Annotated in this window: 55 protein-coding genes and 5 pseudogenes (1 of these 60 running past the window's edge); 26 read left to right on the plus strand and 34 right to left on the minus strand. The window is 71.9% G+C overall.

Translation table 11 applies throughout. The features are described 5' to 3' along the window. Positions 1-302: 302 nt before the first annotated feature. The 7 genes and pseudogenes from ACZ51S_RS29855 to ACZ51S_RS29885 all read right to left on the minus strand — a co-directional run bounded on the left by ACZ51S_RS29855 (position 303) and on the right by ACZ51S_RS29885 (position 4,113). Positions 303-512 (minus strand): hypothetical protein, encoded by a 210-nt coding sequence (locus ACZ51S_RS29855; RefSeq protein WP_468962505.1) that lies wholly within the window; start codon positions 510-512, stop codon positions 303-305. A 28-nt stretch (positions 513-540) separates the two neighbouring features. Beyond that, the gene (locus ACZ51S_RS29860) at positions 541-1,389 is read right to left on the minus strand and encodes an arylamine N-acetyltransferase family protein (RefSeq protein WP_468475997.1); all 849 of its coding nucleotides are present in this window, start codon (positions 1,387-1,389) and stop codon (positions 541-543) included. A gap of 106 nt (positions 1,390-1,495) precedes the next feature. Further along, entirely contained in the window at positions 1,496-1,729 is a 234-nt protein-coding gene (locus ACZ51S_RS29865; RefSeq protein ID WP_468802296.1) for a hypothetical protein, read from the minus strand. Positions 1,730-1,812: 83 nt separating this feature from the next. Further along, positions 1,813-2,088 (minus strand): hypothetical protein, encoded by a 276-nt coding sequence (locus tag ACZ51S_RS29870; protein WP_468962507.1) that lies wholly within the window; start codon positions 2,086-2,088, stop codon positions 1,813-1,815. A 241-nt stretch (positions 2,089-2,329) separates the two neighbouring features. Continuing rightward, the gene (locus tag ACZ51S_RS29875; RefSeq protein WP_468962509.1) at positions 2,330-2,671 is read right to left on the minus strand and encodes a hypothetical protein; all 342 of its coding nucleotides are present in this window, start codon (positions 2,669-2,671) and stop codon (positions 2,330-2,332) included. Positions 2,672-3,507: 836 nt separating this feature from the next. Continuing rightward, positions 3,508-3,745, minus strand: a pseudogene (locus ACZ51S_RS29880) (GNAT family N-acetyltransferase); the annotation flags it as partial. Positions 3,746-3,852: 107 nt separating this feature from the next. After that, positions 3,853-4,113 (minus strand): hypothetical protein, encoded by a 261-nt coding sequence (locus ACZ51S_RS29885; protein ID WP_468962510.1) that lies wholly within the window; start codon positions 4,111-4,113, stop codon positions 3,853-3,855. A 627-nt stretch (positions 4,114-4,740) separates the two neighbouring features. Here ACZ51S_RS29885 and ACZ51S_RS29890 point away from each other — a divergent pair. Together ACZ51S_RS29890 and ACZ51S_RS29895 are read left to right on the plus strand one after the other, a co-directional pair. After that, positions 4,741-4,900 (plus strand): annotated as a pseudogene (locus ACZ51S_RS29890) (IS110 family transposase); the annotation flags it as partial. Between the two features lie 508 nt (positions 4,901-5,408). After that, the gene (locus ACZ51S_RS29895; RefSeq protein WP_468475992.1) at positions 5,409-5,915 is read left to right on the plus strand and encodes a hypothetical protein; all 507 of its coding nucleotides are present in this window, start codon (positions 5,409-5,411) and stop codon (positions 5,913-5,915) included. A gap of 291 nt (positions 5,916-6,206) precedes the next feature. Here ACZ51S_RS29895 and ACZ51S_RS29900 read toward each other — a convergent pair. The 8 genes and pseudogenes from ACZ51S_RS29900 to ACZ51S_RS29935 form a co-directional block, all read right to left on the minus strand. Continuing rightward, a pseudogene (locus ACZ51S_RS29900) lies at positions 6,207-6,446 on the minus strand (hypothetical protein); the annotation flags it as partial. A 28-nt stretch (positions 6,447-6,474) separates the two neighbouring features. Continuing rightward, on the minus strand, positions 6,475-6,678 hold the full coding sequence (locus ACZ51S_RS29905) for a cold-shock protein (protein WP_008735947.1): 204 nt from the start codon (positions 6,676-6,678) through the stop codon (positions 6,475-6,477). Positions 6,679-6,918: 240 nt separating this feature from the next. Beyond that, entirely contained in the window at positions 6,919-7,257 is a 339-nt protein-coding gene (locus ACZ51S_RS29910) for a MerR family transcriptional regulator (RefSeq protein WP_468802291.1), read from the minus strand. A gap of 892 nt (positions 7,258-8,149) precedes the next feature. Continuing rightward, positions 8,150-9,028 carry a helix-turn-helix domain-containing protein gene (locus ACZ51S_RS29915; RefSeq protein ID WP_468475990.1) on the minus strand — a complete coding sequence of 293 codons (879 nt, stop codon included), beginning with the start codon at positions 9,026-9,028 and terminating at the stop codon, positions 8,150-8,152. Positions 9,029-9,782: 754 nt separating this feature from the next. Then, positions 9,783-10,010, minus strand: coding sequence for a hypothetical protein (locus tag ACZ51S_RS29920; protein WP_468475989.1), 228 nt, complete (start codon positions 10,008-10,010; stop codon positions 9,783-9,785). 301 nt (positions 10,011-10,311) lie between these two features. Further along, complete coding sequence (locus tag ACZ51S_RS29925; RefSeq protein WP_360636467.1) at positions 10,312-10,515, minus strand: EF-hand domain-containing protein; 204 nt, start codon at positions 10,513-10,515, stop codon at positions 10,312-10,314. A 311-nt stretch (positions 10,516-10,826) separates the two neighbouring features. Further along, a pseudogene (locus tag ACZ51S_RS29930) lies at positions 10,827-11,598 on the minus strand (ROK family protein); the annotation flags it as partial. A gap of 250 nt (positions 11,599-11,848) precedes the next feature. Next, a pseudogene (locus tag ACZ51S_RS29935) lies at positions 11,849-12,055 on the minus strand (alpha/beta fold hydrolase); the annotation flags it as partial. Positions 12,056-12,556: 501 nt separating this feature from the next. Here ACZ51S_RS29935 and ACZ51S_RS29940 point away from each other — a divergent pair. Next, positions 12,557-13,309, plus strand: a complete 753-nt coding sequence (locus tag ACZ51S_RS29940; protein WP_468962512.1) for an ASCH domain-containing protein — start codon at positions 12,557-12,559, stop codon at positions 13,307-13,309. Positions 13,310-13,722: 413 nt separating this feature from the next. Here ACZ51S_RS29940 and ACZ51S_RS29945 read toward each other — a convergent pair whose 3' ends face one another. Beyond that, positions 13,723-14,295, minus strand: coding sequence for an ArsR/SmtB family transcription factor (locus tag ACZ51S_RS29945; protein ID WP_468962514.1), 573 nt, complete (start codon positions 14,293-14,295; stop codon positions 13,723-13,725). Between the two features lie 76 nt (positions 14,296-14,371). Here ACZ51S_RS29945 and ACZ51S_RS29950 point away from each other — a divergent pair, with 76 nt between their 5' ends. From ACZ51S_RS29950 to ACZ51S_RS29965, 4 genes are all read left to right on the plus strand, one after another. Continuing rightward, complete coding sequence (locus ACZ51S_RS29950; RefSeq protein ID WP_468962516.1) at positions 14,372-15,106, plus strand: hypothetical protein; 735 nt, start codon at positions 14,372-14,374, stop codon at positions 15,104-15,106. Between the two features lie 352 nt (positions 15,107-15,458). Further along, positions 15,459-16,805 carry a pectate lyase family protein gene (locus ACZ51S_RS29955; protein WP_468962518.1) on the plus strand — a complete coding sequence of 449 codons (1,347 nt, stop codon included), beginning with the start codon at positions 15,459-15,461 and terminating at the stop codon, positions 16,803-16,805. Between the two features lie 200 nt (positions 16,806-17,005). Continuing rightward, complete coding sequence (locus tag ACZ51S_RS29960) at positions 17,006-17,530, plus strand: SigE family RNA polymerase sigma factor (RefSeq protein ID WP_468475984.1); 525 nt, start codon at positions 17,006-17,008, stop codon at positions 17,528-17,530. Continuing rightward, positions 17,530-18,249: a hypothetical protein gene (locus ACZ51S_RS29965; RefSeq protein ID WP_468962519.1), complete on the plus strand. Its 720-nt coding sequence runs from the start codon at positions 17,530-17,532 to the stop codon at positions 18,247-18,249. The genes ACZ51S_RS29960 and ACZ51S_RS29965 overlap by 1 nt, the downstream gene beginning before the upstream one ends. A gap of 56 nt (positions 18,250-18,305) precedes the next feature. Here the strand turns inward: ACZ51S_RS29965 and ACZ51S_RS29970 are convergent, their stop codons facing one another. From ACZ51S_RS29970 to ACZ51S_RS29980, 3 genes are all read right to left on the minus strand, one after another. After that, complete coding sequence (locus ACZ51S_RS29970; protein ID WP_468962521.1) at positions 18,306-20,348, minus strand: pectinesterase family protein; 2,043 nt, start codon at positions 20,346-20,348, stop codon at positions 18,306-18,308. 229 nt (positions 20,349-20,577) lie between these two features. Beyond that, the gene (locus ACZ51S_RS29975; protein WP_468962523.1) at positions 20,578-20,718 is read right to left on the minus strand and encodes a hypothetical protein; all 141 of its coding nucleotides are present in this window, start codon (positions 20,716-20,718) and stop codon (positions 20,578-20,580) included. A 145-nt stretch (positions 20,719-20,863) separates the two neighbouring features. Continuing rightward, positions 20,864-21,280: a hypothetical protein gene (locus ACZ51S_RS29980; RefSeq protein WP_468475981.1), complete on the minus strand. Its 417-nt coding sequence runs from the start codon at positions 21,278-21,280 to the stop codon at positions 20,864-20,866. 647 nt (positions 21,281-21,927) lie between these two features. Between ACZ51S_RS29980 and ACZ51S_RS29985 the strand changes: the two genes are divergently transcribed. Beyond that, positions 21,928-22,080, plus strand: coding sequence for a hypothetical protein (locus tag ACZ51S_RS29985; RefSeq protein WP_468962524.1), 153 nt, complete (start codon positions 21,928-21,930; stop codon positions 22,078-22,080). 13 nt (positions 22,081-22,093) lie between these two features. Here the strand turns inward: ACZ51S_RS29985 and ACZ51S_RS29990 are convergent, their stop codons facing one another. Then, positions 22,094-22,477: a barstar family protein gene (locus ACZ51S_RS29990; RefSeq protein WP_468962575.1), complete on the minus strand. Its 384-nt coding sequence runs from the start codon at positions 22,475-22,477 to the stop codon at positions 22,094-22,096. Positions 22,478-22,975: 498 nt separating this feature from the next. On the opposite strand from ACZ51S_RS29990, the gene ACZ51S_RS29995 reads away from it, so the two are divergent. The 3 genes from ACZ51S_RS29995 (at position 22,976) to ACZ51S_RS30005 (ending at position 24,584) form a co-directional block, all read left to right on the plus strand. Further along, a complete protein-coding gene (locus ACZ51S_RS29995; protein WP_468475979.1) occupies positions 22,976-23,524 on the plus strand; it encodes a phosphatase PAP2 family protein in 549 nt (182 codons plus the stop codon). Positions 23,525-23,709: 185 nt separating this feature from the next. Then, the gene (locus ACZ51S_RS30000) at positions 23,710-24,123 is read left to right on the plus strand and encodes a phage holin family protein (protein ID WP_468475978.1); all 414 of its coding nucleotides are present in this window, start codon (positions 23,710-23,712) and stop codon (positions 24,121-24,123) included. Next, positions 24,120-24,584, plus strand: a complete 465-nt coding sequence (locus ACZ51S_RS30005; protein WP_468802281.1) for a DUF3618 domain-containing protein — start codon at positions 24,120-24,122, stop codon at positions 24,582-24,584. The genes ACZ51S_RS30000 and ACZ51S_RS30005 overlap by 4 nt, the downstream gene beginning before the upstream one ends. Positions 24,585-24,842: 258 nt before the next feature. Here ACZ51S_RS30005 and ACZ51S_RS30010 read toward each other — a convergent pair whose 3' ends face one another. Further along, complete coding sequence (locus ACZ51S_RS30010; RefSeq protein WP_468962527.1) at positions 24,843-26,960, minus strand: MMPL family transporter; 2,118 nt, start codon at positions 26,958-26,960, stop codon at positions 24,843-24,845. 70 nt (positions 26,961-27,030) lie between these two features. Here ACZ51S_RS30010 and ACZ51S_RS30015 point away from each other — a divergent pair, with 70 nt between their 5' ends. Continuing rightward, positions 27,031-27,525 (plus strand): MarR family winged helix-turn-helix transcriptional regulator, encoded by a 495-nt coding sequence (locus ACZ51S_RS30015; protein ID WP_468475975.1) that lies wholly within the window; start codon positions 27,031-27,033, stop codon positions 27,523-27,525. Between the two features lie 90 nt (positions 27,526-27,615). On the opposite strand, the gene ACZ51S_RS30020 is transcribed toward ACZ51S_RS30015, so the two are convergent. The 5 genes from ACZ51S_RS30020 to ACZ51S_RS30040 form a co-directional block, all read right to left on the minus strand. Continuing rightward, complete coding sequence (locus ACZ51S_RS30020) at positions 27,616-28,386, minus strand: class I SAM-dependent DNA methyltransferase (RefSeq protein ID WP_468886510.1); 771 nt, start codon at positions 28,384-28,386, stop codon at positions 27,616-27,618. A gap of 57 nt (positions 28,387-28,443) precedes the next feature. Beyond that, the gene (locus ACZ51S_RS30025) at positions 28,444-29,559 is read right to left on the minus strand and encodes a YcaO-like family protein (protein ID WP_468962529.1); all 1,116 of its coding nucleotides are present in this window, start codon (positions 29,557-29,559) and stop codon (positions 28,444-28,446) included. 98 nt (positions 29,560-29,657) lie between these two features. Continuing rightward, positions 29,658-30,467: an aKG-HExxH-type peptide beta-hydroxylase gene (locus ACZ51S_RS30030; protein ID WP_468962577.1), complete on the minus strand. Its 810-nt coding sequence runs from the start codon at positions 30,465-30,467 to the stop codon at positions 29,658-29,660. A gap of 391 nt (positions 30,468-30,858) precedes the next feature. Beyond that, entirely contained in the window at positions 30,859-30,990 is a 132-nt protein-coding gene (locus ACZ51S_RS30035) for a hypothetical protein (protein WP_468475972.1), read from the minus strand. A gap of 263 nt (positions 30,991-31,253) precedes the next feature. Next, complete coding sequence (locus ACZ51S_RS30040; protein ID WP_468962531.1) at positions 31,254-31,865, minus strand: SGNH/GDSL hydrolase family protein; 612 nt, start codon at positions 31,863-31,865, stop codon at positions 31,254-31,256. Between the two features lie 301 nt (positions 31,866-32,166). Between ACZ51S_RS30040 and ACZ51S_RS30045 the strand changes: the two genes are divergently transcribed. Both ACZ51S_RS30045 and ACZ51S_RS30050 read left to right on the plus strand, forming a co-directional pair. Continuing rightward, positions 32,167-32,844, plus strand: a complete 678-nt coding sequence (locus tag ACZ51S_RS30045; RefSeq protein WP_468802275.1) for a hypothetical protein — start codon at positions 32,167-32,169, stop codon at positions 32,842-32,844. A 226-nt stretch (positions 32,845-33,070) separates the two neighbouring features. Next, positions 33,071-33,412: a HopJ type III effector protein gene (locus ACZ51S_RS30050; RefSeq protein ID WP_468802274.1), complete on the plus strand. Its 342-nt coding sequence runs from the start codon at positions 33,071-33,073 to the stop codon at positions 33,410-33,412. 204 nt (positions 33,413-33,616) lie between these two features. Here the strand turns inward: ACZ51S_RS30050 and ACZ51S_RS30055 are convergent, their stop codons facing one another. The 3 genes from ACZ51S_RS30055 to ACZ51S_RS30065 all read right to left on the minus strand — a co-directional run bounded on the left by ACZ51S_RS30055 (position 33,617) and on the right by ACZ51S_RS30065 (position 35,101). Next, positions 33,617-34,114: a DUF7822 domain-containing protein gene (locus ACZ51S_RS30055; RefSeq protein WP_468475968.1), complete on the minus strand. Its 498-nt coding sequence runs from the start codon at positions 34,112-34,114 to the stop codon at positions 33,617-33,619. Positions 34,115-34,285: 171 nt separating this feature from the next. Further along, complete coding sequence (locus ACZ51S_RS30060) at positions 34,286-34,543, minus strand: hypothetical protein (RefSeq protein ID WP_468802272.1); 258 nt, start codon at positions 34,541-34,543, stop codon at positions 34,286-34,288. 78 nt (positions 34,544-34,621) lie between these two features. Beyond that, entirely contained in the window at positions 34,622-35,101 is a 480-nt protein-coding gene (locus ACZ51S_RS30065) for a MarR family winged helix-turn-helix transcriptional regulator (RefSeq protein ID WP_468802340.1), read from the minus strand. A gap of 183 nt (positions 35,102-35,284) precedes the next feature. Here ACZ51S_RS30065 and ACZ51S_RS30070 point away from each other — a divergent pair, with 183 nt between their 5' ends. After that, entirely contained in the window at positions 35,285-36,412 is a 1,128-nt protein-coding gene (locus tag ACZ51S_RS30070) for an NADH:flavin oxidoreductase (RefSeq protein ID WP_468962534.1), read from the plus strand. Between the two features lie 135 nt (positions 36,413-36,547). On the opposite strand, the gene ACZ51S_RS30075 is transcribed toward ACZ51S_RS30070, so the two are convergent. Then, positions 36,548-37,531 (minus strand): LuxR family transcriptional regulator, encoded by a 984-nt coding sequence (locus ACZ51S_RS30075; RefSeq protein ID WP_468475965.1) that lies wholly within the window; start codon positions 37,529-37,531, stop codon positions 36,548-36,550. Between the two features lie 150 nt (positions 37,532-37,681). Here ACZ51S_RS30075 and ACZ51S_RS30080 point away from each other — a divergent pair, with 150 nt between their 5' ends. Then, positions 37,682-39,094: an aminopeptidase P family protein gene (locus ACZ51S_RS30080; RefSeq protein WP_468475964.1), complete on the plus strand. Its 1,413-nt coding sequence runs from the start codon at positions 37,682-37,684 to the stop codon at positions 39,092-39,094. A gap of 116 nt (positions 39,095-39,210) precedes the next feature. Here the strand turns inward: ACZ51S_RS30080 and ACZ51S_RS30085 are convergent, their stop codons facing one another. After that, the gene (locus tag ACZ51S_RS30085) at positions 39,211-39,471 is read right to left on the minus strand and encodes a hypothetical protein (RefSeq protein ID WP_468962536.1); all 261 of its coding nucleotides are present in this window, start codon (positions 39,469-39,471) and stop codon (positions 39,211-39,213) included. A 228-nt stretch (positions 39,472-39,699) separates the two neighbouring features. Between ACZ51S_RS30085 and ACZ51S_RS30090 the strand changes: the two genes are divergently transcribed. Continuing rightward, positions 39,700-40,986: a phytase gene (locus ACZ51S_RS30090; protein ID WP_468475962.1), complete on the plus strand. Its 1,287-nt coding sequence runs from the start codon at positions 39,700-39,702 to the stop codon at positions 40,984-40,986. Between the two features lie 98 nt (positions 40,987-41,084). Here the strand turns inward: ACZ51S_RS30090 and ACZ51S_RS30095 are convergent, their stop codons facing one another. Beyond that, positions 41,085-41,765: an NAD(P)H oxidoreductase gene (locus ACZ51S_RS30095; RefSeq protein ID WP_468962538.1), complete on the minus strand. Its 681-nt coding sequence runs from the start codon at positions 41,763-41,765 to the stop codon at positions 41,085-41,087. 118 nt (positions 41,766-41,883) lie between these two features. Here ACZ51S_RS30095 and ACZ51S_RS30100 point away from each other — a divergent pair, with 118 nt between their 5' ends. The 7 genes from ACZ51S_RS30100 to ACZ51S_RS30130 all read left to right on the plus strand — a co-directional run bounded on the left by ACZ51S_RS30100 (position 41,884) and on the right by ACZ51S_RS30130 (position 51,252). Further along, positions 41,884-42,813 carry an AraC family transcriptional regulator gene (locus ACZ51S_RS30100; protein WP_468475961.1) on the plus strand — a complete coding sequence of 310 codons (930 nt, stop codon included), beginning with the start codon at positions 41,884-41,886 and terminating at the stop codon, positions 42,811-42,813. A gap of 304 nt (positions 42,814-43,117) precedes the next feature. Next, complete coding sequence (locus ACZ51S_RS30105) at positions 43,118-44,377, plus strand: phenylacetate--CoA ligase family protein (protein ID WP_468962540.1); 1,260 nt, start codon at positions 43,118-43,120, stop codon at positions 44,375-44,377. Further along, positions 44,374-45,669, plus strand: coding sequence for an MFS transporter (locus ACZ51S_RS30110; protein WP_468962542.1), 1,296 nt, complete (start codon positions 44,374-44,376; stop codon positions 45,667-45,669). Before ACZ51S_RS30105 ends, ACZ51S_RS30110 begins: the two co-directional genes overlap by 4 nt. Further along, the gene (locus tag ACZ51S_RS30115) at positions 45,666-46,817 is read left to right on the plus strand and encodes a GNAT family N-acetyltransferase (protein WP_468475958.1); all 1,152 of its coding nucleotides are present in this window, start codon (positions 45,666-45,668) and stop codon (positions 46,815-46,817) included. Before ACZ51S_RS30110 ends, ACZ51S_RS30115 begins: the two co-directional genes overlap by 4 nt. Further along, positions 46,814-47,962: a LuxE/PaaK family acyltransferase gene (locus ACZ51S_RS30120; RefSeq protein WP_468475957.1), complete on the plus strand. Its 1,149-nt coding sequence runs from the start codon at positions 46,814-46,816 to the stop codon at positions 47,960-47,962. Before ACZ51S_RS30115 ends, ACZ51S_RS30120 begins: the two co-directional genes overlap by 4 nt. Further along, positions 47,959-50,508: an acyl-CoA reductase gene (locus ACZ51S_RS30125; protein WP_468962544.1), complete on the plus strand. Its 2,550-nt coding sequence runs from the start codon at positions 47,959-47,961 to the stop codon at positions 50,506-50,508. Before ACZ51S_RS30120 ends, ACZ51S_RS30125 begins: the two co-directional genes overlap by 4 nt. A 126-nt stretch (positions 50,509-50,634) precedes the next feature. Further along, complete coding sequence (locus ACZ51S_RS30130; protein ID WP_468475955.1) at positions 50,635-51,252, plus strand: nucleoside/nucleotide kinase family protein; 618 nt, start codon at positions 50,635-50,637, stop codon at positions 51,250-51,252. A gap of 36 nt (positions 51,253-51,288) precedes the next feature. Here ACZ51S_RS30130 and ACZ51S_RS30135 read toward each other — a convergent pair whose 3' ends face one another. Both ACZ51S_RS30135 and ACZ51S_RS30140 read right to left on the minus strand, forming a co-directional pair. Then, positions 51,289-52,008 (minus strand): class E sortase, encoded by a 720-nt coding sequence (locus tag ACZ51S_RS30135; RefSeq protein WP_468962546.1) that lies wholly within the window; start codon positions 52,006-52,008, stop codon positions 51,289-51,291. 144 nt (positions 52,009-52,152) lie between these two features. Further along, complete coding sequence (locus ACZ51S_RS30140; protein ID WP_468475953.1) at positions 52,153-53,025, minus strand: endonuclease/exonuclease/phosphatase family protein; 873 nt, start codon at positions 53,023-53,025, stop codon at positions 52,153-52,155. 92 nt (positions 53,026-53,117) lie between these two features. On the opposite strand from ACZ51S_RS30140, the gene ACZ51S_RS30145 reads away from it, so the two are divergent. Continuing rightward, complete coding sequence (locus ACZ51S_RS30145) at positions 53,118-54,233, plus strand: NADAR family protein (protein WP_468475952.1); 1,116 nt, start codon at positions 53,118-53,120, stop codon at positions 54,231-54,233. Between the two features lie 78 nt (positions 54,234-54,311). Further along, positions 54,312-54,485 carry the 5' end (the start) of a hypothetical protein gene (locus ACZ51S_RS30150; protein WP_468475951.1) on the plus strand. 252 nt of this gene lie beyond the right edge of the window, so 174 of the gene's 426 nt are visible here — the first part of the coding sequence; its start codon is at positions 54,312-54,314; its stop codon lies off the right edge, out of view.

Consider the following 54,485-nt stretch of genomic DNA (forward strand, 5'->3'; position numbering starts at 1 on the left):
CGTCCACCTGCGGCAACAAGGGCTCTATCCGCTCCCACGCCGCATCCGTCAACTCACCTCGACCTGCCACAAGATCAATTATCAGACAGGCCTTAGGGGCACGGCCGGCCTGCCCGCGGCGGCGGACCGGACGTCGAAGCGCTGGTGAACGGTCCGGTGATCAGCAGCGCGGTACTCGGCGCCGCGGCACCGGCAAGCGCCGGCGCTCGCAGGTCGGGACCCTGACGACCACCGTCATCGCCGACCGGATCCTCGGCCGCATCGGCCGCTGCCGCCCCGCCGGGGCGGATGTGGCCTCCGGCTCAGAACAGCGGCAGCTGGCCCCGATGGGGGCCCAGGGCGAACTCGTCCAGGGTCGGCGCGGAAGTGCCGAGGGCCACCCGCGTCCGGGAGCCGGGGCAGGACACCAGGTCGCCGCGGACCCGCCCGGCGGGCGGGTCGTGACGGGCGATCCGGCCAACGGTCATGGCGCAGTCGCGCCCGCATGCGGGACGGGCCCGACGGGGGGACATGTCCAGAGTCTGCCCTGCCGTACCGGCATCAGGCTTCCCGCGAGGCCAGCCACTCCTCGTGGGCCCGGTTCACCTGCGTCCACAGCGTGGCCCGGTCCGCCGGGGTCAGGTCGCCGAGTTCGCGCCCGAATACGGTGGCGATGGTCTCGTAGAACTCCTCCGGGGTGCTCAGCTCCCGCTCGCTCGGCCCCTTGGCCGGGTCGATGCGTGTCAGGATCCGCCCGCGCAGCAGGTCGATGGACTCGGCGTCCCGGCGCAGCAGGGCCAGCGTGCGCACGAAGGGCGAGTCCTCGGCGGTGGACAGCCGCAGGTGCTCCGCGTCGAAGTCCTCCATGGCGGCCGGTGCGGAGAGGAAGTTCATCACGGGGAACGGGCCGAACGGATTGCGGTAGGTCCAGCCCTCCAGCGGCCCGGCCGCCAGCCGTTCGAGCGCGTAGGAGAAGCCTCCCTGCTCGTACGCGCCTTCGCGCAGCGGCAGTGGTTCGTGCGGGCCGTCGCCCAGACCGACGTCGACGAGGTACTCCCCGCCGTCGACGCGGACGGTCAGCGCGAGGTGGTTGCCGTTGACCTCCTGCGTCCCGGCCTCCTCGTAGACCGCGCCCACGTGGAGGGTGACGTCGTAGCCGAGGTGACGGAGGAGGGCGGCGAAGGCTCCGTTGAGGTGGAAGCAGTAGCCGCCGTGCCCCGCGGCGAAGCGGCGCGCCGACAGCTCGGGGCCGATGCCGGGCGGCCGGCCGAGCTGGATGTCGATGTTCTCGTAGGGGACGCGCTCCAGGTGGGCGCGCTGGAGCGCGAACAGCCCTGCGGCGGAGGGGGCGGCGGCCGGGCCGGGGACACCCAGCCGTCGCAGATAGGCGTCGAATATGCCAGAAGTCATGCGATCACCCTAGGCGTCACATGTCTGTCCTCTCCTTCAACCCGGCACCGTTTCAGCCGATTCGCCAAGGTCGCCCGCTCACGAGGGGACTCGCGCCGCCACTCCCTCAGCCCGGCCGACCCGCCGGCCACGCCTCGTGCGCCCGGGTCACGCGGGCCCAGAGCGCGACGCGGTCCACCGGGGTCAGGTCGTCGAGGTTCCGCCCGAAGGCGCTCACGATGACCTCGAAGCATTTGTCCGCGTCGGTGAGTTCGCGCTCGCTGGTGCCCTTCGCGCCGTCGATCCGGGTCAGGATCCGGCCGCGCAGTGCGTCCGCGCCCTCCGTGTCGTGCCGCAGCACCACAGGACCGTACGAACGGCGAGTCCTCGGCGGTCGAGAGCCAGGCGTGCCTGGGCTCGAGGTCGGCCATCGCAGCCGGGGAGTCACGAAAGCTGACCCGGGGCATGGGTCCGGCGAAATTGCGCAGCGTCCAGCCGGGTGCCTCCGCCCTCAAGGGGCTCCAGCCGCTCCAGCGCGTACCGGAAGCCGCCCTGCTCGTACGCGCCCTCCCGCAGCGGCAGCGGCTCGCACGGGCCGTCGCCGACTCCGGCGTCCACCCAGTACGCCGTCCCGTGCACCCGGACCGTCAGCGTGGGGTGCCCGCCGCTGACCGCGCGGCCCTCGGGATCGTGGGTGACACCCCCGCTGCAGCGCGCCACTTCGCAGCCCAGGATTCGAGGAGCAGCGCGACCGAACGTCTGGAAAAGGAGCGTCCCGTGAACGATGCATGACTCGAGTAAGTCGCGTCGGACGGCGGTGAATCCGAGCTACGGAAGGCTTTGAGGCGGCCAAGTCCGGCGCGAACCCCGTGAATTCCGCCCGGAAACGGAACGGACCGGCCGCCTCGGCCGTCAGGCCGGGGGAGCCGGTCGTGTGCCACACCTGTCGCGGGCCAAGGGGCTACGGGGCGGCGGCCGCCGCGGGCGCGGGGTGGTCCGCGGTGCGCATCCGCGTCCCGTCGAACTCCACCGACTCACCGGGCAGGACCAGCAGTCCGGGGTCCCGGTCCTGCCAGGCCGTGCCGATCCGCCGGATCTGCACGGCCGGGCCACGCGACCCGGCCATGAACACGGTCGGGTCGATCTCCCAGCCGTGCCCGGCCAGCCACTGCTCCAGCGCGTCGACGTCCGTCCCGGTCGCCTCGCGCGGCCACGCGTAGGTGTTCTCGCTGCCCATCCTGTCCCCCTCCAGTGCGGCCGGATGCCCCGGCACCGCGCCGATCCTCGCACCCGCCACCGACACGGGCCGGATATTTTCCGCAGCACGCCCCTGCCGGGTCAGGCGTGCGCCGGGGCGTGCTGCGGCGCGACGGTCTCGTCGGGGGAAGGCATGAGCCCCCGACCTGCGCGGTCTGGATGTCCTGGCCGTCCATCACGGTCTGCTCCGCGTACGCAACGCCGCCCTGCCCGCGGCGTTGCCGGCCGTGTGGGTGGTGCTGGGCGACTTCGGCCGCGCCGAGGCACTGGCCGGTGCGGCCCCGGACGCCGCCAAGCCGGAGGAGCTGCTGACCGATCTCGTGGAGCGGGCGGGCCACGCCGGGAAGGAGGCACGCGCCGTCCGAACGGCTTCGCGCGACGACCCCGTGCGGCTGGCACGGCTCGCGGACCGGGCGGAAGCGGCGGTCGCCGGCATGCGCCCCTCCAACGCCCGGGACGAGGCACTGCTGCGGCCGGCCGAGGCGCTCGTCGAAGCGGGAGCGCATCGCAGGGCGGAGGCGGTCGCGCGCCCGCTCCTTCGTCCCTACGCCACGGACGTCGCGACGACCGTGCACATCCACACCGCGGCGGCCTGCCCGGGCTGGGAGGTGATCGACCGGCTCGCGGGCACGATGCGGTCCCCCGGCCGGCTGCGCCGCACGATGTCGCTCCTCGCCGCCGCCGCGGCGGGGCGGGCGCCGTGTACGGGTTCGGGGCGGGGACGGGCCGGGCGTTGGGAACCCCGGCCGGTGCGGCGGCGCCCTGCTGGGACTGGAGGGCAGCGACGACCCGGTCGACGCCGATGCCCCGGCCGTGCGCGGCCGTGGGAATCCCGCCGACGACTGAGTTCCATGGAGCCGGACAACGGCTTGGCCCAAGGCACTACAGGGCGATCGGGCCGGCTGTCGTCTCCTCGGAGCCGCATGCGTCGAAATGGAACGAGAGCAGGTGCTCTTCGAAGTCGACGTGAAGCCACTCGCACTTCGCGGCGCGGGCCTGTTCAGCGCGGTGGCGACGAGCGCGGCTCCGACTCCTGTCGACCGGAAGCGCTGGGCGACCACCATGCCAGGATGAAGGCATGAACGCCGCCGTCCCAGGCAACGTTGACGAAGCCAATGACGGAGCGAGGAGAACCCGTTTGCGGTGCAATTGAACTCCCGCACGGCCGATCGCCCACCGCACCCCGGGGCAGCGTACTGACCTCGGTGGACCTTCCCGGTCAGAGCACTAGAACGCGGAGGCGCTGGTGAAGTTGCATCGGATGTACTCCGCGTCGTCCTCTTCGAGCGCCAGGCAGTAGCCACCCAGCCGGTCGAGGTACTCGTACAGGGAGTGCGCGAACGCCTCCGCGTCTTCCGTGTGGGCGAGCCGGATGGACGCCGGAACCATGCTGCGCGGCCAGTCCGCCGTCGACCAGTCCACGATGAGCTGGGCGAAGAACTCGTCCGACCTGAAGTGGCTGAAGAGCTGGAAAGAACTCTGGGTCACTTCATGAGGCTCTCCGTAGAGCGCTGTCAGGTCGGCCGTGAGGCGGCGCCACAAGCCTTCGACATCGTTTTCGCGGGGGGATTCCGCAACCGGGTCTCCGGCGCGAGCCGGTCCGGCGAACAGATAATACGTCGCCTTCTCACTCACCGTGGATCCACCTCACATGAAATAGAGCTCAGCGTACACGGCCGCATGCGGGCCCATACGTGCGTTGATTTCACAGCATCAGCCACCCTCTCAGGACTGCCGCGCGCGGCGCTCCCCCAGTGCAGGGTTGTCGTGAGCGCGGTAGCGGCTGCGCCGAGGAAGCAGGCCGGGGATCTATGGACGTGGACGATGGCGATCGCCACCGCGACGACCGCGCTTCCCCCGTCATGCTTTCCGCGGCCCTGCAAGAGCGCCGCTGGCCTCCGGGCCCGGCATGACCGTCTCCCCTTGCCGAACGGATGACCTGAGAGGTGGTGTCACCGGGCCCGGAAGGTGCCGTCGGAGACGCTGATGAGAGGTCCGGCAACCGTCCGGTCCGGCGCAATGCCGGACAGCTCGCGGACGACAGGCCCGCATGGCGTGGATGCGCGAGCACGACACCACCGCCAAGGCCGGCACGTTCAACTCCCTGGGAGAGGCGTGACGTTCGACACCGAAGACGTGGGCGTGTTCCTCGGCCTGGACGTCGGCAAGAGTGCCCATCACGGGCACGGACTGACTACGGCCGGCAAGAAGGTCTTCGACAAGCAGCTGCCCAACAACGAGCCGAAGCCGCGGGCCGTCCTCGACAAGCGCGCCGAGGCCCCCTCCCTCGCGGCCGTCCACGAACAGCGCTGGGCACTGGAAGCCCAGCTCAACGCCCTGCCGGAGGCCCACCCGCATTGCAACCACGCTCCCGCAGCTCCACGGCCGGCTCCCCAGAACACCTCATACGTCGCGTGATCGAACCCTGAGTGACGGGTTGAGGACCGGAACCTGCGGACAGCGGCCGTGCGGGCCTGAAGACCACCCGGCTCGCGTCGGGCTTCAGGTCACCCAGCTGAACGCGCAGCACCGTGGTCGTCCCGCTACCTTTCTCACCCGTGATACCGGCGATGCGGCCTCGCGGCCGCCGTACGTCGACACCGTCCAGCACACGCCGGCCCGAGAAGCTCTTACGCAGGCCCGCCGCGCACAGCACCGACCGCCGCCACGCCCTGCGGCGGCCGCCGCGCCTCAGTCGGGCCGACCACCAGAGCACTCCAAGACACCGCTGCTGGGCCGGACCCGGGTACCGTGGGAAATCGCGCAACCCGAGTGGCGGAAAAATGACATCACTGGAACTGGTCCGCATCGAAGCCGGACTGCACGACTGGGCCGCGATGACCTGCGGCTGCTCATGGGGGCCGAACCGGAATTCGGCGGAGCACATTCCCCAGGAGCTCATCAGGCTACTGGAAGACAACCCGAAGGATCTGGGCACCCATTGGGTGGAGAACCACGCCCGCATCCAGTCGAACCTGATGGATCCGGCCGTCGCCACCGCCTCCCTGGCCCTGGCGGCTCTCGCGGGGCGCCCGCCCGTCGGAGTCCGCAAGGACCTCCTGTACATCCTGGGCGTCCTGTCGGCCGGTGAGCAGGACGACGTAGCCGAGGCCTGCCTGGACGTGGCCCGGCAGGGGGTCTGGCTCTACTACGAGGAGCTGGCGGCGTTCGAGATGGTGGGCGCCTCGGCGGAGGCGTACGAGCTGCTGTCCCTCATGGACGAGCAGGCCGAACGACTCGCGGCCTACCACGGCGTCTACCGCGACAGGCTGCCGTACGACCTGAGGTGACCGGCACCGAGGAACAGTGAGGCTCCCGCGCTCGACGAGCGCGGGGGCCTCACCCGTTTCCGGGGCTGTTCAAGGTCGGGATGAGGTGGGCGCAAGTGGCCGGGCGCCCGCCCGGCCGGCCGGTTAGAGAAACGCAGCAGGAGGTACTGACCATCCACGCGGGCGTTCGCCAGCTCTCAGAAGCAGCGCAGCGGGCAGCCCCGGACAGGTGGAGCCGGACGGGCATGCCCGTCCGGCTCCACGTGGCGTGTCAGCCGAAGTCCGGCGTCCCCGCCGTCTGCGCCGCAGTCGGGGCGTGTCGCCGAACCGGTCACAGCGGCTCCGCTCGCCGGGGCGCGGGTCGTACAGGGCACGGCCGTCGGCGCCGAGCTGCCCGAGCTCGGGCATCAGCGCGACGCCGGTCCGGATCTCGTCCGCCGTCCAACCGGTGATGTCGAGCGGCAGCCCGTCCAACGGACCGCCGATCAGCTCGGTGTGGATGCGGCCGGCCCGCGGGCCCGGATTCGGGTCGTCGTGGTCCGTGCCCTGGACCGGGCCGCAACAACGTGCGGGGACGGGGTTAGGCCGGGTTGATGTTCTCCGCCTGGGGGCCCTTCTGGCCCTGGGTGACGTCGAACGTCACGACCTGGCCCTCCTGCAGCTCGCGGAAGCCCGAGGAGTTGATCGCCGAGTAGTGGGCGAAGACGTCCGGGCCACCGCCGTCCTGGGCGATGAAACCGAAGCCCTTCTCCGCGTTGAACCACTTCACAGTTCCCGTAGCCATGTCTCATGCCTTCCAGTCGATGAACGCCTCCCGCGAGGTGCGGAAGGCGGAGGTGATCGCCCTGGTTCCTGCGGCACAGCACAGCAAAACGCCCACGCCGAGGCGTGGGCAAAGGGGAACTTCCGAACCACGACAGCTGACGCAGACGCTACACGTCCGCACCTGCTGTCACCACAACAATTCTGTACACGTCGCGCCTTGGACCAGGTGCGCGCACATCTTCCGTAGGCCGGCAGGCGCTCAAGCCGCAGCCGCCCGGTTCGCTGTGTCGGCGGCGCGGCGGTACTCGGCGTTGAGGCGCTGGGCTTCTTCGAGCTGGTCTTCGAGGATGACGATGCGGCAGGCGGCCTCGATGGGAGTGCCCTGATCGACGAGTTCGCGGGCGCGGGCGGCGATGCGCAGCTGGTAGCGCGAGTAGCGGCGGTGTCCGCCGGCGGAGCGGAGCGGGGTGATGAGGCGGTGTTCGCCGAGGGCGCGCAGGAAGCCCTGGGTGGTGCTGAGCATCTCGGCGGCCCGGCCCATCGTGTAGGCGGGGTAGTCGTCGTCATCGAGACGGCCGTACGTGTCGTCTGCTGTCATTGCACCTCGCTGTGGAACGCGTGGAGGGGCCCGGGTGCCGTACTGGCACCCGGGCCCCGAAGGAACTACTCACACCATCTGCCGGCCCTGATGCTGCGCCGGCCTACTGTTTCCGCACGGCCGACCTGAACGCTGCCGGGGGTGCGGGGATCGCGGATGCGTGACCGGAGACCACCTCACTATCGATGTCCTGCGGTACCCGGACTCGCGTGGCGTCCGGGCGATCCTGATGGCGCCTGGTTCCTCCGTCCTTCCCTCTGGATCAATCACTCATCAAACGGGAACTGCGAACTGCTTGTACTACTGGTGATGCTCGTACTGCTGGTGGCCTCTCACAGCGCCACTTCGGCAGCCAGCCCCGTCGCCCATCCTGCGTCCGCTCTGGCTTAGAACCCCACTGCCGAACCTCCCGGTGCGCGCGTCCGCAGCCGACGCCTTCACCGAGGTTCCACTCACTTCACTGCTGGGCACTGCCAACTGCACCTACTACGGGTACTGCCACCGCGTCGTTTCCCGCGGTACTGCTGACGGCGGCCCCTGATCACTGCGGGCCGCCCGGTCCGGTCACCAGTCCCGTCGCCGTCCTGCAACAACCCTGGCTTCGAAACTCCGTCACCGCACCGTCCTGCGCACTGCAACTGCGGGTACTGCGGCCCGGCAGTTCGTCTCTGCCGGGCCCTGCGGTTTTTCTTGGTTACGTGAGAAACCATAACCACGCCGACGCCTAATGTCTACTCCGGCCGACATAGATTTCTGCGTGTTCGCCAACCAGGTTATCTGCCTCGAACAACGACACGGACAGGGCTCGTCATCCTGGCGGGCAAGGAGGAACACCACCTCGACAACCGCCTCTAGCGCTTACCGCCGACGTCCAGGCCGGCCGGTACGACGATCACCTCCGGCACGGCAGCGATGTCGCAGTCAGCAGCTCCTGGGCGGCGTGGGCGATGAAGCGGCGGGTGTCCTCCGGGTTCAGCGCCTTGGCCTGGAGGTGGTCGTACATGACGCTGTAGTGCTGTACGTCGGATCGTTTCTCCAGATAGAGGTCGCTGGTGAACCGCTCCAGATAGACCGTCCCCGCCTCGCTGTCCGGGAAGCGGAGGATGGAGAACTGTCCCGAGACGCCCGGGTGGGCCCCCGCCTCGTGCGGGAGGACCTGCACGGTGATGTGCGGCTGCATGCCGAGGTGGTTGAGGTACTCCAGCTGTTCGCGCATGACCGCGGGGCCGCCGACCATACGGCGCAGCGCGGACTCGTCCAGCACGGCCCATAAGCGGAACGGCCGGGCCGGGTGGTGGGCCCGGGCCTGGCGGCGCAGCCGGACCTCATGGCGCACGGCGATCTGTTGCGCGGTGGCCAGAGGGATCGTTTCCTCGATGACGGCCCGGGCGTAGGCGGGTGTTTGCAGCAGCCCGGGGATCACCAGGGGCTCGTAGGAGTGGATCGAGGAGGCTGCCGTCTCCAGGCCGATGTAGACGGCGTAGGGAACTTCGCCGCAGGCCACCCACCACCCCTGCCGGTCCGATTCCGTGGCCATCCGCATCAACGAGTCGACGACCTGCGGGTCTGTAACTCCGTAGAGGCCGCACAGGTCCCGCACATCACGAGCCTTGATGGCTCGACGGCCGTTCTCCAAGTGGCTGATCTTGGGCTGGGAGATCAGTAGACGCCCGGCCACCTCCATGCTGGTCAGGCCACTGGCCTGCCGGAGCCGGCGCAGCTCCGCGCCCAGCCGACGTCTTCTGACGGTCGGATTTCCATTCCCCGCCACAGCGGTCTACCTCCGGCTCGGGACTGTCTACCAGCCACGGGAGTTGAGGGCCGGGGCCGGGCAGACTCACCGCGCGGTGATGATCAACGGCCCCCGCCGGTGAGTGTCGCGTCAGGTGAACGCAGGCGCGTGCACAGCCCGAACAGGATTCACCCGGATGCCACGACCTTTCACCTCTCCGCTGGAAGAGTTCGCATACCCGTTCACTTCCGCGTGGGACATGAACGGCTGCTCGCGGCACCCGCATGGGTGCCCGACTCGGAAGCTGGTCGCTCGCTTCAGCGTGCTTAGGCGAGGTTCGCCGCCGGCGCGGCCCTGGATGAGATCAAGTCCGGGCTCGCCGACGGTACCGGGAGCGTCAGGTCTGCACGGGGGGGCAGGCCGCCTGCCGCATGCCCCCGGGCCTCCGCGCCGCCGACAGGGCGCATGCTGGCACCGACGGCCGCGGGGGTGTCCGCCGCGCGCATCGCCAGAGCTGCCCCGTGGGAGTGCCGGCTCCGACGCGGTAACCGGGACGAGCCCAGCGGCGTTGAACCGTCATGACCACGCTGACGAAGCGGTTCGGTCCGGCCACCGGCGTTCAGCGAAGCGGCTCCGCACCCTGACCTGGAGCCGCTCTTCACCGAGCTCGCCCGCCGGTGGACGACCGACGGACGCCTCGTGCCGGGCGGCACGACGAGGAATGGACGATCCTCGTACACCGCAGCCCACGGCCTGGTTATGGACGGCTCATGCGCCACGCTTGCCCTGTGTGTCAGGCCTTCTTGCGAGCCGTCCGGTAGAGCTCGGCGGTCAGTGCGGCGACCTCCTCCTGGGAGGCGCCCGTGCCGCCGGTCATCGCCTGCGTCAACTCGAAGACGCTGGCGCCTGCGAGAGTGGAGTAGTCGGACCAGGCGCAGACCGGGAACTGGAACTCCGCAGCACCGTCCTTGGGTACACCGGCATCCCTGTCGCGGGTGACCTTCACGTCCTGGCACTTCATCAGCGCACCGTCAAAACCGGCGGGCTTGACAGCCTTGGGGCTTCCGATGGGCTCCATCGCGAGCCCCCACGCCTTCCCGTCGCCCTTGAAGCCGCCCTACGTGAGGCGGAGGTCGGTCAGCGCGGCACCTCGTCCGGCGACCGCGCCCGACGGCAACTGTCGAACCTCGGCGCCTTCGAGAACCGCCGACGTCCTGCGCCCGGGGCGGGACGGCCCGTGCCCGCAGTGCCTGGGCAAGCCCTCCTCGCGGTATGACCTTGCCCAGGCTCCCTAAGCTCGCCTGGGGCGCTCAGGCCTGCCGCTACTTCAGCAGGGTGCGAAACTCTTCGAAGTCGAGGACCCCGTCGTGGTTCACGTCGGCCGTCATGGCCTTTTTGACCTCTTCAGCGAGGTGCCCCTGGGCGCCCTCGGCCTTGAACCCCTCCGCCAGTTCGACGACGTTTATCCGCCCGTCGCCGTCCGTGTCGATCTTGTCGAACAGCGCCCTGAGCTCGGCCTCGTTCATCAAATATCCCTCTCGCGTTCACAGGCCCCGAAGGCCCACATGTCTCAACACCCTGCCACACCACCAAATCTGACCAGGCGCCCTGGTCCCGTAGAGGGCGTCGCCGTCGGGGTTGTCGAGTGCGGCCGTCAGCGCCTACTCGCTGCTGCAGGGTGTGACGACGACGGACACCGCCTGGCCGTGTAGCGCGCGGTGATCCCCCGGTGGTAGGTGACGTACCGGCGCGGCGCCCAACAGCGGCGGCCGGACTCCTCCTGGCGGGTGTCTCGCCGGGTCACCCACGGCGGCGCGGGATCACCCATGGCACCGGTGCCCGCACGGGTAAGGCCTGCCGACGCGGCGCCGGTCGCGGCCGCCCCGATCAGCCCGGCGTCGAGCGCGAGGCCCGCCGGCACCACCGGGACGTCACGCGTGAAGTCCCTGACCGCGTAGTCGGCGAGGTGGCGGCGGAACGGCCCGAAGAGGGTTTCGCCGGTCTGCGCCACGAGGTCGAGTTCGAGCAGGGCCGTCGTGGCCGCGATGGCGGCGGCCAGGGACCGGCCCGCGCGGTCGAAAGGGGCAGAGGGGACCGTCCTGGTCCACGGTGATGTGGCCGATGTGGCTCGCGTTGCCCGAGCCGCCTGGGTGCAGGGCGCCGTTGAGGATCAGACCGCCGCCGACTCCGGTGGAGACGACCATGCACAGCGCGTTGTCCACGCCTCTGGCCGCTCCCGTCCAGTGCTCGGCGGCGGCCATCGCCACGGCGTCGCCCGCGAGGACCGGCCGGATCCCGGTGGGCAGCCGCGGGTGCTCCCGGACCCGGTCCACGAGCGGGAAGGAACGCCAGGCGGGGATGTTGACCGGGCTGACCGTGCCGGCCGCGGTGTCGACGGGCCCCGCGCTGCCGATGCCCAGGCAGGAGAGGGCGGCCCATTCGGGGTGGGCGGACAGTTCGTCCAGGACCGCCCACACCGCTGCCATGAGCTCCACCGCGCCAGCCCTGGGCGGGGTGGCGCGCTGAGCCCGGGCCACCGGTCGGCCGTCGGTGTCGACCAGGGCGCCGGCGATCTTCGTACCCCCGGTGTCGAGTGCTTCGTACACCATGGTGAGGAAGCCTTTCGTAAAGCGTGGACAGTGGCATGCGTCCACGCTCTGAAGGCAGAAAGCCAGGGCCCGATCCAGCCTCGCCGCTGGGACGGCAGCACCGAATCACCCCCTGCTCGGCCCAGTCTCCCGGCATCCCAAGCCATACCGGCCGGCACCCGGCCTCCGCAGGGCGGCCGTTCGCGGCGAGCTGCCCGCAGTCGACGGTCCGGGCGACCCGCTTTCACGCCGATGCCCTGTCCGCCAGCCAGGCGTGCGGATGCGCGCGGGCGAGGTCCGTCTCTCCGGTCCGGAAGACGGTGTCCTTCTCGCCGTTCAAGATGAGCACGGGAGCCGTCACATGACGCATCGCACAGGCGTCAGAGCGGCCCAGCACCTCAGCCCGGGCGGCCGGCAGGGTGTGGAAGGCGCAGCTAGAGTCGATGGTCGCCTCCACCGCCTCGGGAGGATGGAGCCGGCGTCACCGCTTGGCCGTCGCGAACCGGTGGCGGCGCGTCCGCGGCGTGTCCAGCCCATGCGTGGCGCTTCGTCAGGACCTGCATGCCGTCATGACGGTGTCATCGTGCGGGGATCCGTTGGGGTGTTGCGACTTCCAGCATGCCCTGCCGTGCCACCTGCTGGGCTCGGTTCGCTCGGTTGTCGGGACGACGGCCAGGGCGGGCGCGTCGTCCGGGCCGGGGAGTTCGACGACCCGGTGGTCGAGGCCGCCCATGGGCCACCGCAGTCACGGCAGAGCCGCGGCCCGCGATCGTCGTCCGTGACCACGACCAGCCTCAGCCAGGGCACTCCGTCCCCGCCCACGGGACCACCAGAGGGGCCCAGTCAAGGCAAGCCGAAATCCCGTGGAGCCCACCTGCATGGCGTGGAATGATCTTGGCAACTGCCGACAAGAGGGAAGGCTGAAGACGTGTACGTACCGCCATCTGCACGAGCTCTCGATGATGACGAGCGTGAGCTCGTGGAGCTGGCACGCCGCACCATAGACGCGCATACGGACGCCGGGCCCGACGAAGACGGGATCCACACGATGGGGGCCGCGGTCATGGCCGCCGACTACCGGATGTTCGCAGGCGTGAACCTCTACCACTTCACCGGCGGGCCCTGCGCCGAACTCGTGGCTCTGGGAGCCGCACGAGCCCAGGGTGCCCGCCAGATGCGCTGCATCGTTGCCGTGGGAAACCACGGGCGGGGGGTCATCGGGCCGTGCGGGCGTGATCGGCAGGTCTTCGTGGACTACTACCCCACCATGCGCGTCATCGTGCCCACGCCCGCGGGGCCCAGGTCCGTTCTCGCCGCCGACCTGGTGCCGCTGACTCAGCGATGGACCCCGGAAGGCATGAACGGTCTCGACCCGTCGCTCTACCAAGACCCCGAGACGGCCGGTCCCCCGATCATCCGGTTCAACCCCCGCTACCTTGATGACGTCCGCTCGGGCGCCAAGACCAGGACCACCCGCTTCCGGGACCCGGCCCAGCTCGGGCCGGCACGGCTGGTGTTTGAAAGCGACCCCGAAGTCGTCCTGCCTGCAGAGGTGACCGGCATCAGGCACTGCCTGGTCAGCGACCTCACCAACCAGGACGCCCGAGCCGAGGGGCTGACGACCGCAACAGAACTCCGGGAAGCCCTCAAGGGCCACTACCCAGATCTGGCGGGAACCGACGAAGTCGACGTCATCGCCTTCAAGATCGACGACAAGACGGGCTCCGCCTAAACCGCGGAGGAACCAGCGACGACTGGGACGGCCGCAGCAGCGAAGAAGGCGAAGAAATCGGCCGGACACCGCCTTGTGGGCCGCCACGTCAACAACTCGCCGTGGCTGGGGGCGCCTCGGCCGCGGCCCGCCCATCGCCCCGGGCCCGCTCGGCCCCTGCGGCGGCCGTGCGCCCGGCCGGCATCAGCCCGCCCGCGTTCTGTGCAGACGCGCACCAGACGGTTGACAACGGCGAGCCAGCGGTGCCGAGGATCGTCGTGCAGGTGTCGCCAAGCGGAAGCACAGGTCGGTGACCGCGAATCGGGTGTTCCGGACCTGCCCGACCGGATCAAGAACCGGCATCTGAGCGACACTTCCGCCACAGCCCCACCGCCGCTCCGCGTCCTGCGCGATCAGCGGTCAGCGGTCAGCGGTCAGTCAGCGGGCAGGCCGAACCAGCGGAGGAGCACGGGGCGGGCGTCGTCGGGGGCGTCCTCGGGCCCGCGGGCATAGCGCGCGAGCAGGGCCAGATAGTCGTCATGGAACGCGTCCAGCTCACCCTTCGTGAGGTGGATGAGGCTGCGTGAACCCCGCGTCCAGCCTTCGGACTCCGCCTGCTCGGCGGTGAACTGCCGGGCGAGCTCCAGGTCCTCCTCCATCCTCATCCTGTCCAGCTCGGCCGACATGGCACGCTCGGCCTCCGTCAGCTCGTTGTGCGGTGGTCTGCGGATGTCAAGCCCGCGCACCCCGCGCCACCAGCGCTCCCGCCCGGCGGAGCGCTCGGGGATGTCCTCGATGAGGCCACTGCGCTCCAGCATGCGCAGGTGGTAACTGAGCGTCCCGGTGTTCTCGCCGAGGGCGGCGGCCAGCGTGGTCGAGGTGGCCGGGCCCGCCGCGCCAAGGTGGCGCAGGATCCGCAGGCGCAGGGGGTGCGCGAGGGCCTTGAGCACCTCGGGACTGTCGACCGTGCGCCGCTCTGCGGCTTGCGCTCTCCGCTCTTTCGTCATGGCGGCAGTCTACCCCCGCGCAGATATTTCTCTGCAGATCTTTCTCTGCAGAGAAAGGTCTGCAATGCTGTGGCGTATGACGACGAACCGAGTGACCTTGAATCGCACAGTCCGCCGCTTCACGCGTGCCGCTGCCGGAGCCCTGCTTGCCGGGCTCGTCCTGGGCGCCGCACCCGCGCATGGAGCCGAACCGACTACGGATCTTCCCGCGTTCGACTTCTCCGCCTGCCCGACCGTCGATGAGCTGCCCGCGGGTGCGGACCCCGGCACCTGGCGCTGCGAGGTCATGCACGCCACGGGGCATCTGCGCATGGGCGCCATCGACGAGCCGCTCACCGAACCCATGAAGATCACCTTTGCGGAAGGCCGTGTCGGCGGCGAATTCCGCCAGGTCTTCGGGGAAATGACCGCTGCGCCAATCCGGGTGGGAGGCACCCCGTTGACCCTGACTCCGCGGTACGGCGGGTACTCGGACTTCCTGTCCGACGACACCCGGCGCGGCGAGTTCGACATCAAATTCGCCATAAGCGCGCCTCACGGACTGCTCACCCGGCCGTCGTCGGGCTGCTCGGTGGGCAGCGATGAGGACGCGGTCCACCTGGTGCTCAAGGACACCCGTCCCACCCGGGTGATATCCAGGGACCCCCTGGTCGTCACCTTCGCTGCCCAGGACTCGGAGTTCGCCGCCCCGGGCACCAGTGGCTGCGGCCCTCTCAGTCGCGCGCTCAACCGGGCCCTGGGGTTGCCGTCCGAGGCGGGGACGAACGCCTTCAACATGGATGTCACGGTCGCCATCCGGCCCTACGCGTAGACCCTTCCGTGAGCAATCGGCGCTGAAGAGCCGCAGGCCGGTCGGACGGGTCCAGGTCGTTCGGCTCGCCCAGGCCTTCGGTCAGCGGGTCCCACATCGCGCGGGCGTCCGCGCCTCCCGGTGGCCGGCCCAGGCCAGGATCCCGACCGTTCGGCTACGCCCGGGACGGCGGATCCGAGGCGGCTGCCCATGATTTTCGCGAACCCCGGGCGTCCGTCCCTCGTGCGGCCACGGCCTTGTGACGTACGTCGCACAACTTCCTTGCACTTCCCGGCAACCCCGGTGGGGGCGGCGGCAACTGAACGGCGCACGAGCAGAACTCCACGCCGACTCCGTAAAGGACCGCCCACCGATGCCGACTTCCTCCGACCGTCGTCTCCCCGCCCGCCGCCGTCTCGTCCTGGTCACCACGGGACTCGTCACCGCGGCGGGACTCGGCGTCCTGCCGTTCGCCACGCGCGCCGACGCCGACGCCGGCGCCGTCGATCTCGCGCACGACCGCCTGGCCTCCCAGGACGGCTGGGCGTCGAGCGGCTCGGGCACCACCGGCGGGCAGGCCGCCGACGCCGAGCACGACTTCACCGTCACCACACGGGCCGAACTGGTCAAGGCGCTCCGAGCGGGCCCGTCCGGCGCCCCGAGGATCATCCGCGTGAAGGGCCGGATCGACGCCAACACCGACGATCAGGGGCGCCCGTTGACCTGCGCCGACTACGCGAAGGGGACCGGGTACACGCTCGCCGCCTACCTCAAGGCCTACGACCCCGCGGTATGGGGCCGGTCCAAGGTGCCGTCCGGCTCGCAGGAGTCCGCACGGGCGGCGGCGCAGGCTAAGCAGGCCGAGCGGGTGGGCATCGCGGTGCCGTCGAACACCACCGTCATCGGCGTGCCCGGCACCGACGCGGGCATCAACGGGGGCAGCCTCCTGATGCAGAAGGCGGACAACGTCATCATCCGCAACCTGACCTTCGCCGACACCCGTGACTGCTTCCCCCAGTGGGACCCCACGGACGGCTCCGAGGGCAACTGGAACTCCGCGTACGACGCCGTCACCCTGCGGGGTGCGACCCATGTCTGGGCCGACCACAACTCGTTCACCGACAGCCCCCGCTACGACGCCTCGAACCCCCGCCACTTCGGCCGCGAGTACCAGGTCCACGACGGAGCCCTCGACATCACCAACGCATCGGACCTGGTCACCGTCTCGTACAACCGGTTCGCCGACCACGACAAGACCATGCTCATCGGCAGCAGTGACAAGGACACGAAGCTGCGGGTCACGCTCCACCACAACGTCTTCCAGGGCATCGTGCAGCGCGCACCGCTCGCCCGGGTCGGACAGATCCACCTCTACAACAACCACTTCGACACCACCCCGCGCAACGGCTACACCCACAGCTACAGCGTGAACGCGCGGGCCGGCGCCCAGATCGTGGCGCAGAACAACCACTGGACGCTCTCCTCCGACCGCAAGGCCTCGCAGCTCCTGTCGGGTGACGGCACGGGCGCGTTCGCGGGCAGCGGGAACATGGTCAACGGTTCGGTCACCGACCTCGTCGCCACCCACAACGCCGCGAACAAGAAGAAGATCAAGCCCGAGGCCACCTGGAAGCCCTCCCTCGCCAAGGGGCTGGAACCGTCCGCCGCGGGACTGCCCGCGTCCCTCGCCCGCAGTGCCGGCGCGGGCGTCCTGAAGTGATCCACCACGTCGGTGCCCGGGCGGGTGCGCTCGCCCCACCCGGGCACCCCGGCGAGCCGCCGACGACGCAACGACCGCTCCACCCCGCCGGGACCGTGCTGACCGGCCGGTTGGTATCCTCACCGTCCCTCCGACCGGCGGGCACCGACACCGGCACTGACTCGGGCAGGAGCGCGGACAGACCTGAGGGAGACTCCGCAATGGCCCCCGACGACACGTCCGCGGAGTTCCACGACTTCTTCGAGCGGCACCACGCCGAGCTGGCCCGCCTCGCCTACCTGCTCACCGGTGAGGCGGACACCGCCGACGACCTGGCCGCCGACGCCTTCGTCGCGCTCTGGCACCGCTGGGACCGCGTGCGGCGCGCCGACCATCCGGTGGCGTACGCCCGCGGTGTGGTCACCAACATGGCCCGGGCCCGCATCCGCGCCCTCACCCGCGAGCGGCGCCGCGTCCACCTCTTCTGGTCGGCCCTTCCCGGTCGCGCGCAGCACCCCGACGTGGACGCGGTGATGGACGTGCGCCGCGCGCTGGCGCGCCTGCCGTTCCGCAAGCGCGCCTGCGTCGTGCTGCGCCACGCGCTGGACCTGTCGGAGAAGGACACCGCCCTCGTGCTCGGGACGTCCGTCGGTACGGTGAAGAGCCAGACCTCCAAGGCCATGGCCGAACTGCAGCGCCTCCTCGGCGCGCAGGCCGCCGTAGAACTGACCGGAACGAGGAACTGATGGAGGACCTGAAGCGCCGGCTCCGTGACGCGGCGGCGGCCCACACGCCCGACCGGGACGGGATGCTGGAGCGGGTCCGGCTCGGCACGTCCCGCGCCGTGCCCGACCGGCGTGCGGACCGGCCCCTGTCCTGGCCCCGCGTCACCCTCGCCACCCTCGCCTCCACGGCAGCGCTCGTGGTGGGCGGGTACACGCTCATCCCCGCCTTCCACACGGAGGGCACCGGCCGGGCAGCGGCCACGACCCCCGCGGCGCCGGCGCCCCCGGCCACGCCGTCCACCCCTTCCCCGCCGTCCCCACCACCGGGTACCCAGGACGGGCCGCTGCGCTCCGACGGCGCCGTCGACCCGCAGCCCAATCCCTACTGGTCCCAGAGCACCGTCACCCTCCACACCGGTGCGCCCCTGGCGGCGCTGACGCTGGAGGTCCGCGTCGCCCAGACCGCAGGCGTGGCGGCCACCGGCGCCTGGCGGACCCTGCCCGAGGGCGACTTCACGCTGACCACCACCGACGAGGGCGGCGCCCTCCTCTACCGGTGGACCCTCAAGCCGGGCCGGACCGTCCCCGCGGGGCAGCACGTCTTCGCCGTCCAGTACAACCATGCCCCGGGTGCGCGGCCCCTGGCCGGCGACTCCTACGCGGCGACGGCCGCCTCGGCGACGGGACAGCGGCACACCGTCACCGGCACCTTCCGCCCGGCGGCGGGCGCGACGGGCTGACGGGGTCCCGGGGGCCAAGAGCCACGCGTGGCGTCGCTCCCGGCCCCCTCCTCCTGCTACGGGGTCCAGCCGCCCAGCCAGTCCGAGACCTCGTGGGATGCGGCCTGGGCATCGCTCAGGTGCGGCCGGTCGGTGCTCTTGGGGCCGGCCCCCGGGCCGACGTTCATGTACTCGGCGAAGCGGTCGTCCTTCCAGGAGAAGCCGCCCATGTCGGTCCAGGGCGCGCGCTTGATCGCGGCGCTGAGGGTGGAGTTGCGGAAGGTGGCCTGCGGGTCGACGGTGCCGTCGCCGCCCGGGTGCCAGTTCCGGCCGAGATGGAAGGAGGACGCGGCCACGTCACCGTTGACGGTGGAGCGGTTGACGAGGATGCCCTTGCGGCCCGCCGGGGTGCTCGGGGCGGTGATGTATCCGGCCGAGGTGCCGTTCCAGCGCTTCTTGAGGGTGATGACCGACTGGTCGATCACCGCGGTGGCGCGGCCGAAGATGAAGTCGACGTTGCCGACGATGTAGGAGTTGGTGACGTAGACGCGGCCGGGCTTGTCCTTGGCCGCGGTCTCCAGCTCCAGGGTGTCCTGGTCGCCGGTGACGATGATCGCGTCCAGCACGACCCTGTCCGCGGCCGTGAGCAGGGCGACCGCCTGGTGGCCGTCCACGGACTGGTTCGCGGCCTCGTCGAAGTCGTTGGAGACGGTGAGGTTGCGGAGCTGGGAGTCGTCCGACCGGATGGCGACCGTGGCGCTGCCCGGAGTGCCGTACGTGCCCGAACCGTCGGGCTTGCGCAGGCCGGCCGCGTTGCCGTACACGATCACCGTGTCCTTGCGGCTCGGGCCCGAACCCTGGATGGTGACGTGCGGCTTGTCCGCCGGCACGTTCACCGTCTCGCGGTACGTGCCCGGCTTGACCGAGATGACCACGCGGGAGGCGTTGCCGACGGGTACGGCGTCCACCGCGGCCTGGACCGTCCTGTACCGGCCGCTGCCGTCCTGGGCGACGGTGAGCGTCCTGGTGGCCGCGGCGGCGGTCGCGGCTGCCGCCCCCAGGGAACTCCTCGGCCCGGCCCCCGACTTCACCAGCGCGGGGACCTTGTCGGCGGCGTCCAGGGTGTAGCGGTAGTACGCCTTGGGGTCGAAGGCGGCGCCGCCGCCGCTCTCGTTGCGTCCGCTCGTGCCGGAGAAGACGTTGCCGCGCTGGACGAGGGCGGCGGTGGAGTCCCTGATCACCGGGTTGGCCATGCCCTGGAAGTAGGAGTTCTCCAGCAGCATCCGCGTCCTGCCGCGCGCGTAGTTGCCGTAGGCGGACTTGACGGCGGTGCCCGGGGTGTCCTCCATGAAGTTGTTGTAGAGGTGTGCGTGGGCGGCGTTGTCGGTGGACGGGTTGCGCTGCTCCGTCTCGCGGATCCAGTTGTGATGGACCGTGATGTCGGTGACGACGTTGTCGGTCCATCCGATGCCGAAGGCCTTGTTGGCGTTGCTCAGCCTGTTCCAGGACACCGTCACGTACGTGCTGTCCTTGCGGACGTCGATCAGTCCGTCGGCGGTGTGCCGCAGGTCGTTGTGGTCGATCCACACATGGTGGGCGCCGTCCATCTGGATGGCGTCGAAATCGTGCTCCTTGTCGTTCCACACGCCCTGGTAGGAGTTCCTGATCGTCAGGTTCCGGATGATCACGTTGTGGACGCCGTGGCCGAGGAAGAAGCCGCCGCCGACGATGTGCCCGAGGGTGCCGGAGCCGATGATCGTCTTGTGCGAAGCGACCCTGATCTCCTTGCCGACGGGAGCCATGTCGATCGTGCCGGCCACGACGATGACGTAGGGCTCGGGGGCCGTGGCGTACTTCTCGAGGTCGGCGAGCGACGTGACGGTGACGGTCCTGCCCTCCCGGCCGCCGTACGTGCCGTTCTGTCCGAGCGCGTCGACCGAGGCGAATCCGTCGGCGGCGGCAGTCGCCCAGGCGGCGGGTTCCGCGGCCGCGGCCTTGTCACCCAGCCCGAACGCGGACCCGTACGCCACCACGCCGGATACGGCGAGGGTCAGCGGCACCCCGATGGCCAGGACCCTTCGCGGTCTGCGATGACGGGCCGTGCGGCGGATCGAACTCATGGGCGGTTCCGTTCCGTGAAAAGGGGAGTGATCGATGCGGGGTTGCCGCCGGGGCCCGAAGGGTTGCCGCCGCCTCGCAAAAAATCAAACACTCAATCGGATGTTCGACGTCGCGTCGGGCCCGGCCCAGGGTAGGCACCCGGTACCGGGGTGCGGTCCGGCCATCCCGGCTGCGACGGGGCCGCACTCCGGCCGGCCGCCCTGCGAGGCGCTCGGGCGGTGCACCGCGTCAGGGCCGGACGGCGGTCGGCCGCGGCCGGCGCAGCACGACGCCCACGGCGAGCAGCGGCAGGCAGGTGCCCGCCGCCGCACACACGTACGCGTACGGGGCCTCGTGCCGGACGTGCATCAGGACGCCGACCAGCGGCAAGCGGGGGATCTTCGCCCAGAGACGGAGCGCCTGGGCGGCGCCCCTCGGCCTGTACGGAGTGCTGGTCCGCGCCGTGCTCGTGCAGGTAGGCGCTGGAGGCCCGGGCACCGGATACGAACCGGCGGCCTGCCCGGCGCGGTCGCGGTCAGCCGATGTGCGCGGCCGCGAGGGTTCTCTGGAGCCGGCGGATCGCCTCTTCGGCTTCCGTGTACTCCTGGAGGGTCGGCTGGACGGCGCCGAAGGTGGGACCCTCTCCGGCGGGCAGGGCCCGCCAGTGCAGGATGGGCGTGAGCGCGGTAGCGGCTGCACCGAGGAACCAGGCCAGCGGGCCGTGGACGTGCGCGAGGGCGATGGCCACAGCGGCGAGCGCTTCCCGCAGGTGTTCCAGTCGCTCGACCTCGGGCAAGCCTTGCCGGGACTGCGGAGTGCCGACGGCGGCGTGGAGGTCGGCGGCGGCTTTCGCGGCGACGCTGCGGTCGGTAGTGGACAGCTCCCACACCTGATCGCGAATCTGCCGCTCGGCTTCCTCAACCAGACCCTCGATGACCTTCCCCATGCCCATACCCGCATCCTATGCATGCTGCGGCCATCAGCAGCAGAGCGCGGACAGACCGCATTGGTCCGGCCGCGCTGATCGCCGTCGCGCTCGACCCCAGTCGGCTCAAGGAGCCGTCACGAGCCGTTGGCGACCGGTTTGCTTCCTCTTCCTCGGCTCGGGCGCGGTCCCGGCCTGCCGGTCGGGGGGCGGGCCCCGCGTAGGAGCTGGTGGGGGTGCGTTGTCCGGCGGCCGGGCGGCCACGGCCATAGCACGATGGACGTCCCCATCACCCGGCAGGGCCCGGCCGGCGAATGCGTCACCGCCGTCCGCTGGGGATCGGTTCTGGGTGCGAACAGCTCCAGCAACTCCCGCGGCGTCGGCCGTTGCGCCGGGTCCTTGGCCATGCAGGCGGCGACCACCGGTCGGATGCCGGGGGGACGTGGGACAGGTCAGGATCCTCGCGCACCGCCGCCGGTACATCAGCCCCATCGGCGTCCCGTCTCCGAACGCCTTGCCACCGGCCGCCGCGACCAGCACCGCTCCCAGCGCGAACACATCGGCGGCCGGACCGACCACGTCCGCGACGAGGTGCACGAGGGGCACTGCGAGACAAGCCTCGACCAGGCCATCGCCGTGCGGGCCGCCCAGACCGCCGAAGGCGTGCGCGCGGGGTGCTGCCCCCGACGCCCGGAGTCCGGCCCGCACTGGGCCACGTCCCCGCGCTCGTCCGCAATCCCGCGGACTGGCTGTCGGCCTGCCGTCGGGTCGGCGACGTCGGCCAGGTCGACCTCGGAACCCGCGGCGCCCGTCTGCCGACCCCGTGACCAGTCGGCTTGGCTAACGGAGGCGCAGGCCCCCCGGAAGTTCCTCTTCGATGATCTCGACCAGCCAGTCGAAGACGGTCGGGCCGCGGCCGGCGCGGGCTTCCGCCAGCCTGGCGGTCATGCGTGCCTTGTTCGTGGGATGACAGCGGGCGAGCGACATTTCGAGCTGGCGAGCGGTCTCGGGGTGTCCGAGGTGCTGGCGGGAGGCTTCGTGATCACGCCACTCGATCACGAAGTCGCCGTCTTCCGGTGTCCCGAAGCCGCCGCGGAGGCAGTCAGCGAACGCATCGAGGTTCCGGCCGAAATAGCCGCCGCAGCCGATGCTCCCGCCGGCGACTCGCCAGAAGTCCTCCAGGGTCCTGACCTGGCTGCCGTCCAACACATATCTCACTGTCACAGCGACGAGACTATGTCCGGCAGCACCTCGCACGGGTTCGCCGGAACGCGTGCGCTTCAGCTCGGCGTCCAGACGCCCGGACCGGAGGGCCGCCTGGAGCCGGGCGATCCAGTTGCCGACGGTGTCGAAGAGGACCGGGTAGCCGGCGTGCGCGGCCTTCACGCCCGAGGCCGCTGGCCAGGTGGTTCTTGCCGATGCCGGGCGGGCGGGCGGGCCGAACAGAATCACGCTCTCCGCCCTGGCGACGAACGTGCCCGTCGCACGCATCACCGCGGTCATGAACCGGGAGAAGCCGAGCCCCATCACCAGAACCGGCGGCACCCGCTCCTGCCCCGGTGCGACCGGCACCTTCGGCTCGGGGAACCACAGGTCGCACTGGGCGATCCGGCGACCACCGGCGCCGGCATCGTGGGCCACTCGTTCAGCAGGACCCGGATCTACCGCCGCCGGATGGAGTGATCACGGTCTGAACGGCCCTGGTGGGGGAAGCTGCTGTCCATGAGGCTTCTGTCATCCCTGCGGGCGGGCGAAAACGCGCTGACCAAGCGCATGGGGTCCTGGGATTCGGTCTGGGCGCGCGGCGTGCTGCCGCCGGTCGAGGACGCGGCCGAGCACACCAAGCTGTGGTGGGCCGCCGCCGCTCTCATGGCCGCCGGAGGCGGATGGAGGGGTCGCAGGGCCGCGGTGGCGGGCGTGGCCGGGATGGCGGTGGCGCAGGTGCTCTCCAACGGAGTCGCGAAGCAACTCGTCGAGCGGCGCCGCCCGCCGAAGGAATGGTTCCCCCACGAGGACGTCGAGGACCGCCCGGACAGCTCCTCCTTCCCCTCCGGGCACACCGCCGCGGCGGTCGCGTTCACTGCCGCCGTCGCTCCGAGCTGGCCATGGGCGGGCGCCGCGTGCGCCGTGCCCATGGTCCTGGTGTCGATCGAGCGGGTCCACAGCGGCGCGCACTACCCCTCCGACGTCGCGGCCGGCGCCGCCATCGGACTGGCGGCGGCCGCCGTGGTACGGGCCGCGCCGCGCCTGCTGCTGCGCCGCCTCGGCTGAAGCGTCTGTCGCCGGCGCGGGTGCCCGACCGGCTACCGGGTAGGCGCACCTGACAGCAGGAGAACAACCGGGACCGAAACGGGACGGCTGAGCGGCACGGGGCCTCGACCGCGATGCGGATGGGCCGTGCGGGCCATCGAGGGATATCCGTTGCGGGCAGCACCAGGAAGGCAAGGTGAAGTCTCATGAACGACGCTGATCGGCACGCCCACGACTCCGGTGACTCGGTGGGTGCGCTGGTGACCCGCGCGTCGCAGCAGCTGTCCGAGCTGGTGCGCGAGGAGATGCGGCTGGCGCGGGCGGAGATGACGGAGAAGGGCAAGCGGTTCGGGATCGGCGGCGGCCTCTTCGGCGGGGCCGGCCTGGTCGGCTTCCTCGCCGCACAAGCCCTGACGGGCGCCGCGATCGCCGCCATGGCGCTGCTGCTCCCGGTGTGGGCCGCAGCCCTGGTCGTCGCCGCCGTGCTGGCAGCGGTCGCCGCCGTCATGGCGGTGGCCGGGAAGAAGCAGATCGCGAAGGCCGGCCCGCCCGCGCCCGAGCAGACCATCGACAGCCTCAAGGCCGACGTGGCCGAGATCAAGGAGCACGCACACCGATGACCACTCCATCCCCCGGCGAAGAGTCCGCACCCACGTCCGAGGAGCTGCGCGAGCAGGTCGAGCACACCCGCGAGGAACTCGGTCAGACCATCGAGGCGCTGGCCCACAAAGCCGACGTGAAGGCCAGGGCGCAGGAGCAGGCCGCCACCGCGAAGGCGCAGGCAGCCGAGAAGGCCGCGCACGTAAGCGACCAGATCCACGACAAGGCGGAGCGGGCCAAGCAGCTGCTGAAGGACAAGACCCCTGACCCTGTCCTCGGCAAAGCCGCCCACGCCGCAGCGCAGGTGCGCGAGAGTGCGTCCCGTGCCGGACATCTGGCTGCGGACAAGACTCCCGAGCCGGTACGGGAGAAGGCCGGCCGGCTGGCGGCCACGGCGCGGGCTAAGCGCACCCCGCTGCTCGCCGCCGTCACCTTCCTGGTCGTCTTCCTGCTCGCCCGACGCGGCCGGAGGCGTCGATGAAGGCACCTCGGGAAGACGCGCCCGACGCTGGTCGTCAACGGGATCGTCCAGGAGCTCCGAACCCTGCCCACTCAGGGTGCTCCACGGCGGTCTGCTCGCGCAGACGTCGCATCGCCTCCGCCTCTGCCGCCAGCCTGGCCGATACCCCAGCGCTCTTGACCGCTTCCCGCTCGGCGCACGCGCCGTCCAGGAGCAGCGCCCACTGGGCTGCCGAGCCCTCGCCGATCGGTCAAGAACCCCGACGGATGTCCCTGCCCGCTACGGCTTGCCGGGCGGTCCGGGGTGCGCCGGGGCTGGGCGGGGTTCTCGGGCCAGGGAGCCGGGCCACCAGCTGCGCGGGCCGATGTCGATCACCAGTGCCGGAACCAGGAGGGACCGTACGACCAGGGTGTCGAGGAGGACGCCGAAGGCGACGATGAAGGCGATCTGGACGAGGAAGGCGAGCGGGATGACCATCAGCGCCGCGAAGGTGGCCGCGAGCACCACTCCGGCCGAGGTGATGACGCCGCCGGTCGTGGTCAGGCCGCGCAGCACCCCGCGGCGCACCCCGTGGACGAGGGACTCCTCGCGGACGCGGGACATGAGGAAGATGTTGTAGTCGACGCCGAGCGCCACGAGGAAGACGAAGCCGTACAGGGGGACGGAGGCGTCCGTGCCGCTGAAGCCGAGCAGGTGCTCGAAGACGAGTGCGGAAACGCCCAGGGTGGCCAGGAAGTTCAGGGCCACGGTGGCGACGAGCAACAGCGGGACCAGGAAGGAACGCAGGAGGAGGACGAGGATGAGCAGGATGATGCCGAGGACGACGGGGACGATGAGCGTGCGGTCGCGGGCCGCGGTCTGTTCGGTGTCGTACTTCTGGGCGGTGTAGCCGCCGACGATGGCGTGCGCGGCCGGTAGCGCGTGGAGGCGTGAGCGCAGCTCGGCGACCGTCTTCTCCGCGGCGTCGCTGTCGGCGGCGGCTCGGAGGGTGACGTCGATGCGGACGCGGCCGTCGACGACCGCGGGATCGCCGCCGGGCCGCCCCGAGGCTGTCACGGGTGCCACGGAGGCGACGCCGGCCGTGGCCCGGGCCGCCGCCTGGACGTCGGATGCCTTCGCGGCGTCCGCGATGATCACCGCGGGCTGGCCCGATCCGCCGGGGAAGTGCCGGCCGAGGGTCTCCTGTGCTGCGACCGAGGGGGCGTCCTTGACGAAGATCTCGTCCAGCGGCACGCCCTTGGAGGACAGGCCCGGCGAGAACGCGGCCAGGGCGAGCAGGAGCAGCGTGGTCGACACCCAGACCCGGCGGGGTGAGCGGTCGATGACGGCCGCGATGCGGCGCCACGCCCGGTGTCCTTCCGCCGTGGCCTCGTCGGGCTTGGGCGTGGCGGGCCAGAACGCGGCACGGCCGAGAAGGACGAGCACGGCGGGCAGGAAGGTGAGGGTGGCGAGGACGGAGCAGACGATGCCGATGGCACCGACCGGGCCCAGGGCCCGGTTGTTGGTCAGGTCGCCGGCGAGCAGGGCGAGCAGGCCCAGGGCCACGGTCGCCGCGCTGGCGGTGATCGCGCCTGCCGAGCGACGGACGGCGGCCAGCGCCGCGGCCGTCCGGTCGCCGCGCGCCGCCAGTTCCTCCCTGAACCGTGCGGCCAGCAGCAGCGCGTAGTCCGTCGCCGCGCCGATGACCAGGATGGACAGGATCCCCTGCACCTGCCCGTCGACGCGCACGGTGCCGCGGTCGGCCAGGGCGTAGACGACGGCGCAGGCCAGGCCGAGGGCGAAGACCGCGCTGATGATGATCACCAGGGGGAGCAGCAGGCTCCGGTAGACCAGCAGCAGGATCAGGAGCACGGCGCCGAGCGCCACGCCCAGCAGCAGGCCGTCGATGCCGGAGAAGGCGTCGGCGAGGTCGGCCTGGGTGGCCGCCGGCCCCGCGATCCGTGCGCTCAGAGCGGGTACGGATTCCGCCGCCGCGCGTACCTCCTCCATGACGGCCGGCAGCTCGTCGCCCAGGTCGGGGGCGAGCGGGACGACCGCCTGCAGTGCCTGGCCGTCGTCCGAGCGCAGGGCGGGCGACGGCGGTCCGGCGATGCCGTGCCGCCCTGCCAGGGCGGTGACGGCGCGTGTCGCCTCCTGCTGCTGCCCGTCGGTGACGCGGCCGCCGTCCCGCGTCTGCCAGACGATGATCGCGGGCACGGACGCGGACCGCTCGAAGGCTTCCCGCGCCTCCAGGACCCTGGTGGATTCCGCGCTCCGGGGCAGGAAGGCGGCCTGGTCGTTCGTGGCGACTTCGCCGAGCCGTCCGGCGTAGGGGCCGAGCATCCCTCCGATGCCCAGCCAGAGCGCCAGCAGGACCACGGGCACCAGCCACCTGACCCACCCCGACGTGTTCTTCATCGACACGGCACTCCTCTTTTTTACTCAACGGCAAAGTATCTCAATGATCGAGAGATCATATGCTGGAGAGATGTCCAGCGCCGATGCCCCTCGCCCCGTACTTCCGTGCGACGACCCGATCGGGTTGCAGTCCTTCGCCGTACTGCTGCGCGCGATGAACGCGGAGTTCAACCGGATCGCCTCGGAGTTCGCCCGCGCCCAGGGCCTGCACCTGACCGACGTGCAGGCACTGATCGCCGTACTGGACGCCGAACGGGACGAGGACGCGGGCCCCATGACCCCCGGGCGGCTGGGCTCCCATATGAACCTCACCTCGGGAGCGGTCACCGCCTGCCTGGACCGGCTGGAGAAGGCCGGGCACATCGTCAGGGTCAGGGCGGCGGACGACCGGCGCGTGGTCCACGTCCACTACGCCCAGGCGGGCCGCGAGGCCGCGCGCGAGTACTTCCGTCCGCTCGCCCGGTCCACCGACGCCGCGCGGGCCCGGTTCAGCCCGGACGAGCTGCACACGGTGGTGCGGTTCCTCGCCGAGATGAACGACCAGCTCTCGCGAGTACGCCGCTGACGCACCGCTGCCGGTTCAAGAACCACGGGCGCACACCGAAGACGCCGCGGCCGGCCGGTTCCCCGAGCACGGGTCACGCGGGCACGGGGTCTATGCGGGCAGCTCGTACACGGAGACGTGGCAACTGCTGGAATCCTTGAAGGGCGTGCCGGACCATCCGCCGGTACGCAGGCGCAGTCGCAGTCCGGCGGCCGCGGCCATGAGGTCGAGTTCGCCGGCGGATGCGTAGCGGAACGTGACGCGTACGTGGCGGAGCCGGTCGTCGTCGAGGACTACGTAGTCGGAGACGTAGTGCTGCCGGGCCGGGTGGATGCTGCGGGTGCGCAGCACGAAGTCCTGGCCGGTGTTGTTCACGGGTTGGGTGCCGGCGGACACCGTGGCCAGGGCCTCCGGCAGGTGTGCGTCCAGGACGAAGAAACCGCCGGGCCGCAGGCGTCGTGCGGCGTTGGCGAAACAGGCGAGCTGGGCGGCCTGCGTGGTGAGTTCACCGAACGTGCCGTTGGCGACGTAGACGAGGGCGTATGCGCCGGACTCCTCATCGGTGGGCGGCGCGGCGAAGTCACCGATGGTCACCGGGATGTCCCGGCCCCCGGGTTTCGAGCGGAGCTGCGCGATCATCCGGGGGGAACTATCGATGCCGTGTACGGCCAGACCGTGCCCGGCGAGGGGCAGGGCGATGCGTCCGGTGCCGATGCCGAGTTCGAGGAGCGGTCCGGGCGGGGCTTCCTCAGCGAGCGAGACGAGCAGGGCGACGGTGTTGTCCGTGCCGCCGGCCGGCGCGAACCAGTCGTCGTACCGGGAGGCGAAGTCTGCCGCGTAGGTGGCTTCGGGGGGCGGACCCTGGGAGCGTGCGGGCGGCATCGTGTCCTCCGGCGTGGGGCGGTGGGCAGGTGCGGTCGGGTTGACCGGAAGCGGGTTTCAACCGAAGGGGTGAGGCGGGATACCGGGGTCGGTCCGGGTGGGCAGTGGTCGTGCGCCGGGTGCGACGAGCCGCACCACGGACAGGTCCTCGGTGTGGGGCGGTCCGGTGGTGCAGTCCACCGCGATCACGTCCAAGCCGGTGTACCTGGTCAGCAGGTCCACCGGGTCAGGGGCATCCACGGCGGAGCCTTCGGCGGCGGGGTGGACGGGCCGCCCGTACCCACCCGCGGGGTCGCCGCCCGTCCAGTGGCGCAGGGCGTCCTGGCGGTGGAAGGCCCACAGTGCGTGTTCCACCGCACCGCGCGGCCGGTCCGCGGATTCCAGGCGCTGCCGGGCGCGGTGCGCGGCGGCGGTTCCCATGCTCCAGCGGACCATCAGCGCTTCGAACGCGGCCTTGGCCAACGCCGTCGCAGTCCCGCCGGGCGGGCCGCAGCTCGCGCCGAAGCTCTGGTGGCGGCCGTCCTCGGTGTGCAGACAGACGACGGCCACGCACATCTGCTGCGGCGCGGGCGGCAGCAGCGCGGTGGCGCGCAGCTGTTCCCGCACCAGCAGTGCCCTGAGACCGGCCGGCAGCCCGGTCGGCTCCGCCGTGATGTCGTACGCGGAGGGACGGTGGTGCTCCGGGGCGCACCAGCTGCGGCGGATCAGTTCGCGCTCCAGGATCTCCCGGGCGGCCTGGGCGGTGTCGGCTTCCCGACGGGGATGCGCGGCGACACCGGTCGAGCCGGTCCGGACGGTGGCGGTGCAGCCGGGCGGGGGGCGGTGTTGGAGGAACGCGGCTCCGGCAGGCACCCACACGTCGTCGGCCGAGGTCAGAGAACGCCCCCGCACCCAGAGTTGGCGATCGGCTCTGGACGCCGTGGTGCTCCAGACGGCCGGGTCGACGGCCGGGATCCCCAGGCGCCGCAGCTCCGCATGCGTGGCGGTCCGTGTCGCCGGGAGTACGCCCGACTCGGCAGCCCGGCCGGTCAGGACGTTGCTCGCCCGCTCCACGAGTTCACCACGAGCGCGCACCGCGACGCCGTCGGCCATCGTCCCCGCCGCGCTGCCCACCAGAACGGGTTTCCCGTCGGCGGCACCGGTGTGCCCGAACGCTTCAGAACGGGCTGCCACACGAGCGAAGACCACGGCAGGGCTGTCCGGGTACGGGTGGAAGACCTCGGGCACCCATCGCTGCGCGGAAGACTCGTGGCCCACGGGCGACGGGGCGGTCACCGTCCGCGCCCCGAGGCCGCGGACGTCTCGGAAGCCGAGGCCGGGGGCGCGGCGAGGGGCGACGCCACGACGGCAGGATGACGAGCCTCCGCGTCCAGCAGGTCGCGCGCCTCCTCGAGGACAGTGCGGCCCTCGTGCGTCAACGCCCCCGCGTGCCGCCCCAGGGTGCCGATGCCCTGATGCGCACCGGCCACCAGCTTGCCCTGCCGGAGCTCGAGTGCCCGGATGAGCACGCCGTCAGCCGTTTCACGGTTCCGGCAGCTCAGCAGCAGCCTGCGATACAGCATCACCAGGCGTACCAGCACAACGGTCTGCTGAAAGAGTCCGGTGAGGGGCCGGGGGTCGGCGCGCAAGGGAGTGCTCACCGGGGCCACCGTGTCGGCGGCAGGGGCGAGGAACGCCGTCACCAGGGCCGCCGCGTTGCACCGCGTGTGCGTCCCCTCGTGTACGAGCGCCTCCGCGAGGCGGACCCAGCCGGGCAGTCCTCCGGGCCGCGAGTCGAGCCGTGCGGAGTTGACGAACACGGCACCGTGGACGGTGAAATCGGTGAATCCGTGAATGGCCGTCCCCTGCAGCAGCACGATCTGCGTGACGCTGGCCCGCAGTTCGGCAAGCATCTCCGGCCACACCCCGGCCAGCCGCTCGGTGGCCTCGTTGAAGACCGCCCTGTGGCCGGCGCCCCAGCGGGACAGGGTGGAGCCCGCTGCCGGTGCGGGCGACGGGGCCTCAGAAGCCGGCCGCGACGGCGGCAGGGACGCCAGCGCGCGGGCGAGGGCTTCCCGCAGATGGATGTCGGGCTCCGCCAGGGTCCACGTCCCACAGCGAACCCGCGGTGTGGCGGGGAAGCGCCGAGGCGCGGCGCAGCCGCGCCGCCGGCCCGGGCGGTGCGCCCTCCGCCAGGTCGCCTATCTGCCGTGCCTGCCGCGACTGGTGCGACTGATGCGCGACTGATGGGCCACCGCCATGACGGCGGGGTGCGCGGGGACGGCAGAGGAAAGCCCTGCGGCACTGAGGGCGTCACGGGTGGTCCGCCATACGGCCGCTTCGGCGGCTCGGGCAGACGCCGCATCAGGTGTCACACGCAAGTTCGGGACTCCGCTTCTGCCTTGATCGGGAGCGGGCGGGTGCGTGACGGGCCTCGCGTACGACGAGTTCCCCCACGCACCCTCATTCAGCGGCGCGGGACTCGCGTACCGATCAGTCGTCGTCTCCGCCGATGTCGATCATCAGGGCGAGCTCGGGGAGTTCCTCGGTGACCTGCTCGATCTCCTCGCGTTCCATGCCAGACCTCTTTCTGGGCCTCGTGGCCCGTGACGGGGCTTGCGGCATGCAGCCGTCGAACGGCTCAGGGTTGCCCCTGGGGCGGCGGGGACATGCGAGGAACGGCTCCGGGCGATCGGCATCCGGTCACCGGCGAGCTGGCCGGCATCCGCGTACGCATCGAGACGCGGAGGCCGTGACTTGGATGCGACGGCGCGGTTCACCCCGAGGTGGCAGGCCGGATGCGACCCGGCCGCTCAGTACGGGGCGTCGTGGAACGCGCCACGGCCCGTTCGGCGCGCGGTGCAGATGATTGTCCGGTTCCCTGCCGGTCAGGTGCGGGGGTCCAGCGCCCCCAGACCCAGGGTCCGGAGCGTGTGCTCGGCCATCTGCAGGTGGCCTACGGCGTTGGGGTGGGCCGGGTCATCGAGCCAGGCGATCGGGTCGGCACCGTCGAAGTGCGCGTTCCAGTACGCCTCGTGGTCGACCAGCAGCGTGCCGGTCTCCTTCGCGAGATCCCGTACGGCCTCTGCGTACGCCGGGAGCGTGCCGCGGGCCTCGCGGCCGGCGATGCTGACGAGCACCGGGGTGTGCAGGACGATCTGGGTGTCCGGACCCGTGCGCTCGACGATCCGGCGCATGGCGTCCCGGAACTCCGCCAGCCCGGCCAGGCCGGCGCGTGCGTCGTTCGTGCCGAGCGATATGGACAGGACGTCGGGTGCGAAGCGACCGATCAGGTGCTCGTAGGAACCGAGCACGTCCACGGCGCGCCACCCGGAGACGCCGGTGTTGACGACGATGTCGGTCAGCCGGTCCAGCTCCCATCTGACCCGTTCCTGCAGGTGTTCCACCCAGCCACGCGCGCCGTGGGTGTGCAGTACGGCCTGGGTGATGCTGTCCCCGGTGGCCACCCAGGTCATGGGTGCTGCAGAGAGGCGGATCATGCCGTTCTCCTCCAATGTGTGGTCGCGGCCCCGGCGGCAGCCGGCTGCCCAGGTCCTGGTCAAGATCAGTGAACAAACCCTGCCACACGATGCCTTCGACGCCGGACACGTCGGTCCGGGGCTCCAGCCGCTCCCGGGCCTGGCCACAACTCCCGCAGCCGGGGAGGCTTCTCCGGTCCAGCTGCAAGACGCCGAAGGCGACGGAGCAGCCGCTGTCTCCCCCGCTCACGGCCTCGCTCTTTACGTGCCCGTGCCCGCGCGGTTACCTGGAGTGCAGGGGTACGAGCACACGGGGGCGGGCATGGCGGGCTGGCAGGGGGGATGGGCACGCGGGCTCTGGCGGACCGCGGTGGCGGTGGCCGTGCCGCCGCTGACCGCGGGCCTGGCGTTCGGGGTCGCCTGGGCATCGGCGTACGGGTCGCTGAACGGCTGGTGGTTCTTCCTGGGCGGGCTGCTCCTCCCGCTGGTCCTGCTCGGCTGGCACGCCGTCGTCGCCGCGCGGCGCCGGGCCTCGCTGATCTCCCTGTCCGCCGTCCCTGCCGGTTTCGGTGCGTTGCTTGCGCTCGTCTCCGTGGGGCACCTCACGCTGGAGGACCGGGGCGTCGAGATCAGCTGCGTCGTGCTGAAGGTCACCAAGCGCACCGAGACGGACTCCTCCATGGATTCCCAGGGCCACTGGACCACCACGACCCGGACCTCGTACGGGCACCGCCTGGACTGCCCCGCAGGCGGCCCGGAGCACCTGAGCGCCCCCGTACGGCTCGCGGAGGAGGGCGCGTCGCTGGCGGTGGTGCACGACCCGCAGGGCAAGGTCTCCCCTCGGGCCGCCGGGCACGTCCAAGGCCGGGGCATGCGCACCGTAGCCGGGGTGCTGGTCGGTGCGGCGGTGCTGCTGGGGCTGGCCGGCGGAATCCGCGAGGCGTACGAGAAGCGGCGGCCGCGGCCGCGGCGGCCCACAAGGCGGTCTACAAGGCGCTGAAGCCGTGGCGATTGCCGCGTCCTGCCCGTCGGCGGTCGAAGGAGGGGAGGGCTCCGCCCGTCTGCCGAGGGGCACGGATGCGGAGCGTGGGTCGTGGCAGGTCCGGCCGCTCTTCTGCGCGCGCGTTCCGGTATGTGGAGCGATTCCGACCGGCCGGCTACAGGGGGGTATCGTCGTCCGGTCACGGACGGCAATGGGACGTCTGCTCAACCCCAGGGGAACCGATATGGCTGATCTGAACTCGCTGCGAGCAAGCCTTGCGTCAGGTGAGCATGAGTTCGCCGACACCTTGGCCTTCATCGCCGCGCATTACGAGTACCAGCCGCAGGCGTTCCGCAACGGGGAGCTGGAAAACGCCGCGGGTACGAACGAGGGCTCCTGCAAGACGCTCGGACTGGCCCTGCTGGAAGGGCTGACCGACGAAGAGGCGCTGCTGGCATTCGGCGAGCACTACCGCAGTGTGCTGGCGACGCCGAACGGCACCGATCACGGCAACATCCGCAACCTCATGGCCCATGGCCTGAAAGGGGTGAGCTTCGCCGGGCAGCCGTTGGCCCGCAAGAGCTGAGCAGCCCCGTCGACACGGGCGGGGAGGCCGTCCGCCGGGCGCAGCCCCTACGGGCCGGACGCCGACGCGCGCTTCGCTGTGACGGCCCCCACCGGCCGGGTCGGGAGGCAGCGGATCCTCGCAGGGTTCTTCGCTCGGCCCCGGACGCGCCCCGTCGGGGCAGGATCCCCTCTCCGCGATCGGCTCCTGACGCCGGGGAACCGCTTATTCGGGGAAGGAGTAGTAGAGCGCGCTGCTGTAGAAGGACCCGAAGTGTTCCTCCCAGTCGGCGCGGACCGAGGCGAGCCAGTCGTCGTTCTCGCCGGCGATCGCCGCCTCGGCCTGGGCGACGGCAGCGGGAATCTCGGCCGAGACGAGACGCTGCACCCCCGCCACCGGATCCTCGTCCGTGATGGAGATCATCTCGCCGGTCTCCAGGATGAAGTACCCCGCCCGTTGCCTTTCCAGGTGTCCCGTGGTCTTTTCCACGCACGTGGCGAACTCGTCGTCGCCCTCGAGCCCTTGCCCGACCGCCTGCAGGAGGTCGCGGAGCAGGGCGGCGCCCCTGTCGTAGTCCGCGGCGATGCCGATCCGGGGGCTCCAGATCATGGAGGGGACGATGGTCGTGCCGTATCCGGCCATGAGCTTGTGGGCGAGCGGGATGCCCCAGTTGTGCTCGGATACGCACCGGATCGGCTTGGGGATGTCGTCCCCGGTCGGCATTGAATCGGCAGAGTAGAGATATGAACGGTTTGCCATGGCGGCGACCCTAACACCGGGGTCCGACATACCTGTTCCGTCGGCGACGCCGTACGGTCGGCCCGGGCGCGCCCTCGAATCCCTTCGCCCGCAGTGGCCTTGGGCGCAGCCTGGGAATGGGCGAGCTGGATGCGGTCACCGACGGCACCTCGTCCGCAGTCTGTGCCGCAGCCGGAGCCGAGCGAGCCGCTCCTGGAGGAGAACGCCTTCCCGCTCCGCCCGGGCAAGCCGGCTATCGGCCTCGCGCCGGCCCCGACGGGCCACGTCAAGCTCGGCTGCGGCGACCCGCAGCTGCTCGGCCAGCGGTGCCGTCCGCTGCTCGGCGTCCGGCACCGCGCCCAGCCGGGCGATCCGGTCCTGAAGGTCACCGACCAGCCCGATCAGCAGCACCACCAGCTGTTGCGCGTACGAGGCGCGGAGGTCGCGGGCCGCGCTCTGACGGTGCTTGCGGCCGGGGCGGGAGGCGCGTTCCTACGGGGCGGGAGGTACGGGTTCGCGCGGGGCCTGGGGGTGGCACTCGGGGCGGGTGCCGTCTTCTTCCGCGCGCGGCCAGTGCCGTCCTTCCAGGGCCTCCGCGCTCCGGTTGAGCCGGACCAGCACGTCCTCCAGCTCCTGTATCTCCTCGGGGGACCAGTCGGCGACCACCCGGGCCAGGCAGGACCGGTTGACCTCGCGGTCCGCGGCGAGCCGGCGACCGCCTTCGGCGGTGATGCGCAGCTTGCGGGCCATGCCGCCGTCCGGGTCCGCGACGCGCTCGGCCAGTCCGCAGCGCAGCAGTGCGGCCGTCTGGCGGTTCACGGTCGAGGTGTCGAGGCCGAAGGCCTCCGACAGCTGTCCGATGGACATCGGGCCCTGGGTGTCGATCCTGCTGAGCAGCAGGTACGCGGACCGCTCCAGGCGTTCAGGGTCGCGGTCGCGCCGGGCCAGCACCTGGTGCCGTGAGAGCAGCATCAGCTCCCGCTCCAGTTTCTCCAGCACCGCGCCTCACGCTCCTTCCGGCGCTTCATTATCCCGGACGCGGGGACCCCCAGACCCATGACCCCACCCACCTCAATATGCATGATACATAGCATGTGTACTATGCACTCCAGGTTGTCACCCCGACGAGCCACAGTCTCAACCCGGAGGACCCGCATGACCGTCACCACGTCCACCGCCTCCCGCGCGGCCGAGATCCTGTCCCGGCAGGTCACGCTGAACGGTCTGACCGTCCCCAACCGCATCGCGATGGCGCCGATGACGCGGATGTTCTCGCCCGGCGGCGTACCCGGCGAGGACGTGCGGGCGTACTACGCCAGCCGTGCCGCCGCGGGTGTGGGCCTGGTGATCACCGAGGGAACGTACGTGGGTCACGAGTCCGCCGGACAGAGCGACCGGGTGCCGCGGTTCCACGGCGAGGAGCAGCTGGCGGCGTGGGGGGAGGTCGCCGCGGCCGTGCACGCGGCCGGCGGCACGATCGTGCCCCAGCTGTGGCACATAGGCATGGTGCGCAACCAGGGCGACGCGCCGTACGCCGACGCGCCCGCCGTCGGCCCGTCCGGCATCCGCGTGGACGGCACCGAGGGGACCGGCAAGGCGATGACCCTCGCCGACCTCGACGACGTGATCGGCGCGTTCGCCGAGGCCGCCGCGGAGGCCGTGCGGATCGGCTTCGACGGCGTGGAACTGCACGGCGCCCACGGCTACCTGCTCGACCAGTTCCTGTGGGAGCGGACCAACCGCCGCACCGACGCGTACGGCGGCGACGCGGTCGCCCGTACGAAGTTCGCCGCGGAGATCGTGGCGGCGGTCCGCGAGCGCGTCCCGGCCGACTTCCCGGTGATCTTCCGCTACTCGCAGTGGAAGCAGGAGGCCTACGACGCACGGCTCGCGCAGACCCCGGAGGAGCTGGAGGCGATCCTGGCCCCGCTGGCGGCGGCCGGAGTCGACGTCTTCCACGCCTCCACCCGGCGCTACTGGCTCCCGGAATTCGAGGGCTCGGACCTGAACCTGGCGGGCTGGACCAAGAAGCTCACCGGCCGGCCGGCCATCACCGTCGGCTCGGTCGGTCTCGACGGGGACTTCATCCGCGCCTTCACGGGCGAGGGCGCGGCACTCGGCGACATCGACAACCTCCTGGACCGCATGGAGCGCGACGAGTTCGACATGGTCGCCGTCGGCCGGGCGCTGCTCCAGGACCCGCAGTGGGCGGCGAAGGTCCTCGGCAACCGCTTCGACGAGCTGAAGCCGTACGACGCGGCGGCGCTCAAGTCGCTCAGCTGATAGCCGGTAGCCGGTAGCCGGTAGCCGGAAATGGCTACCGGCGGCCGGTATGAGGACGCCCCGTGACGTCGGTCCGCCGGTGTCACGGGGCGTCGCCGCGCTCCGCGGTGCGTACGTGGCGTCCCGCGCCGGTGCTCACAGCCAGCCGCTGCGCTGTGCCTGAAGGGCCATCTGGAAGCGGTTCTCGGCTCCCAGGCGGGCCATCAGGACCTGGAGCCGGCGGAAGAAGGTGCGGCGGCTGATCCCCAGTTCGCGGGCGATGACCTCGTCGCTCGCGCCGCCCGCGAGGAGGCGGAGCAGCCGGCGGTCGGACGGCGGCAGGCCCGCCGGGCGGGTGGCGCGGCCGTGGAAGGGAAGGGCCTGCTGCCAGGTCTGCTCGAACAGGGCGAGGAGCGCGGAGAGCAGCCCGCACGGCTGGACCACCAGCATGGTGTTGTGCACGTCCGCCTCCCTGATCGACAGCGACACCAGCGCGTACGCCTCGTCGATGATCACCAGCTTGACGGGGACCGCCGGGGCGACCCGGGCCTGCTCGCCGGCCTCGATGCACGGCTCGATGGCCGTCTCCAGCTGCCCGGGCACCTCCAGCGAGGCCTTCGAGTAGACGACCCGCTGCGTAACACCGCGGGCGAGGGTCGCCAGCGCGTCGTCGAGGGCTCCGGCCAGCGGGAAGTAGGGCGGCGAGTCGAGCTGGCGGATCTGTTCGCGGGCACTGGCCCAGGCGTGGCGCATCCTCGGGCCGATGGCGTCACCGGTCACCACCTCGACGAGGTTGTCGTTGTACGCGGCGAGCCGCTGGCGGCGGAACGACTCGAACGCGCCGCCCACGGCGATGCGTGATCCCTCGAGCTCCGCCGCCCGGTGCCGGGCGAGGATCTCCAGGCCGGCGGCGGGAGGCACCGGCGCCACCACGTCCGCGCCCTCCTCGGCGGCGCTGGCCAGCCCCGCGTCGACCAGCTCGCCGTAGGCCGCGGCGAACGCGTCACCGTCCAGCCCGGCCGCCTCCCCGATCTCGGTGAGCGGAGCGGGAGCCGCTTCGAGCAGTGTCAGGTACACGCGGCCCGCCGCGGGGCCGATGCCCAGCATCCGCAGGGCCTCGCCGAGTTTCGCGTTCGCCATGCTCCGCATTATCGAGGACCACAGGGGCAGCAGTGGCCGACCAGTGCCATTGGCACGGACGGTCCTCCCCGGCGTGCCTTCCCGCAGTACCGTCCGGGGGCCGCCGGGGCTTCCCGGCAAGTCGAATACATCCGGAAGCAGGTGCACGACGTGGCGAAGGGTCGCAAGAACGGCCTCTACTCGGAGGTTTCCGAGGAACTGTCCGCGCTGATGAGGACGGGCTGGGCGGACACCGAACGGCACGGCCTCCCGCTCGACGAGCAGGCCCCGTACGCGGCGCGCCGCCGTGCCGCGCTCTCCGCGCGCTTCCCCGGCGAGCGGCTGGTGATCCCCTCCGGCAACCTCAAAGCCCGCTCGAACGACGACCTCTACCCGTTCCGCCCGTACTCCGGCTACGTCCACATGACCGGGGACCAGGCCCGCGACGGGGCGCTCGTCCTCGAGCCCCGCGCGGACGGCGGCCACGACGCGTACTGCTACCAGCTGCCGCGCGACGGCCGGGACACCGACGAGTTCTGGCTGGGCTACACCGCCGAGCTGTGGACGGGCCGCCGCCGCTCCCTCGCCGAGTCGGAGCGCGTGCTCGGGCTGTCCTGCCGTGACGTCCGCAGCGCGGCGGGCGACCTGGCCGCCGCCTCCGGGGTTCCCACCCGGATCGTCCGCGGGATCGACCCGGTGCTGGAGGCCGCCGTCACCACCGACCCGGAGCGCGACGCCGAACTGGAGGAGGCGCTGAGCGGGCTCCGCCTGGTCAAGGACGCCTGGGAGATCGGGGAGATGCGCAAGGCGGTGGACTCCACCGTGCGCGGTTTCACCGACTGCGTCGGCGAGCTCTCGCGGGCGGTGGCGTCCTCCGAGCGGTGGATCGAGGGCACCTTCTTCCGCCGCGCCCGGCTGGAGGGGAACTCCGTCGGCTACGGCTCGATCTGCGCCGCGGGCGAGCACGCCACGATCATGCACTGGACCGACAACGACGGCCCGGTGCGCCCCGGTGACCTGCTCCTGCTCGACGCCGGCGTGGAGACGCACACCCTCTACACCGCCGACGTCACCCGCACCCTGCCGATCAGCGGCACGTTCACGCCCGTGCAGCGCACGGTGTACGAGGCGGTGTACGAGGCGCAGGAGGCGGGCATGGCCGCCGTCAAGCCGGGGGCCTCGTACCGCGACTTCCATGTGGCGGCACAGCGGTACCTGGCGGAGAAGCTCGTCGAGTGGGGCTTCATCGAGGGCCCGGCGGACCGCGCCTACGCGCTGGGCCTGCAGCGCCGCTTCACCATGGCCGGTACCGGGCACATGCTCGGCCTGGACGTCCACGACTGTGCCGAGGCGCGCAACGAGGAGTACGTCGACGGCGTGCTGGAGCCGGGCATGGTGCTCACGGTGGAGCCGGGCCTGTACTTCCAGCCGGACGACCTCACGGTGCCGAAGGAGTGGCGCGGCATCGGGGTCCGGATCGAGGACGACCTGCTGGTGACCGCCGACGGCCACGAGAACCTCTCGGCGGGGCTGCCTCGCTCGGCGGACGAGGTCGAGGCGTGGATGGCGCGCGTCGCGGGCTGACGGCGTACGGGACGCAGGACCCGTAGCGCTCGCGGCGCTCGCAGCAGAGCGGAGGCCCCTGCCGGTCACGGCGGGGGCCTCGTGCCGTCCCGGGATCCCCGGGCGGCGGGCGGGGCTCAGGGCAGGCTGGGGAGCGGCCAGGGGTTCCGGGCTTTGCGCCGGATCGCGGCGCGTACGTGGACCATGGCCAGGACGGCGCTCATGTGGGTCTTGCCCTCGGTGTACCGGACGTGGTCCTGGCAGAACCAGACGGCGTTCTCCGGATGCCCCTCGTGATCGAGCGGTGGAGCCACGGCACGGAAGTACACGAGCGTGAAGGTCTCGTAGTCGTGGTCCCTGAGGGACGCGCGGCAGATCGAGCAGCACGGGGGCATCACGGCCGGCCAACTCTCCTCCGCTGGAAGAACAGTGATCGTAAGCCTACGCTCGTCAGAGGTCCGTCCACCCGCCGTCGTGACCGCGGACCGGGACGGCGCCCCGGGAGCCCCGCGGTCCCTGGGGGTTTCGCTGCGCGTTCAACTACCGGAAACTCTACGGTCGCGGCCATGACAAGCGATCCAGCGAGCGTCTCCCTTACCAGGGCGAACCCCTATCAAGGAAGAAACATGACGATACGTCTGGCAGCCCGCGCCTCCGCGCTCGTGCTCTGCACGGCACTCGCTGCCTCCTTCGCGCTCCCGGCGCAGGCCTCCTCGATCAGCACCGTCAGGCCGAAGGCCGAGACCGCTCCCCTGTACGACGACGAGGCCGGCGGCGACGCCAACGCGGACGACCCGGCGATCTGGCGCAACACCGCCGACCCCGGCCGCAGCCTGGTCGTCGCCACCGCCAAGCAGGGCGGCCTCCGGGTCTACGACCTGGACGCGCACCAGGTGCAGTCGATCCCCGCCCCGGCGGGACCGGGCGCCGACGACGCGCCCGGCCGCTTCAACAACGTCGACCTGGTCCAGGGCCTGCGCCTGCCCGCCGGCCCCGCCGACGTCGCGGTGGTCAGCGACCGCGGCAACGACCGGCTGCGCGTCTACCGGATCGACCGGGACCGGCCCGGCGGCCCGCTCACCGACATCACCGACCCCGGCGCGCGCCCGGTCTTCTCCGCCGACCAGGCCGAGATCAACGAGCAGAAGACGGCCTACGGCCTGGCCACCTGGACCGACCGCAGGACCGGCCGCTCCTACGCCATGGTCAGCCAGCGCAACCGCACGCGGATCGCCCTGCTCGAGCTGCTCCCCACCCCGGCCGGCACCGTCGGCTACCGGCAGGTCCGTACGCTCGATCTGCCGGCCTCCTTCCGCCTGCCCAACGGTGCCTCCTGGGCGCCCTGCGGCGAGCCGGGCGAGCTTCCGCAGGTCGAGGGCATGGCCGTCGACCCCGCCGACGGCACCCTCTACGCCGGGCAGGAGGACGTCGGCATCTGGCGCATCGACGCCGGCCTCACCGGTACGCCGAAGCTGATCGACAAGGTCCGCGAGTACGGCGTTCCGGGCACCTACGACCCGGAGACCGAGGAGTGCACCCCGGGCGCCGACCCCGGTTACGGCGGCAAGCGCCTGACGGCCGACGTCGAGGGCCTCACCCTGGTCACCGAGGCTGACGGGGACGGCTACCTGCTGGCCTCCAGCCAGGGCGACAACACCTTCGTCGCCTACGACCGCGAGCGCGACGACCACAACGAGTTCGAAGGCGCCTTCCGCATCACCGGAGCCTCCGCCGCGCTCGACGGCTCGGAGGTCTGTGACGGGGCCGCCGCCCTGAACGCGCCCCTCGGCGCGCGCTACCCCAACGGTCTGCTGGTCGTCCAGGACGGCCAGGAGACCCCCGGTGACGGCGACCGCGAGGCCACCGGCTTCAAGTTCGTCGACCTGGGTGAGGTCCTGAAGGTCATCGGCTGAACCGCCGCGGCGGGGGCCGTGCCCGGACCGCGCCCCCGCCGCGCGGAGCGTCGGCCGGGGCCGTCCGCCGCGCCACCAGCGCGCACGGGCCCTGACGGTCAGACCGTCACGAGCTCCTCGGCGACGAACCGTTCCACGAACTCCCCGGCACGCCGGTCGAGGTCGGCGTACTGTGCCTCCCGCTCGGCGCCCGCGACCGCCTCGCCGATCAGGAGGTTGCCCTCGGTGTCGACGCGCTGGGGGCGCTCCTCCGCGCCGGTGAGGAGGCCCACGGTGGAATACGAGAAGCCGCAGTAGTAGGCGATGCCTTCGCTCAGATTGGTTTCGAGGAGGGCGTGCATCCCTTCCACGACGGGGTCGTCGGCAGTGGCACCGGCCAGGCCCAGCCACAGGATGCGCTTGCCGGCGAGGCGGGGCTTGCTGCGGCCGTAGGCGAACCCGTAGTTCCACACGCGGTCGATCCACCCCTTGAGGATCGCGGGCACGGTCTGCCAGTACACCGGAAAGACGGCGATGATGACATCGGCGTCGAGGATGCGCCGCATGTGGGCGTGCACTTCGTCCGAGTAGGGCTTCTCCCTGTTGCCCCAGTCCGGCTGGTCCGACGTGTTCATCCGGGGGTCGAACCCCTCGGCGTGCAGGTCGAGCAGGTCGATGCGGTACCCGGCGGCTTCGAGCCGGGCGGCGGCACGGCGGGCCGTGTGCGCGGTGAGGGAATCGGTGCGGTGGTGCGCGACGACCACGAGGGCCGTCCTGGCATCGCTGCCGTGCTGCGTCACGATGTCTCCTGGCTGGTTCTGGTTCTGCTCGGTTCGACGGATCCAGTACAGCCGCGATGGCGTAGATGATCCATGGGAGAAACGCTCCGGAACATAGGAGATCGTCTACGATTCCCGCGTGGATCCCTTGAGTTACTTGCTGAGTGGCATCCGGGCCGAAGGCTCGGTCGTCAGCCACGCCGTACTGACGGCGCCCTGGACCGTCCGCTTCGCCGACGACGCACCGCTCACGATGATCAGCGTGCTGCGCGGCGGGGGCACCCTGCTGCTGCCCGACGGCACCGAGCGGGCGGTCGGGACCGGCGACACGGCCATCGTCAGCGGATCCGCGCCGTTCCATCTCGCGGACCGGCCCGGCAGCGTCCACGGCTCCCATGCCGCGTACGAGATCGCCTGCTTCACCTCCGACGCCGAGTGCACCGCCCAGGAACTCGGCGGTATCCGCTGGGGCGCCGACTCGGCGGAGGCGACCACGCTGATCGTGGGCGCGTACCGCGCCTCGGGCCACCGCCACGAGCGGCTCCTGCGGACCCTGCCGCCCGTCCTGGTGATCCATGAGGACGCCGAGGTCTGCGCCCTGCTGGAGACGGCCGCCATCGACGCCGCCCGGCTCTCGGCCGGTTCGCAGGCACTGATGGACCGGCTCCTCGACTGGGCGCTGGTGTGCACGCTGCGCACCTGGTTCGACCAGGCCGGCGCCGACGCGCCCGGCTGGTACCGGGGTCTGGCCGACCCCGTCCTCGCGCCCGCCCTGCAAGCCTTCCACGACCGGCCCGCGGAGTCCTGGACGGTCGCGTCGCTGGCCGCTCGGTCGGGGGTCTCCCGGGCCCTGTTCGCCAGGCGCTTCACCCGGCTGATGGGCCGTCCGCCCCTCGCCTACCTCACCGAATGCCGTATGGACGAGGCCGAGTCACTGCTGACGGACACCGATCTCAGCATCGCCCAGATCGGCAGGTCCGTCGGCTACGCCGACGCCTTCGGCTTCAGTGCCGCGTTCAAACGCAACAAGGGCCTGAGCCCGAGTACGTTCCGCGCCGCGGCGGCCTGAGTCCCGGGGCCCGCCGAAGGAACCCCGCGGAGCGGCGGCCGCGGGGCCTTCCCACCCACCACCGAGGCGACAGTTACTTGAAATTCTAATGAAAAGGGCCGCCATGGCCGGAAACCTTTGCCCAATTTGGTGACAAGGGCACTGATGTTTCATCATCGTGACTGCGCGTCAACTTTGACGCGCATCGAGGAGACGGGGCGCCGGGGGGCCCTCGTTCACACCGGCCGAGCCAGCAGGAGCGTTCCCGCTCCCACCACGCCCCGCCGTGTCTCCCGTCCCGTTCACGTCACCTAGGCAAAGGCCCATGTCCGCCCAGCAGCTCTCGGACCTCATACGTTTCGCCCGCCACAACTCGCCCTTCTACCAAGACCTTTACGCGTCCCTGCCGCAGCACATCGACCACCTCACCGACCTGCCGGTGGTCGACCAGCAAGCGTTCTGGGCGGCAAACACCCTCCACGACAGCCGTGTGCTGACCGGCCCGCTCAGCGAGGCCACGGTCTACAAGACCGGCGGCACCACGGGGTCCCCCAAGTTCTCCGTCTACACACGTGACGAGTGGCGCACGTTCGTCACCGCCTTCGGCCAGGGACTCGTGGACACGGGTCTGCGCCCGGGACACCGCGTCGCCGACCTCTTCTACGCCGGGGAGCTGTACGCCAGCTTCCTCTTCGTCCTCGACTCGCTCACCCACGCGCCCGTGGACAACGTCCGCCTGCCCATCGGCGGCGGCGCGCCGCTGGAGTCGACGATCCCCGCGCTGCGCGATCTCGGCGCCCAGGTGCTGGCCGGAACACCGACCACCCTGTGCCGGCTCGCCGAACAGGCGGTGTCGTCCAGTGTGCGGCTCGACTCGGTGGAGTTGCTCCTCTTCGGCGGGGAGGCCCTCTTCGACGACCAGCGGCGCCTGCTGGCCGCCGCGTTCCCCGGTGCCGAGGTCCGTTCCGTCGGGTACGCCAGCGTCGACGCGGGCCTGCTCGGCCGCCCCGTGGCCGGCTCCGACGCCCGGGTGCACCGTGCCTTCACGCCGTACTCGGCCGTAGAGATCCTCGACGACTCCACCGACGAGCCCATCACCGAACCGGGCCGGTCCGGCCGGGTCGTCGTCACCAGTCTCTTCCGCCGCCTCATGCCGATCATCCGCTACCCCGCGGGCGACCGGGCCGAGTGGACCGGCAGCGGACCCGGGCACTTCCGGATACTCGGCCGCGCCGAGGAGGGCGTTCGGGTGGGTCCCGTCTCCCTGTACACCCAGGACGCCCAGGACGCCGTGGCCGCGGCGGACACCGCGGGGCACGTGGTCGGCACACAGCTCGTCGTACGCCGCTGGGACGGCCGCGACGGGCTCGTCCTGCGGCTGGCGACGGCCCCCGGCCAGGGCCGGAAGGAGCTGGCCGACGCCGTCGTCGCGGAGCTGGAGAACGTCCGGCCGCTGTATCCGGACAGCGTGCGCGCCGGGTTCGTGCACCCTCTGTCCGTGGAGTGGGTGCGCCACCGCGACCTCGCCGTCAACCCGCGCTCGGGCAAGCTCGTCCGGGTCCTCGACGAGAGGCCGACCGCATGACCGCCGTACCCGTGGCCGGGACCGGAACGGAGAGGGCGGCCGTGGGCGGCGGGCGTCGTGCTCCACTGGTCCTGCGCAACCGTGCCTTCGGCGCCGTGTGGCTCGGCCAGATGCTCACCCAGGCCGCCGTACGGATGTTCCAGGTCGGGGTGTCCTGGTGGATCGTCGCCCACGCCGTGCAGGACGCGCGGGGGCTCGCCTCCGGGCTGTTCATGGCGGCCTGCACCCTGCCCGCCGTGGTGCTCGCGCCCGTGGTGGCAGCAGCCGTCGCCCGGTCCGCGCACCGTTCGGTACTGCGGAACGCCGCCGCCCTGGCCGGGTCCGCCTCGGGTGCCCTCGCGCTGTGGGCGTACGGCGGTGACCTGCCGCTCGCCACCGTGTACGCCGCCGGTCTCGCCCTGGCGACCTGCCAGGCGTTCTTCGACCCCTGCCTGACCACCTCGGTGCCGGAACTCGTCGACGACGCCGACATCGAGACCGCCACCGGCTTCGAGCTGTCCACCCAGTCCCTGGCCGGGCTCGGCGGTGCGCTGCTCGGTGCCCTGACGGTCGACCGGGCCGGGGTGGCAGGGCTCGCCGTCGGCTGCGCGGCCGCCTACCTCGGCGCCGCACTGCTCGTCACGAGCGCCCGCTTCCGTACCGTCGTGCCGGACGTCGGAGGCGGCGCGCCGGCCCCGACGCAACGGCGCTCGCTGCGCCGCATCCTCGCGGAACTCCCCTACGTACGGCGGATCCTGATCTGCTTCACCGCGGCGAACCTCTTCACCACCGCCGTGTTCGTCGTCATCCCCCTGTACACCCGCTCGGTCCTCGCGGGCGGCGGCGGCACCGTGGCCCTGCTGGAGGCCTCGCTGGGCGCCGGTGCGCTCGTGGGCGCCTTCACCGGCACCCGTGTGCCGGGCAGCCCCAGGGTCGCCGGTGCGTACTGCCTGGGCCTGATGGCCCTCGCTCTCGCGCTGCCGGGGCTGGTCCCGCACCGCCCGGCCGTCGCGGGCTGCCTGGCCGTGGCCGGCTGGTGCGCCGGGGCCGTCAGCGTCCGCTTCGTCGCCCTCTTCCAGCGGCTGGTACCGCCGGCCGACAAGCCGGGCTTCTTCGCCGTGATGCAGGCCGTGCTGGGCGCCTCCCTGCCCGTGGCGTCCCTGGCGTTCGGCTTCGCCGGCGACTTCCTCTCCCCCCGGACGCTGTGCCTGGTACAGGGCGCCGGACTGGTCCCCGCGGCCTGCGCGCTGGTCCTGCTGAGGTCCCCCGCGGCCGCGCCGGCCGCGGCGGAACCCGCCGGAGGCGAGCGGTGAGCCCCGTCATCACCCCCGCCGCCTGCTCGGACATCGCCGAACTGCGCCAGCTGTACTACGCCGTCTACGGACCGCACTACCCCGTGGCCCTGGGCACCGACCCGGCCGAAATGGCCCGGCTCATCGAGGACCCGTACTCCCTGTGGCTCGTCGGCCGCTGCGCCGGCACCGGGGCCCTGACCGCGTCCGCCGCCATCCACGGTGAGGCGGGCAGCCGCATCGGCCGCCTGGAGGGCATCGCCGTCCACCCCGAGCACCGCTCGTCGGGCCTGGCCGCCGCCCTGACCGGGGCCCTGTGCGCGGGCATGCTGGACACCGGGCGGCTGGACTCGGTGTACGCGACGGTGCGCACCGTCAGCGCCGGCCCGCAGCGCGTCGTCGCACGCAACGGATTCCGGCCGCTGGGCATCCTGCCCAACGCGGTGGATCTCAGCAGCCGCGAAAGCCTCGCACTCTACGCGCGTCACTCGGCCGGGGTGCTGGATCGCCGGATCCCCGTCCCCGAAGTGCCCGCCCCGCTCCTGCCGCTGCTGCGCACCGCCGAGGCCGCGCTGGGCATCGGCTACCCCGGGGTGCGGGCCGCCGCCGGCCCGCAGCCGGCTCCGCCGCCCGTGCCGCGGGGCACCGGCGACCGGCTGGAGATGATCGAAGCACCGGCCTTCGTACGCCGTCGTTTCCGCGAGCGGTTTCCGGGCGCCGAGGGCTGGTTCTACCCGCTGCACACCCCGAACGTGCTGCTCACGCCCGAGGACGGCCGCTTCGAGGTCTACGCCTACCTGAACCGCGCCGGAGGATACTGCTCCCTGCTGACCGCCCACCCCGACCCGGCCGCCGCGGCCGCGTGCCTCGAACCCGTCACCCGGGCCCTGGCCCGCGCGGGCGCGGGCTACGTCGAGGCGCTGGTGCCGCTCGCGCACCAGGAGGTCCTCTCGGCCTTCCTGTCCGAGGGGTTCGTCGCCGGGGCCATCTACCCGGCGATGCGCGCCGATGGCGACGGCTTCCACGACTACGCCGTCCTGTCCCGTTCCAGCGAGCGCATCGACTTCCGCGGCGTGGCCGTCGAGCCGCCCCTCCAGCCCTATCTGGACTGCTACGTGTCGGCCTGGGCGTCGACGCACCTGCCCACATCATCCGAGGTTGCCCCATGAACCCCCATCTCGCGCCGGTCGCCGTCCCCGACCCGGCCCTCCTGCCGCACGTACAACAGCTGTGCGACCTGACCGACCCGTACGCCTTCGGGCCCGCGGAGGACGAGCTGTTCGCCGCCGCCATGGCGGAGACCAACGCCTGGCACGCCGAGCGCTCCGCCTTCTTCCGCTCGCTGTACGAGGCCACTCCCCCGGCGCGGCCGTACCGGGCCCCGCTCGTCCACGCGAACTTCTTCAAGCGGCACGAGGTGCTCTCCGTCCCGCGCGAGGACGTCGAGCTGCACCTGACCTCCTCCGGCACCACCGGTCAGAAGTCGCAGATGTTCTTCGACCACTGGACGATCCGCTCCGCCCAGCGGATGGTCGCCCGGATCTTCGAGCGCAACGGCTGGATCACCCCCGACCAGGAGGTCAACTACCTCCTGTACAGCTACGAACCGGCCCCCTCCCTCAACCTCGGGACCGCCTTCACCGACAACTACCTGTGCGATTTCGCCCCGGCGCGCAGCGTCGAGTACGCCCTGCGCAACACCGGCGGCGACCACGAGTTCGACCCCTTCGGCTGCATCGCCGCGCTGCGCCGCTTCGAGCGGGAGGACGCCCCGGTCCGCATCCTCGGCTTCCCGGCCTTCCTCTTCTTCACCCTGGAGCGGATGCGGGCCATGGGGCTGCCTCCGCTGCGCCTGCCCGAGGGCTCCCTCGTGGTCCTCGGCGGCGGCTGGAAGGGGCACGCCGACCGGCGCATCGGCAAGGAGGAGCTGTACGCCCGCGTCACCGAGCAGCTCGGCATCCCGGGCGAGCGGATACGGGACACCTTCGGGTCGGTGGAGCACTGCGTCCCGTACATCGAGTGCGGCCACCACCGGCTGCACGCCCCCGTGTGGTCCCGGGTGACGATCCGCTCCACGCGCACGCTCGAGGCCCTGCCGTACGGGGAGCGGGGCTACCTGCACCTCGTGTCGCCGTACATCACCTCGGTGCCGGCGCAGAGCGTGGTCATGGGCGACCTCGCCTCCCTCCAGCCGGGCGACGCCTGCGGGTGCGAGCTGGAGACCCCCTGGTTCACCGTCCACGGCCGTGCCGGGGTGAGCCGCAACCGCAGCTGCGCGGTGGCCGCAGCGGAACTGATGAAGGGCATGGCGTGACCGTGACGGAGACCATGACGGGGGCCGCGTACGAGCGGCACGGCGGCGGCACCGCCGCGCAGCACTACTGGCAGGGTGAGTTCATCGGGGACGAGGAGGCCGGGCGCCGTCTCGCGGCCCTGCCGGCCGCCGTCGAGGCCGCGCTGGCCACGGTGCTGGAGACGGAGACCGTGCTGGCCGCCTGCGACGCCCTCGCCACCGCCCTGTGCGACCCGGCGCACCCGGTGCGCGCCCGGCTGGCCGCGCACCTGCCCGCGGGAGAGGACCAGGCCGTCCTGGCCGAGCTCGGCGGGCTGCTGGGCCGGCGGGAGCTGACCCGCAAGGTGCGCCGCGAGCTCGGCAGCGCGACTCCCGGCCGGCTGAACCGGGCCGATCCGCGCGAGACGGTCTACGAGGCGTGGGCGCCCGTCGGCCTGGTCGCCCACATCGCCCCGGGCAACGCCGCAACGGTCGCGCCGCTCAGCATCGTCGAGGGGCTGCTCGCCGGCAACGTCAACGTCCTCAAGACCAGCGGCGCCGACACCCTCCTGACGCAGCACCTGATGGCCGAGCTCGCGGCCCTCGATCCCAGCGGCGCGCTGGCCGCACGGGTCGTCGTCCTGCGCTTCCCGTCCTCCCGGCAGGAGTGGCTGCGCCTGATGTGCGCGCCCGCGGACGCCGTCGCCGTGTGGGGCGGGGAAGACGCCGTCGAAGGGGTCGCGGCCCACGTGCCGGCCGGCTGCCGGCTGGTGGAGTGGGGGCACCGGATCTCCTTCGCGTACCTGACGGGTGACGTCTGGTCGGACGCCGGCACGCTCGGCGCCCTCGCGGACGACGTGTGCCTGCACGAGCAGCAGGCGTGTTCCAGCCCCCAGGTGGTCTACCTCGACACCGAGGACGAGGGCGAGGTGTTCGCCTTCGCCGAGCGTTTCGCCGCGGTGCTCGCGGCCCGCCCGCCGGCCGCGGGCACCGCCCCGGAGGGCGAACCGGACCCGGCCGAGGCCGCCGAGCTGACCACCACCGAGCTGGTGGCCCGGCTGGAGGAGCACCTGGGCCTGACCCGTGTCTTCGCCGCGCCCGACGGCTCGTGGCGGGTCATGGCCGACACCCGGTCGCCGCTGACGGCCTCGCCGCTGCACCGCACCGTGTGGGTCAAGCCGCTGCCCCGCGAGCGGATGATCGCCACCCTGCGGCCGATGCGCCGCTACCTCCAGACGGCGGGCATCGCGGGCAGCCGGTCCGACATCGCCGAGCTCTCCCGCACGGCGCTGGCCGCGGGCGTCACCCGCGTCACGCCGGTCGGCGCCATGCTGGAGAGCTACGCGGGCGAGCCGCACGACGGCGTCTACGCCCTGCAGCGCTACAGCCGCCGCGTCGCCGTCCAGGCCGACCCGGTCCGCTTCGCCACCACCGCCTGCCTCGACGACCTGGCCCGGCCCGTCGTCCTGCCGCTGCCGACGGGCCCGCTGACGGGCAAGCAGGACGTGCGGGAGCCTGCCCGGGCCGATGCCGAGCTCTACTTCCGCAGCGGCGGCAGCACGGGCGCTCCCGCCCTGTCGGTCTTCAGTTACGACGACTACGACACCCAGATGCACGCCGCAGCCCGCGGCCTGCTCGCCGCCGGCTACGACCCGGTCGGGGACCGCACCGCCAACCTCTTCTACAGCGGCGGCATGTACGGCAGCTTCATCAGCTTCTTCTCCGTGCTGGAACGGCTCGGCGGCGTACAGCTGCCGCTGGCCGCGGGACCGGACCACCGGGCCACGGCCCGGGCCCTCATCGAGCACCGGGCCGACACCCTCTTCGGCATGCCTTCCTACCTGTGGCAGCTGCTGCACGCGGAGGCGGACGCGCTGCGCGCGTACGGAGGCCTGCGCAAGGTCTTCTACGGGGGCGAGCACTTCACCGAGGAGCAGCGGCGGACGCTGAGGAAGGAGTTCGGCATCGAGACCGTCCGCTCGATCACGTACGGCAGCACCGACCTCGGCCCGCTGGGCTACCAGTGCACCGAGAGCTCCGGCGGCGTACACCACCTGCACGCCGACCTCCACACTATGGAGATCGTGGACGTGGCCGAGGACCGGCCGGTGCCCCCGGGCGAGACGGGCCGGCTGGTCTTCACCACGCACGCCCGGCGCGGGCAGCACCTGGGCCGGTACCTGATAGGCGACCTCGGCCGGGAGCTCCCGGGCCGCTGCGCCTGTGGCCGGCACGCTCCCCGCTTCGAGCTGATGGGGCGCACCGGTGACGTGATGCGGGTGGCGACGTACTTCCTCAATTACCGCCGCTTCCTGGCCATGGCCGAGGAACAGGGCGGCCACCGCGGCGAGTTGCAGATCAGACTCGACGGTACGGACGTGCGCGAGCGGCTGACCGTACGGGTGGAGCGGACGCCGGCGACCGATCCGGAGCGACTGCGGGCGGTCTTCCTGGCCGGCTACCCGGAGCTCCGCTCGGCGGTGACGGAGCGGCTGCTGGAGCTGGTGGTCGAGGCGGTCGACGGTGCGTCGCTGGACCGCAGCCCGGCCAGTGGCAAGCTCCTCGCGGTGGTGGACGCACGCCGGTAGCGCGTGTCCGCCTGCCGGCACCGGTGCCACCTCCGGCCCTGGTCCGACGACCGGGGCCGGGGCGCAGGGCCGGGGCCGGGCCGGGGGGCCGCGCGGGCGGGCCCAGGCCTCGGGCAGGATACGGACGTGCGGACGACGGAACTGATCATGAGGGCCGGTGCGCTGGCCGACCGGGGCGGCCGGCGGATCCTCGGCATCGCCGGGCCGCCGGGAGCCGGGAAGTCGACGCTGGCGGCGCGGATCGCCGGGGCGCTCGGGCCGGAGCGGGCCGTGGTGGTGCCGATGGACGGGTTCCACCTCGCGCAGGCCGAGGTGCACCGGCTGGGGCGGGCCGACCGCAGGGGGGCGCCGGACACCTTCGACGCGGCCGGCTACGTCTGCCTGCTGCGCCGGCTGCGCACGCCCGAGGGGGTCACCGTGTACGCGCCCGCCTTCGACCGCTCGCTGGAGGACCCGGTCGCGGGCAGCATCCCCGTCGGGCCGGCCGTACCCCTGGTGATCACCGAGGGGAACTACCTGCTGCACGACGCGGCCGGCTGGGCGCCGGTACGGCCTCTCCTGGACGAGGCCTGGTACCTCGCCCCGGACGAGGCCCTGCGGGTGGACCGCCTCGTCGGCCGGCACGTACGGCACGGCAAGGACCCTGCGGACGCCCGCGCCTGGGTGGCGCGGTCCGACGAGGCCAACGCCCGGCTCGTCGCGCGCGGCCGCCACCGCGCCGATCTCGTCATCGACCCGGGCTGACGTACGCGTGCGGAGGGGCGCTCCCGGCGGCCCGTGTCAGGAGGCGGGTGCGGGCCCGGAGGTCCTGCGCAGGACGCCGATCTTGTCGATGCGGTGTTCGGGGTTGCCCTGCGCGTCGCTCCAGAAGTTCCCCTCGGCGTGATCCTCGGGCGTGGCACAGGTGGAGATCGTGATCATGGCTTGGGTGGGGGCGGTCCCGGGCTTCCCGGGCACGGCGGCGCGCTGCTCGCTCAGCGAGCGCGCGGAGCGGAAGGACGTCTTGCGGGTCTCGACGATCTCGTAGGTGTACGTCCGGCCGCCCGAGGTCACCAGGACCGTGTCGCCCTCGTCCACGGCGGGCAGGTCGCGCAGCGGGCCGCCCGCCGAGAGGCGGTGCGCCGTGACCAGGAAATTGCCCACCCGGCCGGGGCCGGTTCCGCCGCCCTTCCCGTACGGGCTGGCCGCCACGCCCCGGTCCTGTATGCGGGTCCCCGGTGCGTCGTCGGTCGTGCCCTCGTAGGGCACGACGCGGAGTCCGGCGATCCCCACGGAGGGTATGGACAGCGTCGACTCCCGGTTCGGCACGGGCTCGGGCGCCGGCGCGGAGGGCGTCGCGGGAGCCGCCGGGGGCGCTGCCGGGGCGGACGTGTGCGAGGCGGAGGAGACGGGCGGGGCGGCTGTGCCCGCGGCGGCCGAAGGCCCGCACGCGGCCAGCAGGGCGACGACGGCGCCGACGAGTACGGCGGGTACGGCTCGGGAGGGCAGCGGCAGGGTCATGGGGCGGTTCCGTGTCGGTCGGCCGGGTCGTGCGGCAGGCGGGGGACCCGGTTCCCCCTGCCAGGGTGACATACGGCGGAAGGGACCATAAGAGCCCCGTCCTGTGACCTGGCTCCCCGCCCGGGGCCGGAGCGCGCCCCGGAATCAGCGGGTCGGCAGCCGGCCGGGGTCCAGGTCGGCGTGCACCACGTGGTGGTCCGAGTGCGGGCTGGGGTGGACGCGGTGCGTGCGCGGGGTGAGGCCGCGCAGGAACACGTAGTCGAACTTGCTGTTCCAGTCGGTGGTCGTCGCGCACGCGCCGGTTCCGGCGGTGGAGGGGCGGCAGCCGGGGTCCGTGTCGCGGGCCAGGGCCCACATCGGGCCGAGTTCGGGCGCGTGCGGCACGGCGTTGAAGTCGCCGAGGACGATCGCGCGGTCGTGGCGGGCGAATTCCGCGGCGAGCACCCTCACCTGGCCCGCTCGCACCTCCTCCTGCCGGCGCTCGGCGAGGTGGGTGTTGAAGACGCGGACGGGCAGGCCTCCCACCAGCGTGGTGACGGCCAGGTAGCCGCGGTCCTCGGAGCCGCCGTCGGGGTATTCGGCGCTCACCCGGTCCGTCATCGGCGCCGCCGAGAGGATCGCCTGGCCGAAGCCGCCCGGCCGCCAGGGCATTCCGCCGCAGCGTTTCCAGTTCCGCTGGACCGTCCCGTACGCGACCCGGTAGACCAGCCCGTGCACCTGCTCCAGGTACCCGCGGATCTGCTCGACGTCACGTACGCACGCCTCCTGCAGGCCGATGACCTGCGGCGCGTACGTGGCGATCTCCGTCGCCCGGCCGGCGTTGCGCCCGCTCCCGCCGCACGGATTGCAGATGTTCCACGTGGCGACCCGGTTCGGTACGGCCTCCGGGGCGGCGCCGGACGGCAGGGATCCGGCGTGTGGGACGCCACGGCTCGGTGCGCCGGGACCGAGGAGCAGCATCAGGCACACCGCGGTCATCGCGCCCGCGGCCCACCGCGCGCCCCTGCTCAGCACCATCGCCTCCCCGGATGTGGACGTACATCCTCACACGGCGGCCTCGACGCGCGATCGAGGTGCCACCCGGCCGGTCCGTCCGGCATCATCACGGCATGATCGGCAAGCGCATCACCCATCGCACGGCGGACGGCGTCCGCGTACCGGGCACCTGGCGGCACGCGTTCATATGCAACGGCGGCTCCTACTTCCTCACCGACCTCTTCATCTACGCCGACGGCCTCATCGACTGCTGGGAGCTGGTCACCCTCGACGAGTTCGAGCGGAAGCTGCGCCGCGGATGGGTGGCCACCAGCCTTCCGGACGGCGGACGCGCCTCCGCGCACCACCTGGCCTCGTGGACGTTCGGTGAACCGCGCACCTGGCTGACGCCGGAGCTGCTGCTCGCCGAAGTCCGCGACACCATCGACGCCCTGAACGGCCGCCCCGACTCGACCGACCGCTGCCTCGCCGCGGTGGACGTCTTCATGGCGGACCGTACGGAGGACAACCGGGCCGCCGCCCGGGCCGCCTACCTGGCCGTCCCCGAGACCGTGCGGCACTACGCGCTCGGCGACATGGACCACAGGGACCTCCCCCTCCAGGTGCTGGTGGCGGGGCCCGGCGGCCGGACCGAGGACGAGCCCGGGGAGACGGTCACGCAGGAGGAGTACGACGAGGCCGTCGCCTACTTCGAGGACCGCGAGCGGTGGCTCGCGGACGCCCCTTCACGGGTGCCGGCCGACGGGCCGGCCGAGTCCTTCGCCCCCGCGGTGAAGATCTACCAGTCGTATCCGCAGCGCGCGCTCGAAGACCCGGGCAAGCGGGCGCTGCGCAACGGCTACCCCGCCCCGATCACCGTCGGCGACGTCACCCATCCGTCGGTGGCGCACGCCTACTGGGCCCGGTCCGTCGCCGATCCGCAGGCCCGGGCCGAGGTCGTGGCGGCGGAGTCGGGCGCGAAGGCCCGTACGGTCGCGGCCGCGGCGATGCGGCGCGAAGGCTGGGAGCAGGTCCGGACGGCGGTCATGGCCCGGCTGCTGCGCGCCAAGTACGAGCAGCACCCCGACCTCGCGGCGATCCTCCTGGCCACGGGTGACGCGACCCTGCTCTACGACGACGCGGACTCGGACTTCTGGGGCGAGAACGGGGGCCGGGGCCGCAACTGGACGGGCCGCCTCCTGGAACTCGTCCGATCCGAACTCCTGGCCCGGCAGACCCTCGCCGACTGACACGGGGGCGACCTGTCGGGGCGCGCGAAGACGCCCCGCGGGTCTCCGGCGTTTCGCTTGATGGGGAGTTGGGTGGGGATGGATCAGATGGTCTTCGAGTCGATCAGGTACTCGGCCGCCTGCCAGGATTGCGGTGGGGAGGCGGAGTGGCGGGGTGTCCAGGCCCTCGTGAGCGGGTCCTTGCGCTGGGACACGGAATGCAGCTGCCGTGCCTGCGGGTCCGCGCTGGCGGTCTGCGGTGGTGAACTACCC

Source organism: Streptomyces sp. NPDC034043 (assembly GCF_055575675.1).

What these genes read in the sequence shown, in the direction of transcription:
- ACZ51S_RS30035 (WP_468475972.1), bottom strand. Translation starts at nt 30,990, where the DNA reads ATGCCGCAAGCCCCGTCACGGGCCACGAGGCCCAGAAAGAGGTCTGGC.
- ACZ51S_RS29860 (WP_468475997.1), bottom strand. Translation starts at nt 1,389, where the DNA reads ATGACTTCTGGCATATTCGACGCCTATCTGCGACGGCTGGGTGTCCCC.
- ACZ51S_RS29970 (WP_468962521.1), bottom strand. Translation starts at nt 20,348, where the DNA reads ATGAGTTCGATCCGCCGCACGGCCCGTCATCGCAGACCGCGAAGGGTC.
- ACZ51S_RS30090 (WP_468475962.1), top strand. Translation starts at nt 39,700, where the DNA reads ATGACGATACGTCTGGCAGCCCGCGCCTCCGCGCTCGTGCTCTGCACG.
- ACZ51S_RS30065 (WP_468802340.1), bottom strand. Translation starts at nt 35,101, where the DNA reads ATGCTGCTCTCACGGCACCAGGTGCTGGCCCGGCGCGACCGCGACCCT.
- ACZ51S_RS29950 (WP_468962516.1), top strand. Translation starts at nt 14,372, where the DNA reads ATGACGACGAACCGAGTGACCTTGAATCGCACAGTCCGCCGCTTCACG.
- ACZ51S_RS30105 (WP_468962540.1), top strand. Translation starts at nt 43,118, where the DNA reads ATGTCCGCCCAGCAGCTCTCGGACCTCATACGTTTCGCCCGCCACAAC.
- ACZ51S_RS29920 (WP_468475989.1), bottom strand. Translation starts at nt 10,010, where the DNA reads ATGAAGTGCCAGGACGTGAAGGTCACCCGCGACAGGGATGCCGGTGTA.
- ACZ51S_RS30015 (WP_468475975.1), top strand. Translation starts at nt 27,031, where the DNA reads ATGTCCAGCGCCGATGCCCCTCGCCCCGTACTTCCGTGCGACGACCCG.
- ACZ51S_RS30120 (WP_468475957.1), top strand. Translation starts at nt 46,814, where the DNA reads ATGAACCCCCATCTCGCGCCGGTCGCCGTCCCCGACCCGGCCCTCCTG.
- ACZ51S_RS29960 (WP_468475984.1), top strand. Translation starts at nt 17,006, where the DNA reads ATGGCCCCCGACGACACGTCCGCGGAGTTCCACGACTTCTTCGAGCGG.
- ACZ51S_RS29965 (WP_468962519.1), top strand. Translation starts at nt 17,530, where the DNA reads ATGGAGGACCTGAAGCGCCGGCTCCGTGACGCGGCGGCGGCCCACACG.
- ACZ51S_RS29910 (WP_468802291.1), bottom strand. Translation starts at nt 7,257, where the DNA reads ATGACAGCAGACGACACGTACGGCCGTCTCGATGACGACGACTACCCC.
- ACZ51S_RS30045 (WP_468802275.1), top strand. Translation starts at nt 32,167, where the DNA reads ATGGCGGGCTGGCAGGGGGGATGGGCACGCGGGCTCTGGCGGACCGCG.
- ACZ51S_RS30145 (WP_468475952.1), top strand. Translation starts at nt 53,118, where the DNA reads ATGATCGGCAAGCGCATCACCCATCGCACGGCGGACGGCGTCCGCGTA.
- ACZ51S_RS29945 (WP_468962514.1), bottom strand. Translation starts at nt 14,295, where the DNA reads ATGACGAAAGAGCGGAGAGCGCAAGCCGCAGAGCGGCGCACGGTCGAC.
- ACZ51S_RS29980 (WP_468475981.1), bottom strand. Translation starts at nt 21,280, where the DNA reads ATGGGCATGGGGAAGGTCATCGAGGGTCTGGTTGAGGAAGCCGAGCGG.
- ACZ51S_RS30140 (WP_468475953.1), bottom strand. Translation starts at nt 53,025, where the DNA reads ATGGTGCTGAGCAGGGGCGCGCGGTGGGCCGCGGGCGCGATGACCGCG.
- ACZ51S_RS30005 (WP_468802281.1), top strand. Translation starts at nt 24,120, where the DNA reads ATGACCACTCCATCCCCCGGCGAAGAGTCCGCACCCACGTCCGAGGAG.
- ACZ51S_RS30110 (WP_468962542.1), top strand. Translation starts at nt 44,374, where the DNA reads ATGACCGCCGTACCCGTGGCCGGGACCGGAACGGAGAGGGCGGCCGTG.
- ACZ51S_RS30055 (WP_468475968.1), bottom strand. Translation starts at nt 34,114, where the DNA reads ATGCCGACCGGGGACGACATCCCCAAGCCGATCCGGTGCGTATCCGAG.
- ACZ51S_RS29995 (WP_468475979.1), top strand. Translation starts at nt 22,976, where the DNA reads ATGAGGCTTCTGTCATCCCTGCGGGCGGGCGAAAACGCGCTGACCAAG.
- ACZ51S_RS30070 (WP_468962534.1), top strand. Translation starts at nt 35,285, where the DNA reads ATGACCGTCACCACGTCCACCGCCTCCCGCGCGGCCGAGATCCTGTCC.
- ACZ51S_RS30135 (WP_468962546.1), bottom strand. Translation starts at nt 52,008, where the DNA reads ATGACCCTGCCGCTGCCCTCCCGAGCCGTACCCGCCGTACTCGTCGGC.
- ACZ51S_RS30040 (WP_468962531.1), bottom strand. Translation starts at nt 31,865, where the DNA reads ATGATCCGCCTCTCTGCAGCACCCATGACCTGGGTGGCCACCGGGGAC.
- ACZ51S_RS30050 (WP_468802274.1), top strand. Translation starts at nt 33,071, where the DNA reads ATGGCTGATCTGAACTCGCTGCGAGCAAGCCTTGCGTCAGGTGAGCAT.
- ACZ51S_RS30000 (WP_468475978.1), top strand. Translation starts at nt 23,710, where the DNA reads ATGAACGACGCTGATCGGCACGCCCACGACTCCGGTGACTCGGTGGGT.
- ACZ51S_RS30010 (WP_468962527.1), bottom strand. Translation starts at nt 26,960, where the DNA reads ATGAAGAACACGTCGGGGTGGGTCAGGTGGCTGGTGCCCGTGGTCCTG.
- ACZ51S_RS29925 (WP_360636467.1), bottom strand. Translation starts at nt 10,515, where the DNA reads ATGAACGAGGCCGAGCTCAGGGCGCTGTTCGACAAGATCGACACGGAC.
- ACZ51S_RS30020 (WP_468886510.1), bottom strand. Translation starts at nt 28,386, where the DNA reads ATGCCGCCCGCACGCTCCCAGGGTCCGCCCCCCGAAGCCACCTACGCG.
- ACZ51S_RS29895 (WP_468475992.1), top strand. Translation starts at nt 5,409, where the DNA reads ATGACATCACTGGAACTGGTCCGCATCGAAGCCGGACTGCACGACTGG.
- ACZ51S_RS29955 (WP_468962518.1), top strand. Translation starts at nt 15,459, where the DNA reads ATGCCGACTTCCTCCGACCGTCGTCTCCCCGCCCGCCGCCGTCTCGTC.
- ACZ51S_RS29905 (WP_008735947.1), bottom strand. Translation starts at nt 6,678, where the DNA reads ATGGCTACGGGAACTGTGAAGTGGTTCAACGCGGAGAAGGGCTTCGGT.
- ACZ51S_RS29855 (WP_468962505.1), bottom strand. Translation starts at nt 512, where the DNA reads ATGTCCCCCCGTCGGGCCCGTCCCGCATGCGGGCGCGACTGCGCCATG.
- ACZ51S_RS30075 (WP_468475965.1), bottom strand. Translation starts at nt 37,531, where the DNA reads ATGGCGAACGCGAAACTCGGCGAGGCCCTGCGGATGCTGGGCATCGGC.